The 57,309-nt window shown below is 73.8% G+C and carries 50 protein-coding genes, 1 other RNA gene and 1 pseudogene (1 of these 52 running past the window's edge); 22 read left to right on the forward strand and 30 right to left on the reverse strand.

All coding sequences use genetic code 11. The annotated features are described in order from the left end of the window. Positions 1 to 33: 33 nt before the first annotated feature. Positions 34 to 618 carry a TMEM165/GDT1 family protein gene (locus tag OG310_RS24995; RefSeq protein WP_329458102.1) on the forward strand — a complete coding sequence of 195 codons (585 nt, stop codon included), beginning with the start codon at positions 34 to 36 and terminating at the stop codon, positions 616 to 618. Positions 619 to 721: 103 nt separating this feature from the next. Here OG310_RS24995 and OG310_RS25000 read toward each other — a convergent pair whose 3' ends face one another. The 3 genes from OG310_RS25000 to OG310_RS25010 form a co-directional block, all read right to left on the reverse strand. Continuing rightward, positions 722 to 1,396 carry an HAD-IA family hydrolase gene (locus tag OG310_RS25000; protein WP_329458103.1) on the reverse strand — a complete coding sequence of 225 codons (675 nt, stop codon included), beginning with the start codon at positions 1,394 to 1,396 and terminating at the stop codon, positions 722 to 724. Positions 1,397 to 1,786: 390 nt separating this feature from the next. After that, a complete protein-coding gene (locus tag OG310_RS25005) occupies positions 1,787 to 3,184 on the reverse strand; it encodes a peptidoglycan-binding domain-containing protein (protein WP_329458104.1) in 1,398 nt (465 codons plus the stop codon). A 141-nt stretch (positions 3,185 to 3,325) separates the two neighbouring features. After that, a complete protein-coding gene (locus tag OG310_RS25010) occupies positions 3,326 to 3,829 on the reverse strand; it encodes a GNAT family N-acetyltransferase (protein ID WP_443078727.1) in 504 nt (167 codons plus the stop codon). A gap of 169 nt (positions 3,830 to 3,998) precedes the next feature. Here OG310_RS25010 and OG310_RS25015 point away from each other — a divergent pair, with 169 nt between their 5' ends. From OG310_RS25015 to OG310_RS25030, 4 genes are all read left to right on the forward strand, one after another. Then, a complete protein-coding gene (locus tag OG310_RS25015) occupies positions 3,999 to 4,646 on the forward strand; it encodes a hypothetical protein (protein WP_329458105.1) in 648 nt (215 codons plus the stop codon). Next, positions 4,646 to 5,524, forward strand: a complete 879-nt coding sequence (locus tag OG310_RS25020; RefSeq protein ID WP_329458106.1) for a hypothetical protein — start codon at positions 4,646 to 4,648, stop codon at positions 5,522 to 5,524. Before OG310_RS25015 ends, OG310_RS25020 begins: the two co-directional genes overlap by 1 nt. 453 nt (positions 5,525 to 5,977) lie before the next feature. Further along, on the forward strand, positions 5,978 to 8,098 hold the full coding sequence (locus OG310_RS25025) for a bifunctional glycosyltransferase 87/phosphatase PAP2 family protein (RefSeq protein WP_329458107.1): 2,121 nt from the start codon (positions 5,978 to 5,980) through the stop codon (positions 8,096 to 8,098). 448 nt (positions 8,099 to 8,546) lie between these two features. After that, positions 8,547 to 8,720, forward strand: a complete 174-nt coding sequence (locus OG310_RS25030; protein WP_329454023.1) for a hydrophobic protein — start codon at positions 8,547 to 8,549, stop codon at positions 8,718 to 8,720. 380 nt (positions 8,721 to 9,100) lie between these two features. Here the strand turns inward: OG310_RS25030 and OG310_RS25035 are convergent, their stop codons facing one another. Next, the gene (locus tag OG310_RS25035; protein ID WP_329458108.1) at positions 9,101 to 10,495 is read right to left on the reverse strand and encodes a prenyltransferase/squalene oxidase repeat-containing protein; all 1,395 of its coding nucleotides are present in this window, start codon (positions 10,493 to 10,495) and stop codon (positions 9,101 to 9,103) included. A 464-nt stretch (positions 10,496 to 10,959) separates the two neighbouring features. Next, a complete protein-coding gene (locus tag OG310_RS25040; protein ID WP_329458109.1) occupies positions 10,960 to 11,844 on the reverse strand; it encodes an LLM class F420-dependent oxidoreductase in 885 nt (294 codons plus the stop codon). A gap of 366 nt (positions 11,845 to 12,210) precedes the next feature. Here OG310_RS25040 and OG310_RS25045 point away from each other — a divergent pair, with 366 nt between their 5' ends. From OG310_RS25045 to OG310_RS25060, 4 genes are all read left to right on the forward strand, one after another. After that, entirely contained in the window at positions 12,211 to 13,551 is a 1,341-nt protein-coding gene (locus tag OG310_RS25045) for a glycosyltransferase family 4 protein (protein WP_329460367.1), read from the forward strand. A gap of 114 nt (positions 13,552 to 13,665) precedes the next feature. Continuing rightward, the gene (locus OG310_RS25050) at positions 13,666 to 14,397 is read left to right on the forward strand and encodes a class I SAM-dependent methyltransferase (RefSeq protein ID WP_329458110.1); all 732 of its coding nucleotides are present in this window, start codon (positions 13,666 to 13,668) and stop codon (positions 14,395 to 14,397) included. A 10-nt stretch (positions 14,398 to 14,407) separates the two neighbouring features. Beyond that, positions 14,408 to 15,490: a prenyltransferase gene (locus OG310_RS25055; RefSeq protein WP_329460368.1), complete on the forward strand. Its 1,083-nt coding sequence runs from the start codon at positions 14,408 to 14,410 to the stop codon at positions 15,488 to 15,490. Positions 15,491 to 15,861: 371 nt separating this feature from the next. After that, positions 15,862 to 16,155, forward strand: a complete 294-nt coding sequence (locus OG310_RS25060; protein ID WP_329458111.1) for a hypothetical protein — start codon at positions 15,862 to 15,864, stop codon at positions 16,153 to 16,155. 193 nt (positions 16,156 to 16,348) lie between these two features. On the opposite strand, the gene OG310_RS25065 is transcribed toward OG310_RS25060, so the two are convergent. Continuing rightward, positions 16,349 to 17,164, reverse strand: a complete 816-nt coding sequence (locus tag OG310_RS25065; protein ID WP_329458112.1) for a FadR/GntR family transcriptional regulator — start codon at positions 17,162 to 17,164, stop codon at positions 16,349 to 16,351. A 144-nt stretch (positions 17,165 to 17,308) separates the two neighbouring features. Between OG310_RS25065 and OG310_RS25070 the strand changes: the two genes are divergently transcribed. Together OG310_RS25070 and OG310_RS25075 are read left to right on the forward strand one after the other, a co-directional pair. Continuing rightward, positions 17,309 to 18,781 (forward strand): sialate:H+ symport family MFS transporter, encoded by a 1,473-nt coding sequence (locus OG310_RS25070; protein ID WP_329458113.1) that lies wholly within the window; start codon positions 17,309 to 17,311, stop codon positions 18,779 to 18,781. Between the two features lie 121 nt (positions 18,782 to 18,902). Then, positions 18,903 to 19,700, forward strand: coding sequence for a maleylpyruvate isomerase N-terminal domain-containing protein (locus OG310_RS25075; RefSeq protein ID WP_329458114.1), 798 nt, complete (start codon positions 18,903 to 18,905; stop codon positions 19,698 to 19,700). A 137-nt stretch (positions 19,701 to 19,837) separates the two neighbouring features. Here OG310_RS25075 and OG310_RS25080 read toward each other — a convergent pair whose 3' ends face one another. From OG310_RS25080 to OG310_RS25095, 4 genes are all read right to left on the reverse strand, one after another. Further along, entirely contained in the window at positions 19,838 to 20,605 is a 768-nt protein-coding gene (locus OG310_RS25080) for a hypothetical protein (RefSeq protein ID WP_329458115.1), read from the reverse strand. Positions 20,606 to 20,713: 108 nt separating this feature from the next. Then, on the reverse strand, positions 20,714 to 21,679 hold the full coding sequence (locus OG310_RS25085) for an N-acetylmuramoyl-L-alanine amidase (RefSeq protein ID WP_443078728.1): 966 nt from the start codon (positions 21,677 to 21,679) through the stop codon (positions 20,714 to 20,716). Positions 21,680 to 21,711: 32 nt separating this feature from the next. Next, positions 21,712 to 22,365, reverse strand: a complete 654-nt coding sequence (locus tag OG310_RS25090) for a class I SAM-dependent methyltransferase (protein ID WP_329460370.1) — start codon at positions 22,363 to 22,365, stop codon at positions 21,712 to 21,714. A 218-nt stretch (positions 22,366 to 22,583) separates the two neighbouring features. Further along, a complete protein-coding gene (locus OG310_RS25095) occupies positions 22,584 to 24,464 on the reverse strand; it encodes an MFS transporter (protein ID WP_329458116.1) in 1,881 nt (626 codons plus the stop codon). A 657-nt stretch (positions 24,465 to 25,121) separates the two neighbouring features. Here OG310_RS25095 and OG310_RS25100 point away from each other — a divergent pair. After that, positions 25,122 to 26,813: an MFS transporter gene (locus tag OG310_RS25100; protein WP_329458117.1), complete on the forward strand. Its 1,692-nt coding sequence runs from the start codon at positions 25,122 to 25,124 to the stop codon at positions 26,811 to 26,813. A 244-nt stretch (positions 26,814 to 27,057) separates the two neighbouring features. On the opposite strand, the gene OG310_RS25105 is transcribed toward OG310_RS25100, so the two are convergent. From OG310_RS25105 to OG310_RS25130, 6 genes and pseudogenes are all read right to left on the reverse strand, one after another. Beyond that, a complete protein-coding gene (locus OG310_RS25105; RefSeq protein WP_329458118.1) occupies positions 27,058 to 27,675 on the reverse strand; it encodes a GNAT family N-acetyltransferase in 618 nt (205 codons plus the stop codon). A 110-nt stretch (positions 27,676 to 27,785) separates the two neighbouring features. Then, positions 27,786 to 28,412: a response regulator transcription factor gene (locus OG310_RS25110; RefSeq protein WP_329458119.1), complete on the reverse strand. Its 627-nt coding sequence runs from the start codon at positions 28,410 to 28,412 to the stop codon at positions 27,786 to 27,788. A gap of 57 nt (positions 28,413 to 28,469) precedes the next feature. Next, positions 28,470 to 29,669: a sensor histidine kinase gene (locus OG310_RS25115; RefSeq protein WP_329460371.1), complete on the reverse strand. Its 1,200-nt coding sequence runs from the start codon at positions 29,667 to 29,669 to the stop codon at positions 28,470 to 28,472. Between the two features lie 239 nt (positions 29,670 to 29,908). Further along, on the reverse strand, positions 29,909 to 30,643 hold the full coding sequence (locus OG310_RS25120) for an ABC transporter permease (protein ID WP_329458120.1): 735 nt from the start codon (positions 30,641 to 30,643) through the stop codon (positions 29,909 to 29,911). A 230-nt stretch (positions 30,644 to 30,873) separates the two neighbouring features. After that, a pseudogene (locus OG310_RS25125) lies at positions 30,874 to 31,815 on the reverse strand (ABC transporter ATP-binding protein); the annotation flags it as partial. Between the two features lie 762 nt (positions 31,816 to 32,577). Further along, complete coding sequence (locus OG310_RS25130; protein WP_443078729.1) at positions 32,578 to 34,473, reverse strand: hypothetical protein; 1,896 nt, start codon at positions 34,471 to 34,473, stop codon at positions 32,578 to 32,580. A gap of 188 nt (positions 34,474 to 34,661) precedes the next feature. Here OG310_RS25130 and OG310_RS25135 point away from each other — a divergent pair, with 188 nt between their 5' ends. The 5 genes from OG310_RS25135 (at position 34,662) to OG310_RS25155 (ending at position 39,023) form a co-directional block, all read left to right on the forward strand. Next, a complete protein-coding gene (locus tag OG310_RS25135) occupies positions 34,662 to 35,693 on the forward strand; it encodes an ABC transporter substrate-binding protein (RefSeq protein ID WP_329458122.1) in 1,032 nt (343 codons plus the stop codon). 247 nt (positions 35,694 to 35,940) lie between these two features. Beyond that, on the forward strand, positions 35,941 to 36,825 hold the full coding sequence (locus OG310_RS25140; RefSeq protein WP_329458123.1) for a Nif3-like dinuclear metal center hexameric protein: 885 nt from the start codon (positions 35,941 to 35,943) through the stop codon (positions 36,823 to 36,825). Beyond that, positions 36,822 to 37,565 (forward strand): zinc ribbon domain-containing protein, encoded by a 744-nt coding sequence (locus OG310_RS25145; RefSeq protein WP_329460373.1) that lies wholly within the window; start codon positions 36,822 to 36,824, stop codon positions 37,563 to 37,565. The genes OG310_RS25140 and OG310_RS25145 overlap by 4 nt, the downstream gene beginning before the upstream one ends. 27 nt (positions 37,566 to 37,592) lie before the next feature. Beyond that, entirely contained in the window at positions 37,593 to 38,735 is a 1,143-nt protein-coding gene (locus OG310_RS25150) for a bifunctional RNase H/acid phosphatase (RefSeq protein ID WP_329458124.1), read from the forward strand. A 78-nt stretch (positions 38,736 to 38,813) separates the two neighbouring features. After that, positions 38,814 to 39,023, forward strand: coding sequence for a hypothetical protein (locus tag OG310_RS25155; protein WP_329458125.1), 210 nt, complete (start codon positions 38,814 to 38,816; stop codon positions 39,021 to 39,023). A 589-nt stretch (positions 39,024 to 39,612) separates the two neighbouring features. On the opposite strand, the gene eda is transcribed toward OG310_RS25155, so the two are convergent. Continuing rightward, on the reverse strand, positions 39,613 to 40,242 hold the full coding sequence (eda, locus tag OG310_RS25160) for a bifunctional 4-hydroxy-2-oxoglutarate aldolase/2-dehydro-3-deoxy-phosphogluconate aldolase (protein ID WP_329458126.1): 630 nt from the start codon (positions 40,240 to 40,242) through the stop codon (positions 39,613 to 39,615). 106 nt (positions 40,243 to 40,348) lie between these two features. After that, positions 40,349 to 41,164 carry a peroxide stress protein YaaA gene (gene yaaA, locus OG310_RS25165; protein ID WP_329458127.1) on the reverse strand — a complete coding sequence of 272 codons (816 nt, stop codon included), beginning with the start codon at positions 41,162 to 41,164 and terminating at the stop codon, positions 40,349 to 40,351. Between the two features lie 175 nt (positions 41,165 to 41,339). On the opposite strand from yaaA, the gene rnpB reads away from it, so the two are divergent. Continuing rightward, positions 41,340 to 41,740: RNase P RNA component class A (rnpB, locus tag OG310_RS25170), an RNA gene on the forward strand. 125 nt (positions 41,741 to 41,865) lie between these two features. Here rnpB and OG310_RS25175 read toward each other — a convergent pair. From OG310_RS25175 to OG310_RS25185, 3 genes are all read right to left on the reverse strand, one after another. Beyond that, positions 41,866 to 43,077: a PP2C family protein-serine/threonine phosphatase gene (locus OG310_RS25175; protein WP_329458128.1), complete on the reverse strand. Its 1,212-nt coding sequence runs from the start codon at positions 43,075 to 43,077 to the stop codon at positions 41,866 to 41,868. A gap of 662 nt (positions 43,078 to 43,739) precedes the next feature. Then, entirely contained in the window at positions 43,740 to 44,654 is a 915-nt protein-coding gene (locus tag OG310_RS25180) for a helix-turn-helix domain-containing protein (RefSeq protein ID WP_329458129.1), read from the reverse strand. Positions 44,655 to 44,934: 280 nt separating this feature from the next. Beyond that, entirely contained in the window at positions 44,935 to 45,171 is a 237-nt protein-coding gene (locus tag OG310_RS25185; protein WP_329458130.1) for a DUF397 domain-containing protein, read from the reverse strand. A gap of 258 nt (positions 45,172 to 45,429) precedes the next feature. Here OG310_RS25185 and OG310_RS25190 point away from each other — a divergent pair, with 258 nt between their 5' ends. Then, a complete protein-coding gene (locus OG310_RS25190) occupies positions 45,430 to 46,014 on the forward strand; it encodes an ATP-binding protein (protein WP_329458131.1) in 585 nt (194 codons plus the stop codon). A gap of 134 nt (positions 46,015 to 46,148) precedes the next feature. Here OG310_RS25190 and OG310_RS25195 read toward each other — a convergent pair whose 3' ends face one another. From OG310_RS25195 to OG310_RS25235, 9 genes are all read right to left on the reverse strand, one after another. Beyond that, positions 46,149 to 47,255 (reverse strand): serine hydrolase domain-containing protein, encoded by a 1,107-nt coding sequence (locus OG310_RS25195; protein WP_329458132.1) that lies wholly within the window; start codon positions 47,253 to 47,255, stop codon positions 46,149 to 46,151. After that, positions 47,252 to 48,322, reverse strand: coding sequence for a DUF6895 family protein (locus tag OG310_RS25200; protein ID WP_329458133.1), 1,071 nt, complete (start codon positions 48,320 to 48,322; stop codon positions 47,252 to 47,254). The genes OG310_RS25195 and OG310_RS25200 overlap by 4 nt, the downstream gene beginning before the upstream one ends. Further along, entirely contained in the window at positions 48,319 to 49,266 is a 948-nt protein-coding gene (locus OG310_RS25205) for a DUF6895 family protein (protein ID WP_329458134.1), read from the reverse strand. Before OG310_RS25205 ends, OG310_RS25200 begins: the two co-directional genes overlap by 4 nt. Continuing rightward, on the reverse strand, positions 49,263 to 50,042 hold the full coding sequence (locus OG310_RS25210) for a hypothetical protein (RefSeq protein ID WP_329458135.1): 780 nt from the start codon (positions 50,040 to 50,042) through the stop codon (positions 49,263 to 49,265). The genes OG310_RS25205 and OG310_RS25210 overlap by 4 nt, the downstream gene beginning before the upstream one ends. A gap of 9 nt (positions 50,043 to 50,051) precedes the next feature. Beyond that, complete coding sequence (locus tag OG310_RS25215) at positions 50,052 to 50,240, reverse strand: hypothetical protein (RefSeq protein WP_329458136.1); 189 nt, start codon at positions 50,238 to 50,240, stop codon at positions 50,052 to 50,054. Between the two features lie 238 nt (positions 50,241 to 50,478). Further along, positions 50,479 to 51,558, reverse strand: coding sequence for a S1 family peptidase (locus OG310_RS25220; protein ID WP_329458137.1), 1,080 nt, complete (start codon positions 51,556 to 51,558; stop codon positions 50,479 to 50,481). A gap of 358 nt (positions 51,559 to 51,916) precedes the next feature. Then, positions 51,917 to 52,375 (reverse strand): protein-tyrosine phosphatase family protein, encoded by a 459-nt coding sequence (locus OG310_RS25225; RefSeq protein WP_329458138.1) that lies wholly within the window; start codon positions 52,373 to 52,375, stop codon positions 51,917 to 51,919. Between the two features lie 87 nt (positions 52,376 to 52,462). Then, entirely contained in the window at positions 52,463 to 53,611 is a 1,149-nt protein-coding gene (locus OG310_RS25230; RefSeq protein ID WP_329458139.1) for a serine hydrolase domain-containing protein, read from the reverse strand. Continuing rightward, positions 53,608 to 54,447: an IclR family transcriptional regulator gene (locus OG310_RS25235; protein WP_329458140.1), complete on the reverse strand. Its 840-nt coding sequence runs from the start codon at positions 54,445 to 54,447 to the stop codon at positions 53,608 to 53,610. The genes OG310_RS25230 and OG310_RS25235 overlap by 4 nt, the downstream gene beginning before the upstream one ends. A gap of 54 nt (positions 54,448 to 54,501) precedes the next feature. On the opposite strand from OG310_RS25235, the gene OG310_RS25240 reads away from it, so the two are divergent. The 3 genes in view from OG310_RS25240 to OG310_RS25250 are tightly spaced (each overlapping or abutting the next) and all read left to right on the forward strand, a layout consistent with a single transcriptional unit that may run on beyond the window. Further along, positions 54,502 to 56,073 (forward strand): ABC transporter substrate-binding protein, encoded by a 1,572-nt coding sequence (locus OG310_RS25240; protein WP_329458141.1) that lies wholly within the window; start codon positions 54,502 to 54,504, stop codon positions 56,071 to 56,073. Next, positions 56,070 to 57,071 (forward strand): ABC transporter permease, encoded by a 1,002-nt coding sequence (locus OG310_RS25245; protein WP_329458142.1) that lies wholly within the window; start codon positions 56,070 to 56,072, stop codon positions 57,069 to 57,071. The genes OG310_RS25240 and OG310_RS25245 overlap by 4 nt, the downstream gene beginning before the upstream one ends. After that, positions 57,068 to 57,309, forward strand: the 5' portion of a protein-coding gene (locus OG310_RS25250; RefSeq protein ID WP_329458143.1) for an ABC transporter permease. 676 nt of this gene lie beyond the right edge of the window; the window shows 242 of its 918 coding nt (coding positions 1–242); it begins with the start codon at positions 57,068 to 57,070; its stop codon lies off the right edge, out of view. The genes OG310_RS25245 and OG310_RS25250 overlap by 4 nt, the downstream gene beginning before the upstream one ends.

Here is a 57,309-nt window from a genome sequence, read left to right on the forward strand (position 1 = left end):
GCGGTGCGACCGACCGATTGAGGAAAACGACCAGTGATCAGTTTCACCGTCATGGCGATCGTCTTCGGCGTGATCTTCCTTGCCGAACTGCCGGACAAGACTGCTCTCGCCGGCCTGATGCTGGGGACCCGCTACCGGGCCTCGTACGTGTTCGTGGGCGTGGCGGCGGCCTTCGCCGTCCACGTCGCGCTCGCCATCGCAGCCGGCAGTGTCCTGACCCTGCTGCCCCACCGGCTCGTGCAGGGGGTGGTGGGCGTCCTGTTCCTGGCGGGCGCCGCGATCCTGCTGTTCAAGAAGGGGGAGGACGAGGACGAGGAGGTCAAGCCGCCCGCCGACCAGTCTTTCTGGAAGGTCTCGGGGGCCGGCTTCATGCTCATCCTGGTCGCCGAGTTCGGCGACCTGACCCAGATCATGACCGCCAACCTGGCGGCCCGCTACGACAGTCCCGTCTCCGTCGGCATCGGCGCCGTCCTCGGCCTGTGGGCGGTCGGCGGCCTCGGCATCCTCGGCGGCAGGACGCTGATGAAGCACGTGCCGCTGCGGCTGATCACCAAGATCGCCGCAGTGGTGATGCTGGCGCTGGCGGGCTTCAGCCTGTACGAGGCGATCGCCGGCTGAGCGAGCGTCCGGCGAGGACCCGCACGGACAAGGGCGGGCGCACACCCCGATCAGGGTGCGCGCCCGCCCTTGTTCCGCGTCGGGTCGGGTGCCGGGCCGGGTGTCAGGCCGTGAAGCGCAGGGTGAGGGAGCCCGTCGCCGCGTCCGGCTCCACGGCCACCTGTGTCAGGTCGCGCACGTGCGCCGTCGGCGCGAGCGCGGCGGCCCGGGGACCCACCCCGACCACGCGCATACCCGCCGCGCGGGCGGCGGCGATGCCCGCGTCGGAGTCCTCGAACGCCACACAGTCCTCGGGGGCGAAGCCCAGTCGGGCGGCGCCCTTGAGGAAGCCCTCCGGGTCGGGCTTGCTGGCGCTGACATCCTCCGCCGTGATCCGCGCGGCGGGCAGCGGCAGTGAGGCCGCGCCCATCCTGGCGGTCGCGAGTGCGGAGTCGGCCGAGGTGACGAGCGCGTGGGGCAGGCCGGTGAGGGCGGCGAGGAAGGCGGCGGCGCCGGGCACGGGGACGACGCCCTCGGTGTCGGCGGTCTCCTGCGCGAGCATCCGCTCGTTCTCCGCGTAGTTCTCCGCCATCGGCCTCTCGGGCAGCAGCGCGGCCATTGTGGCGTAGCCCTGCCTGCCGTGGACGACCCCCATGATGGCGTCGCCCTTGAGGCCGTGGCGTTCGGCCCAGGCCCGCCAGACGCGTTCCACCACGGCGTCGGAGTTGACGAGGGTGCCGTCCATGTCGAGCAGCAGGGCCCGGCAGGTGAGGACGGTCTCGGAGGTGGTGGCCTGCATGCGGGGGGCTCCAACGGTGGGACGGAAGCGGGCCCGGGCGCCTGCGGGGGCCCGCGGGAAGCAGTGGCGCGACAGAAGCGGTCCCGCCCGTCGGTCAGGGAGATACGGGCGGAACCACTTTGTTTCCTCACTGTACAAACGGGAGGGCCCGCGGCGCCACTCCCCGGAGATGAACGCCGGGGAACGGGCGCCGGCCCGCGTGGACACGGCGTGACGGTGCTCACCCCGGGACGCGCGCGCGGGCCGGCCCGGTGCGGCGACCCCGGTGTTGCGCTCCCGGCGCGCGGCGTCCGGGCGGTGATGCCCGGTGCGGCGGTGACGCCGGGTGGTGACGCCAGGCGGTGGCGAGGTCCGGCAGTGATGCCTGGAGGTGGAGGTCGGCGCGGGTGTTCAGTGGTGGTGCGTGCCGCCGGACGAGCCGCCGTAGCCGCCGTAGCCGCTGGGGCCGCCGGGGTACGTGTTCCCGCCCGGCGCCTCGGTGTGGCCGCCGCCGTGCGAGCTGTGGCCGGTGTGCGCGTCGTGCGTCTGTCCGCCGCCGGACGACTGCTGCCGCGGTTGCGCCGCGGTCTGCTGCGTGTGCCCGGTGTGCTGCGTGGTGTTCTGCCGCGGGGCCTGCGGCGCCTGCTCGGAGGCGAGCGCGCGGCGCGTGTTGGGCCCGTACACGCCCGACGGGTCGCCGCTCACGTGCCGGTACATCTGGTAAATGCGGACGGCCGCGACCAGTTGCTGGTTGTACGAGCCGTCGTCGGGGCCGTGGTACAGGTACATCGCGCCCAGCTTCTCCTGGAGCGCCTTCACCTGGGCGCCGCTGTCGCCGTACCGGAGGGACCCGTCCGTGTGGGCCGCCGCGCTGTCCACGTGGTGCCCGGCGGTCGGGACCGTGTGCCCGGTCGCGGCGGCGCGCACGGTCGTGGCCGTGGTCTTCGAGGTCTGTCCCGGCGTGTTCGGCGAGGTCAGTGTGGAACGGACCGCCGGCTGCGCCGGGCCGGTCGAGGCGCCGTCGGGCAGACTCCCGTCGGGCAGACCCGTGTGGGTCGTGTCGGCGAGTGCCTCGTCGGTGTGGGCGCCACTGGAGAACACCCCGGACGCGAACGCCGCGGTGCTCAGCACGGCCACCGCGGTCACACCGAGTGCGACGGCCTTCATCGGCCGGCGCGACGCCCGGTGGGCGGAACGGTGCGGCGCGTGCGGCGGCATCGCGCCGGGCGGGGGCGGCGGTGCTGCGGCGAGCGGCGGCAACGGGCCCGCTGTGGCGGGCTCCGCGACGGCCCGCGCGTTCTCGTCCAGCGTCACGTACGGGCGGATGTGCAGCGGGTTGAAGTCCTCGGCTGCCGCCAGTTCGGCCGTGCGTGTCTCCGCCCGTTCGGCGGTGCGCGTCCAGGCCGGGTCGTCCGCCGCCGGTTGCGGAAGCTGTGCGTACGGGGGCAGCGGCGCGGCGTACGGGGCCGGAGCCGTGGCGTACGGGGACGGGACGGGGGCCCCGGCGTACGAGGAGGGGGCGGGAACCGCCGCGTACGGGGACGGGGCGGGAACCTGGGGGTACGCGTGCGCACTCGCGCCATGCGGAGCCGGAACGGGGGCCCCGGCGTACGGGTTCGGCGGTGCCACCGCCCCGACGGCCGGCAGGATCGCGGTCTCCGCGGCGGCCGAGGGCCCCGCGGTGTGCGGCGGTGCCTGGAGCGGCGGCGGTATCGGCGCCGCCTGCCCGGTCCACGCGGCGCACGAGCAGCCCGCGCCACCGCCCGGCACGCGCGGTGTACCGCATGAGCGGCAGAACTGTCCGTTCACCGTGGAACCCCTCCCCTTGAACTGCCCCAGATTATGCAGTCCCTGAGGGAACGGCGGGTGCCGCACGGACCGTACGTGACGCATGTCCCGGTCGCGAAAAGGACAGAAGGGCACCAAAACCTGCCAAAGAGATTCCACTTTTTAGACAGGAAGGAGGCCTTTGCCGTACCAGATCTCGCGGTACGGCCCCGAGTTGTACGCCGGGATCTCCCTGAAGCCGTGCTTCACGTACAGCCCGCGCGCCTCGACCAGATCCAGCCGGGTGTCCAGCACCAGCTCCCGGGCGCCGAGCCCGAGCGCCGCCCTCTCCAGCGCGGCGATCAGCGCCCCGCCACCACCGGTGGAGCGTGCCCAGGGCGAGACGTAGACGCGGGTCAGCTCGGCGCGCCCGCCGTCCAGCAACCGCACGCCCCCGCAGGAGGCGGCCCGCGCGCCGTACCGGCCGACGACGAACTCGCCGGTGGGCGGGGCGAGTCCGCAGGCGAGGTCCTGCGCGGTGCCCTCGTCGACCTCCGCCTCGCTCGCCGGCCGGTGCCAGTACCGTCCCGCCACGTCCGCGTAGTAGGCCCGCCGCAGCCGGGTCGCGTCCGGGCTTCCCGCCGACTCGGGGCGTACGGACCAGGCAGGGGCGTCCACAGTCGTCACGTCATCTGTGTAGCAGGGCACGGGGCCGTTTTGCGACGCGATTACGGGCAACCAGGAGCAGGGTGACGGCCGGTTACGTGCCACAGCGCGCACGGCACAGGCCGGCACTCGTACACATACCGACGGGAGACCCGGGACCACCCGGCAACCGGCAACCAGGAAGGCATTCATGTCCACAGTCCTGATCGTTGTCGGCCTGATCGTGGTGTTCGTGATCGTCGTTGCCCTGGTCCTGTACCTGGGACCGGGCAGGGGTACCGGAAAGGCCGGCTTGCGGCGCAGGTTCGGTCCCGAGTACGACCGGGCCGTCGCCCGGCACGACGGCAACACCGCGGAGGCCGAGCACGAACTCAAGGAGCGGGTCGCGCGCCACGGCGACCTGCGTGTCCTGCCCCTCTCGACGGAGCAGCGCGAACGCTGGACCGCGCAGTGGGCGGGGGTCCAGGAGCGCTTCGTGGAGTCGCCCGCCGAGGCGGTCGGCCAGGCGGAACGGCTCATCGCGGACCTCGCCGCGGCACGCGGCTTCCCGGCCGCCGACAGCCCGCAGGCCTACGACGAACAGCTCGACGCCCTCTCGGTGCACCACGCGCACCGGGTGGACGCCTACCGCCGGATGCGGATCGCCGCGGGGCCGGAGCAGGGCGAGCGCGCCGGAGCGGACACGGAGGAACTGCGCGAGGTGATGGTCGGCGCGCGCGGACTCTTCGAGCAGTTGATCGTCGCCCGCCCCGGCGAGGGCGGCCGTCGTGGCCGGCTGGCGGGACGCGCCGGCCGCAAGGAATCTTTCTCCGTGCGACCCAAGGGAAGCGGTGCCTGATGTTCAGCAGGAAGACCAATGAGACCCCCCACACGACCCGTCAGGGAAACGAGCCCGGCGAGGAGCGGAGCGGCGTCACCGACGAGGCGGGCGCGGCCGGCATGACCGACCCCGACGCGCTCGAAGGACCGGACGGGTTCGACGAGACCGGTGGCCCCCGCGCGGCCCGCGAGCCGCGCCGGGCCGATCGCGACGGGATCGACGGTGACACCGTCGGCACCACCCGCCGCGGCGGCCGTGAGACCCGTGACGGCGTCGGTGGCCACGACGCGGCGCTGAGCGACGAGCCGCTGAGCGGCGAGGCGTTCGCCGGGGTGGACGAGGAACTGCCCACCCCCGCCTCCCGCGCGGCCGAGGAGGCCCGGCAGGACGGCGCGGGCTCGCGTTCGACGCGGAGCACCGGCGACCTGTACGGCGACCGTGAGCGGATCGTGCGGCGCGAGCGCGCCCTGAGCCGCGAGCGCGACCTGCGCGACAGCGCGGCGCGGGACGGGAACGGCACGGCCGGCACCGTCGGCGCGGAAGGTGCCTCCCGCGCCACCGGCGCGGGCCGCACGGGATTCGACAAGGCCGTACCCGCCGTGACCGAGGGGCGGCTGATGCCCGAGGCGGAGAGCGAGGAGCTCAGCCGGCGACTGCAGGGCGCGCTGACGCACTTCGTCGACGACCCGGGCCGCTCCGTCGAGGAAGCGGCATGCGTGCTGGAGGAGGCCTCCCGCAAGCTCGCCGCCGCGCTGGAGGAGCGCCCGCGGGCCCTGCGGGCCGACTGGGACACCCGCACCGGCAGCGGCGGCAAGGACGCGAAGGCCGACACGGAGCGGCTGCGGCTCGCGTTGCGCACCTACCGGGAGACGACCGAGCGGCTGCTCGCGCTCTGACCCGACGGCGTGCGGACCGGCCGAGGGGCGGGACCCGGGGCGAGACCCCGGGTCCCGCCCCTCCCGGCTGCCCGGGCCGTCGGGCTGCCGAGCTGTCGGGTGGGCGCCACGGCTCGTCCCGGCGCCGCTCGGCGGCTCGGCCCGTCGGCCGCTTGGGTGCCCGTCCGTTGACCCGGGCCCGTCCGTTGACCGGCCCGCCCTCGCGCGGCGCCCGGTGGCCCGTCGTTCGACCGTTCTGTCAAGTGCGCGCCACGCGATGGCCCGCTGTGTTCCACTGCGTCAAAACGGGATGACAGTCAGGCGAAGAGGGGGTTGCCTGAGTCTTTCGGCGAGGGCGGTGCCAGGCTCGGGCCTCACGGGCCGCAATGATGGTGGTTTCGGACGGGAGAGGAAGGTCGTCGCGACGTGGCGAACGCGGAGGGCAGTGCGCGGGGCGGTACGGCACCGAGAGGGGTGAGTACCGGAGTCGTGGCGGCACGAGCCCTCCTGTGGGTGGTCGCGGCGGTGCTCGCGGTGCGCCAGGCGGCGGCCGTGCTGGACAAGCCGGCGGGCAGCCGCCTCATCGACCTGGAGACGTGGACCGGCCCGGGCGGTGTCCTGCACGTGACCGGTTCCCTCTACGGCCACGGCTCGACCTTCACCGGCACGCCCTTCGCCGGACTCGTCCTCAAACCGCTGGCCCGCTCCGCGGAACAGGCCCTGGGCGTCACCTGGACCCTCGGCACCCTGCTCCTCGTCGCGGCCGTCGGGGTGATCGCCGCGAGGGCCCTGCCCGGCCGGATCCCGGTGCCGGCCGCGCCCGTCGCGGTCAGCCTGCTGATGGTCTCGCTGCCCGTGCGCAACAGCTTCCACCTGGGCCAGACCAGCATCATCCCCGTCCTGCTCGTGCTGCTCGGCTGCTTCGTCGCACGCGGGGAACCGTTCGCGGGACTGCTCGTCGGCCTCGGCGCCGCGCTGCAGCCCGCGGTGGTGCTGTTCGTCCCGCTGCTGTGGCTGACGGGACGCAGGAAGGCGGCCGTGACGTCCCTGGCCGCCTTCGCCGGCTTCTCGGCGCTCGCCTGGGGCGTGCTGCCCGCCGACTCCCGTACGTACTGGGTGCACCACCTCGCCGGGGTCGGCCTCGGGGAACCCGCCGCCGGTCTCGCCAACCAGTCGTTGCACGGCGCACTGTTGCGCTTCGGCGCGCACGGGCCCTGGGGTATCGCGCTCGCCGCCGTCCTCGCCGCCGCCGTGATCCTCACCGGCCTGCGGCGCGCCGTGCGGTACGCGAAGGACGGGCAGTTGCTGCTCGCCGTCGCCGTCACCGGATGTGTGGCAGTCGCCGTGTCGCCGACCGCCTGGCAGTACCAGTTGATGTGGATACTGCTCGCGCTCGCCGGGCGGGTGGGACAGCGCGCCAGGGACCGGCTCGTGTGGCCCGTCGTGGTCGTCCTCGTGATGACCCTGCCCGGCACCGTCCTGCTGCCGAACATGGACACCCTGGAGCCCGTACGGGACAACGTGCCGCTGCTCGCCGCCCTGGCCGCGGCGTGCGTGGTGCCGTTCCTGTCCCGCACCTCGCCGTACTTCGACAGACCCGTGCCGACCGATTACGCGCAGTCCGTACCGGCCAGGTTCCGCCGTGTCCCGCTCGCCGCCCCCGTGTGGCGGCGGCTCGTCGGCCGCCCGAACCTGGTGCTGGAACTGCTCGTCATCCGCGTCGGCTACTCCGCCTACTCCTGGATCAGGCTCGCCGCCGCCGCCGACCCCGCGACCGCGCGGGCCCACGGCCGGGAGGTCCACTCCCTGGAACGGGCCCTCCACATCGACATCGAGCACTGGGCCAACCACGCCGTCATGCACGTCGGATGGTTCCGGGACTTCCTCGACTTCTACTACGAGACGTTCCACTTCGCGTTCCCGCTGGGGATCCTCGCGGTTCTTTACTGGCGCAGCCCCGCGAACTACCGCTGGGCCCGCTCCTCGCTCTCCTTCGCGACGCTGCTCGCCCTCGTCGGCTTCTGGTTCTTCCCGCTCGCCCCGCCGCGCCTGATGCCGGGGCTCGGCTTCATCGACACCGTGCACGGCCCCCAGGACCTCGCCCATCCCAGCTACGGCGCGATGACCGCCCTGACCAACCAGTACGCGGCGATGCCCTCGCTGCACTTCGGCTGGTCGCTGTGGTGCGGGGTCACGGTGATCATGCTCGCGCCGAAGCTGTGGATGAAACTGGTCGCGCTGCTCGACCCGTTGTTCACGCTCTCGGCCATCATCGCCACCGCCAACCACTGGGTGCTGGACGCGTTCGGCGGTGCGGCCGTCGTCGCCGCGGGCTTCGCCCTCACCTACCTGCTGGGCGGGCCGCGCCGACTGCTGACGGGCATCGGCGAGGGGGTGGGGCGGATCAGCGGCAGGGACCTCACGGCGGTGCTCGCGCCCGACCCGTTCCCGGTCACGTCCGTGCCGTCCACGGGCCGCTCGCGCGCGGGCGGCCCGGCCCTGCCGGACCGCCCGGCACCGGCGGAAGGACCCGAACCGCCCGGGCCCTGCGACGGCCCCGACCTGCCGGAGCGCAGTCCGTCCCCGCCACGGTAGGTGGCGGTGGGCGCACCCCCTCACGGGGTGCGCGTCCCTGCCGTGCCCCGGAGTCCGCGCCCAGCGCTCCCGTCATGAGGAACCCGTCCTGTTCGACGGCGGGGCCAACGACGCGATCGGCGTCGGGTACATGGCGTACCCGCCAACCGCGCGGAAACCGGCTGCACCCGCTGCACAACGACCGGGCGAAGGCGTTCAGGGAGCCGTACGCGGGCATCGCGGAGGGGCTGTTCGGGGCGCACCGCACCGGACGAGCAGGAGCGCTGCTTCGACAGCCCGGCATGAGGGGTTGTGGGGGGCTGTGGGGGCGGGCCCGGGGCGCGGCCGCCCGCGCGCCCGACACGGTGGAGTGCGTCGGGGGCGACGAGTACGGAGCGAATAAAGGAGATCAGTTTTCCGCACATGGCACGGCACTCCGGGGGCACACGGCTTTCCGGAGGTAATAACTATGGTTCCCATTCTGCTCGTTCTTCTTCTCGCACTCATTCTCTTCGGTGCGGGTTTCGCACTCCACCTGTTGTGGTGGATCGCGATCATCGTCCTCGTCGTGTGGGCTCTGGGCTTCCTGATCCGCCCGGCCGCACACAGTGGCGGTAAGCGAAGCCGCTGGTACCGCTGGTAAAAAAACGTATGCCTACCTGGTGAGGGCGGCCCCGGACTCCACGGCGGCCGCCTTCGCCATGTCCGCTCCCGTCCCGGCGGGTGGGAGCCGCCGCGCCGGGTAGCTGTGCAAGGAGTCGGGACGGCCTCCGTAACAGCGGATAGGGAACCGCTCCTCCAAGGCGGGGACCGCCCCGGCGCCCTTCGGTTCCTTCAACGCTGGGCCGTTACTTTTCCCGCAGGATCTGTTTCCACGCGTTTTCAGGAGTGCCGTCGGCTACCTGCTACCTGCTCCTGGCCGGCTCCTGGCAGTTCGCCACGACGAGCGCGGCCATGCCCACCGCGGCACCGCGCCGGCAGCGACCGCCGCCATGCGGCTCAGGATGACGGCCCGGGCGGGTCCTAGCCGCGCGGGCGGCCGTGCGCGCTGCGCCGGTTGACGACGACCACACCGGCCGCGATCAGCACGATCAGGGCGATCGCGACCCACCAGACGGCGCCGGACAGGACCGGGCTGTCGTCGGCGTCCGCCGCCGGAGTGACCGCGGCCGGGTTCATCGCAGCTTCGGACGGTGTGGGGCTCGGGCTGGCCGTGGGGCCCGCGCCGGGGGTCGCACCCGCACCCGCGCTCGCCGCGGCGGAGCCGGTGGGCTTCGGCACGGGCCGGGGAGCCGCGGGCGGGCCCGTCGCTTCGAGCTTCTTGACGAGGTCGACGCCGCCGAAGTCGGCCGGGTCCACGCCCGCCGTGTGCGCGGCGAAGATCAGCTGGGCGTACGCGGCGGGGCCGGTTCTCTTCGCCCAGGCGGCGGTGTTCGCCTCCAGCCAGTGCAGCGCGCCCGTCGCCTTGCGGCCGTATCCGGCGGCGCACATCGCCACCACCGCGTCCGCCGTGGCGGACGGGTCGGCCGCGCCGGACGCGGTCGTGAGATGAGCGCCCGCCGGGGTGAGCAGCGGCGCGAGGTACGCGGCGCCGTTGCGCGCCACGCCCTCCGGCGAAGCGGCGCCCGCGGGGTCGCACACCGGCGCGGGGCCCGGCTGCACCGGGGCGGCCACGTAACGCTTGCCGATGCCGCCGAGCAGCGCGTCGGCGGTGGAGCGCGCGTCGGCGACCGGCCACTGGCCGGGGGCGGCCAAGGCGGCGGCGAAAGCGCCCGCACCGTGGCTCACGGAACAGGGCAGGGCGAGACCGACGAGAGCGTCGTACCCCTGGTTGCCGGTGAAGGGCGAGCGCACGGAACTCGGCCGCGAACCCATCATCGCGATCGTCCCGATCACGAGGGACGTGGACGAGGCGTTCGTCGGCGCGCCGGGCGCGGAGCCCCACCCGCCGTCCGCGTTCTGCTGCGTGCGCAGCCAGTTGAGGGCCGCGACCAGCCGGGGGCCCTGGCCGCCGACGCTGGCGAGGGCCTGCATCCCGAGGGCCGTCGCGGTGGTGTCGCGGGCGGCGGTGGGCGCGCACGGCGCGGCCGCCTGGGCCCGGTACGGGGTGAAGGACCCGTCGGCGCACTGCTGCGCCTGGAGCCACCGGATCGCGGAGCCGGCGGGCCGCATGTTCGCCGCGTACAGACCCAGCATGGCGAGCGACTGGCGGGTGACGCCGTCGGCGGCCGGGTTCGTGGCGCCGTAGAGCCCGGCGTCCGCGGGGCGGCGCTTGTAGGCGTGTGCCGCGGGGGCGGTGTGGCTCACGTGCGGCGAGGGAGTGGCGGCCTCGGCGGCGCCGGGCGAGAGAGCCAGGCCGCCGCACAGCAGGGCGGAGGCGGCGAGAGCGGCGGCTACGCGGCGGGCTGCGGTGGTCATGGTGCGGACGCGACTTCCCTGACGGGGCGGCGGGGGGACCGGGCCACTCTACCGGGACGGCGAAGCGGAGAGCCGCCGCGGGCGGGCGGCCCGCGCGGGCGGGCGCACCGGGAGGGCGGCGCGAGGTGCGGGCGGGGGCCGGTGCCCGCCCGCCGCCGGCTCCGGCAGACCGGGCGCTCGGGGGAGGGGCCGTACGGATGCCGCGTCCGGCCGGGGGCCGGGAACCTGAGAAAGCGGGAGAGCGGGGCCGTGGAGCGGACGACCGGCGGGAGCGGACGACCGGGAGCGGGAGGCGGGTGACTGGGTGTCCGTGGTGTCCGCGCAGCGGCTCGGGGGTCGGTGGCGGGGGCCCGCGCCGGGGCCGGGAGTGCGGATCGTGACCCGGCCCCGGTTCAGGCCGGGCCTCGTTCAGGTCCGGGCCCGGGTTCAGGCCCTCGCCGCGGCCCGGCCCCGGCCCCGTCGGGTTATGCCCCGGTCATCGGGAGGACGCCCGCCAGTTCGCGCCACTCGGCCAGTGGCAGATCCGTGCGCGGGTCCGCCGTCACCACCTGGACCGCCACGTGGTCCGCGCCCGCGGAGAGGAAGTCCCCGACCCGTCGCGCGATCGCCTCCGCGTCGCCGAGCCCGAACACCGCGTCCAGGAGGCGGTCGCTGCCGCCGTCCTCGAAGTCCCCCGCGGAGAAGCCGAAGCGTTCCAGGTTCTTCGTGTAGTTCGGCAACTCCATGTAGAAGCCGAGGTAGCCGCGGGCCGTCTCGCGCGCCGCCGCGAGGTCCGGGTTCAGCACGACCTTCAGCTCCGGCGCGAGGAGGGCGTCCGGGCCGAGGATCTCGCGAGCCTTGGCCGTGTGCTCCGCCGTCACCAGGTACGGGTGTGCCCCCGCCGCCCGGTCGCGGGACAGTTCCAGCATCTTCGGACCGAGCGCCGCCAGGACTCGCCCGCTCGCCGGCACCGGCTCGGGCGCCGTGTCGAGGCCCGTCAGGTACTCCTTCATCGTCGAGTACGGGCGTTCGTACCGCTCGGCCAGGGCGCTGTGGCTCGCCCCGAGGCCCAGCACGAAGCGTCCGGGGTGGCTCCGCTCCAGCTCGGCCCGGCTCGCGGCCACCTCCTCGGTGCTGTGGTCCCAGATGCTGAGGATGCCCGTGGCGACGGTGAGCCGTGTCGTCGCGTCGAGCAGCGGGCGGGCCTCCGTGACGGACGGGCTGCCGCCGATCCAGACCGTGCCGTAGCCGAGGGATTCCAGCTCGGCCGTCGCGTCGGTGACCTGCCGGCCGTGCTCCGGGTTGGCGGTGCGCAGCGCTGTGCTCCAGACACCGATGGTGCCGAAGTCCGTGGTGTTCGAGAGGTTCATGGACGTCATAGTGGTGCAAGCCGACGGTGCCGCCCGGTTGTTCCGCCATCCCGGACGTGTCTGCCGCGTGTCCTCACGACGGCGGGTGGGCCGCGGGTACGTGGCCGCCGGGGGAGGGGCAGGAGAAGGGGAACGAGGGGGCGCCGGGGCGCGCGTGGTGGGAATCACCTGATCCGGCTGCTTCCCGCCCGCTACCAGCCGGTAGATTCGGAGGCTGTCGTCGGCCTGCCGTGACTTGTCCGCGCTCGCCGTGGCCGGTTACGCTCCGTCGACACGTTAAGTCGACAAAGAGCCGGTGGGAAGGGTGCGGGAGTGACCGCTGGAGCCACGGAGTCCCCTGCCTCACCGGATCCGTCCGGGCCACCCGTGCCCGCGGCGCCGGTCCGGGCATCGGCGTCACGGGGCGGCAAGGCCACGGCGGCGGCCGCGGATCCCGGGAGCCGTCTGCGTATCGCGCTGCTCAGTTACAAGGGGAATCCGTTCTGCGGTGGGCAGGGTGTCTATGTCCGCCACCTCTCACGCGAACTCGCCCGCCTCGGCCACCATGTCGAGGTCATCGGCGCCCAGCCCTACCCCGTACTGGACGAGATCGACGGCGTCACGCTCACCGAACTGCCGAGCCTGGACCTCTACCGGCAGCCCGACCCGTTCCGGACGCCGAAGGCCGACGAGTACCGCGACTGGGTCGACGCCCTCGAAGTCGCCACCATGTGGACGGGCGGGTTCCCCGAGCCGTTGACCTTCTCACTGCGTGCCCGCCGCCATCTCACGGCCCGCGCGGGGCAGTTCGACGTCGTCCACGACAACCAGACGCTCGGCTACGGCCTGCTCGGCGACCTCGGCGCGCCGCTCGTCACCACGATCCACCACCCCATCACCGTCGACCGCCGGCTCGACCTGGACGCCGCGCCCGACCGGCGCAAGCGCTACTCCGTGCGCCGCTGGTACGGATTCACCCGGATGCAGAAGCGGGTGGCGCGCCGCCTGCCGTCCGTCGTGACCGTCTCCGGCTCCTCGAAGCGGGAGATAGCCGAGGATCTGAGCGTCCCCGCCCGCCGCATCCATGTCGTCCACATCGGCGCGGACACCGACCTGTTCTCGCCCGACCCGGCCGTGCCCGAGGTGCCGGGCCGCATCGTCACGACCTCCAGCGCCGACGTCCCGCTCAAGGGACTCGTCCACCTGGTCGAGGCGCTTGCCAAGGTACGCACGGAACACCCCGCCGCCCATCTCGTGGTTGTCGGCAGGCGCGCCGAGGACGGGCCGGTGGCGCGGGCCATCGCCCGCTACGGCCTCGGCGACGCGGTCGAGTTCGTCAAGGGGATCTCCGACGCCGAACTGGTCGATCTCGTGCGCGGCGCCCAGATCGCCTGCGTCCCCTCGCTGTACGAGGGCTTCTCGCTGCCTGCCGCGGAGGCCATGGCGACCGGCACGCCGCTCGTCGCCACCACCGGGGGCGCCATCCCCGAAGTGGCCGGCCCGGACGGTGAGACCTGCCTCGCCGTGCCGCCGGGGGACTCCGGCGCCCTCGCCGCCGCCCTCGGCAGGCTGCTCGACGCCCCGGAGCTGCGGGACAGACTCGGCGCGGCCGGCCGGGAGCGGGTCCTCGCCAGGTTCACCTGGGCACGAGCCGCCGAGGGCACCGTGCGGCTGTACCGCGAGGCGATCGAACGCGACGGCCGCCGCCGGCGCACCCCCGTCGGCTAGCCCCGGCGGCGTACCACCCGGGCGCCGGCGCGCGAGCGCCCCCGGACGCACTCCGCGTCCCGCCCAGCACTGCCCACCTGACCGAACCGCCTCCGACCGCGAAAGCAGGCCCCCGTGCTGACCGTGGACTTCACCCGTTTCCCGCTCGCCGCGGGAGACCGCGTGCTCGACCTGGGCTGCGGCGCGGGCCGGCACGCCTTCGAGTGCTACCGGCGCGGAGCACGTGTCGTCGCCCTGGACCGCAACGGCGAGGAGATCCGCGAGGTCGCCCGCTGGTTCGCCGCCATGAAGGAGGCGGGCGAGGCGCCGGAGGGCGCCAGTGCGACCGCCATGGAGGGCGACGCGCTCAATCTGCCCTTCCCCGACGAGTCGTTCGACGTCGTCATCATCTCCGAGGTGATGGAGCACATCCACGACGACAAGGGCGTGCTCGCCGAGATGGTGCGGGTGCTGCGTCCCGGCGGCCGGATCGCGGTGACGGTGCCCCGGTACGGCCCCGAGAAGGTGTGCTGGGCGCTGTCCGACGCCTACCACGAGGTCGAGGGCGGCCACATCCGCATCTACAAGGCCGACGAACTCCTCGGCCGTATCCGGGAGGCGGGCCTCAAGCCGTACGGCAGCCACCACGCGCACGCCCTGCACGCGCCCTACTGGTGGCTCAAGTGCGCCCTCGGTGTCGACAACGACAAGGCGCTCCCCGTGCGCGCCTACCACAAGCTGCTGGTCTGGGACATCATGAAGAAGCCCTTCGCCACCAAGGCGGCCGAGCAGCTCCTGAACCCCGTGATCGGAAAGAGCTTCGTGGCGTACGCGACCAAGCCCCGCTCAGCCGCGGGCGTGGAGTGAGCTGGTGACCCTGTCGAGCGCCGAGCCGGGCCGCACCGAGCACCTCGTGCTGCCCGGTGTGCTGACGGAACGTCAGGCCATCGTGACGGTCGAGGGCATCCGGGCGGTGCAGCGCCCCGACGGTGCGATCCCCTGGTTCCGCGGCCACCACCTGGACCCCTGGGACCATGTCGAGGCCGCGATGGCCCTCGACGCGGCGGGGCAGCACACGGCGGCAGCGGACGCCTACGCCTGGCTCGCGGCCCACCAGAACGACGACGGTTCCTGGTACGCGGCCTACCAGGACGGGGACGACGGTCAGCGCCCGTGCGAGACGCACCGGGAGACCAACTTCTGCGCGTACCCCGCCGTCGGGATCTGGCACCACTACCTGGCCACCGGGGACGACACGTTCCTCGATGTCATGTGGCCCGTGGTGCACGCGGCGATCGAGTACGTCCTGACGCTGCGCCGGCCCGGCGGGCAGATCGGCTGGAAGCGGGAGGCGGACGGCACGCCCGTCCACGACGCACTGCTGACCGGGTGTTCTTCGGTGTACCACGCGCTGCGGTGCGCGCTGGCCATCGCCGCGGAGCGCGAGGAGCCGCAGCCCGAGTGGGAGCTGGCGGCCGGTGCGCTCGGCCACGCGATCCGCGCGCACCCCGAGCGGTTCCTGGACAAGAGCCGGTACTCGATGGACTGGTACTACCCGGTGCTCGGCGGCGCGTTGACCGGGGCCGAGGCCAAGTCGCGCATCGAGGAGGGTTGGGACACCTTCGTCGTGCCCGGCCTCGGTGTGCGCTGCGTGGTGCCCAATCCCTGGGTCACCGGTGGAGAGAGCTGCGAACTCGCCCTGGCGCTCTGGGTGATGGGCGAGTCGGGGCGCGCGCTCGACGTCCTCAAGTCCCTCCAGCACCTGCGTGAGCCCGGCGGCATGTACTGGACGGGGTACGTCTTCGAGGGCGAGAAGGCATTCTGGCCGCCCGAACTCACCACCTGGACCGCGGCGTCGCTGCTGCTGGCGGTCGCCGCGCTCGGCGGCGACGAGGCGACCACCGCGGTCTTCGGCGGGGAGCGGCTGCCGCACGGGGTCGAGCCCGACTGCTGCGGGTAGCCCGGCTCCCGCCGCAGGCGGGGCCGATGGGGAGTGGTGGGGGCACGGGCCGGCCCCCCCCGAGAGGCCGGTGAGGAGCCCGGCTCCCGCCCGGGGATACGGCCGGTGGCGCGTGGAACTCCGTGGTGGCGGTGGCGGTGGGCCCCCGGCGGCTTCGGGACCCCTTCGGTGCGGACGGGCGGCCTCCGTGCCAGTGGTGTTCCGGTGCGGGCGGGCGGCTCGCGGCAGTGGGCCGAGGCCGTGCCGGCGGGTGGCCGCCGTGGGGCGGGTGGTACCCGCAGCGCCTTCGGCCGGAGCGCCGGCCCGTGCTGTCCCGCCCCGCGGTGCCAACTGCCCGGTTTCACAGGCTCACAAGGGGCAACACGAGGGTCATGGCCACACATTCACGCAGTGGGAACCGCTCCGCGGCGACGATCATCATCGTCATCGCCGACATCATGGCCCTCATTCTGGGTCTGTGGATCGTGATGTACCTGCTGGACGCCAACCGGGCCAACGATCTGGTGAACTTCATCCAGAACGCCGCCCGTTGGCTCGCCGGTTGGTCGTACGACCTGTTCACCTTCCATGACGCCTGGGCCCGGGTCGTGGCGGGCTACGGCCTGGCCGCCGTGGTCTACCTGTTCGTGGGGCACGGGCTCGCCAACAGGCTCCGCCACTTCTGACACCGAGCACTTCTGACACCAAGTGCTTCTGTCACCGGCGCTTCGGCACCGAGCACTTCTGACACCGAGCGCTTCGCACCGTGCGCTTCGGGCACCACCCCTTCCTGGTGACACCAGGCTCCGGTTCCGCCCCCGGGCGGCGTCGTCGACGACGCCGCCCGGGGGCGGTGGGCGGATCCGGCCGGCCGGCGGCTCAGCCGGCCGGGTCCGCCAGCCGTGCCGTGATGCCCCGGAAGTGGCCCGCCACGGCCTCGTGCAGAGCGGCCCCGTCCCGTGACCGCAGGGCCTCCAGGATGCCCCGGTGCCAGCGCGCCGTGGCGGCCGGTGCGTCGGGGGCCCGCGGCAGGTCGCCGTCCAGCGCGGCGAAGACCTTCCAGAACACCTGGAGCAGGTCGAGCACCAGCGTGTTGCCGAGCGGCCGGTACAGGGTCTCGTGGAAGGCCCAGTCCTCCTCCGGCGCGAACCGGCCCTGCTGCGCTGCCCGCTCCATCGCGCTGACGTGCCCTTCGAGGGCCGCCAGGTCGAGCCGGCCGTACGCGGCGAGCACCCGGCCCGCAAGGCCGGTCTCCAGCACCTCGCGGACCTCCAGCAGATCGCGGATGTCGGCGTGGTCGCCGCGTACGGACAGCGCCGTACGGAAACTCAGCCCGGCCTCCAGGGCCGAGAACGGCACGGAGCCCACGTAGGTGCCGTAGCCGTGTCTGATGTCCACGATGCCGACGGCTTCGAGTGCCTTCATGGCCTCGCGCAGCGGGTGCCTGCTCACGCCCAGTTCGCTCATCAGCTCCGACTCGGTGGGCAGCGGCGCGCCCGCGGCCAGCCCCTTCGTCACGATGAACTCGCGGATCGCGGCCTGGAGCGCGCGCTGGTTCGCCCGGGCGCCGGAGGGTCTGACCGGCGCGGACGACTGCGACGTCAGGGGCTGCCGGGTCCGCCGGGGCGCTCGCGCCTGGCTGGGGGGCGTGGGTGTCTTTGCTGCCGGTGTCGCGGGTGTTGCCGAGTCCTCCACACCGGAAGTCTAGGCGCGGGCCGCTGCGCCTCCTCGCGGCGTGTGGTTGCTCTCCCGGCCTTGCACCCGCGCCGCCAGCGGGTTAACTTGCTGCTTCATAGGACATGGGATGTCCTATGTCTCCCGCCTTCTGGAGGTCCCGCCGTGGCAACGACGCCGTCAGCCGCCCCCGAGCCCCCGCCGTCCTTCCGCCGGCTCACCGGGCAGCAGCGCAAGGCGTTCTTCGCCGCCTGGCTCGGCTATCTGCTGGACGGGCTCGACTTCGTCCTGATCACCCTGGTGCTCACCGACGTCGCCAGGAGCTTCCACCTCGACCTCGCGAAGGCGGCCACGCTGGTCTCGGCCGCCTTCGTCTCGCGCTGGCTCGGCGGGCTCGTACTGGGGGCTGTAGGCGACCGGTTCGGCCGCAAACCCGCGATGATCATCGCGATCGTGGCGTTCTCCATCGGCAGCGCGCTGTGCGGCTTCGCCTGGAGCTACTGGTCGCTGTTCGCGTTCCGGGCCGTCGTGGGCCTCGGCATGGCGGGGGAGTACGGGTCGAGCGCCACGTACGTGATGGAGTCCTGGCCGAAGGCGATGCGCAACCGGGCCACCGGCTACCTGCTCTCGGCCTACCCCGTCGGCGGCATCATCGCCGCGCAGGCCTACCGGCTGATCGTGCCGGAGGCCGGCTGGCGCTGGCTGTTCTACCTGGGCATCGTCCCGATCCTCCTCAGCCTCTACCTGCGCCGCTCGCTGCCCGAGGCCGCCGAATGGCAGCGCGAGGTCGGCGACAGGCCGGACGTCACCACCTCGTCGGTGCTGCTCGCCCCCGGGCGCAGGACCGTCAACGCACTGCTCACCCTGGTGCTCGCGGCGGCGCTCGTCCTGCTGTTCAGTCAGAACTCCGGTGGCGCGGGCCCCTGGCTGGTCGCGCTCGTGGTCCTCGCGTTCGTCGCGTTCAGTGTGCAACTCGCCGGGCGGCTGTGGCCGGTGATGATCGCGGTGATGGCGACCACCTTCTGCGCGTTCCTGTACTCCTGGCCGATCGCCTCGCTGCTGCCCACCTACCTCAAGACCGATCTCGGGTACGACGCGGGGCAGGTGTCCAACGCGCTGACCTGGGCCGGCCTCGGCTACGCGGTCGGCTCGTGCCTGGCCGGCCTGTTCGGTGACCGGCTGGGCACCCGGCGCACCTACGTCTGCGGGCTGTTCCTCTCGCTGGTCTTCCTCTTCCCCGTCTTCGCGCTGGGCAAGGGGAGCAGCGTGATCCTGCTGTGGGTCCTGCTGTTCGCGATGCAGGCCACCAGCCAGGGCATTTCCGGCCTGCTGCCGAAGTACATCGCCGATCACTTCCCGACCCGCGTACGGGCCGCGGGGCTGGGCTTCTCGTACAACGTCGGCGCGCTCGGCGGTGCGGTGGCCCCGCTCGCGGGGGCGTCCATCGCGGGCAGCATCGGACTCGGGAAATCCCTCGGACTGCTCGCCGGGATCATGACGGTCGTGGTCGCGCTGATCGTCGGGTTCGACGTGCCCGCCAGGATCGGGCGCGCGCTGGGGATCGACGCGGAGATGCCCGTACCCGCGGGGCCGTCGGCCGGGACGCCGGGCAGGGCGGCGGACGCGGCGCGTCGCTAGGGCGCTCGAAAACGGCTCGGGCACCCGTTTCGGCACCCGCGCCGGAGCCCCCGGCGACGGGCGAGCGGCGCGGCGGCCGGTGCCGGGGACCCGTACCGGCAGAGCGGGTTACGGTCCTGGCATGACGCCCCTGACCCACGAACGCCACTGCGACGAGATCGTAGAGCAGGCCGACGCCCTGTGCGCGCTGCTCGACGACGCGGGCCCCGCCGCGCTCGGGCGCCGTGTGCCGACCTGCCCCGACTGGAACACCGAGCAACTCGTGCGCCACCTCGGGGAGTCCCTGCGCTGGATCTGGCACCTCGTGGAACAGCGCGGGCAGGAGGACCCGCCCCGGCGGGACGTGCCCGGCGTCGACGGCCCCGGGGACGCGGGCGAACTGACGGGCTGGCTGGCCGGGAGCGCGCGTCTCCTCGCGGGCGCACTGCGCTCCGCGGGTCCCGCGGCGGTGGTGTGGAGCTGGGCCTGGGACGCGAGCACCGGGTTCTGGGCACGGCGCATGTGCCACGAGGTACTGGTGCACCGGGCCGACGCGGTGTTCGCGCTGCACGGGATCGACACCGCACTCGGCGCGTACCGGGTCGAACCGGCCCTCGCGGCCGACGCGCTCGACGAGTGGCTGCGGATCGTGGAGTTCACCGCGGCCACCGAGAACGCGCCGGGGCCGTCCGGCGGGGCGACCGGCACACTCCGCATGCAGGCCGCGGACGTCCCGGGAGCGGAGTGGCTGATCGAGATCGACGGGCCCCGAGTGCGCCGGCGCCACGCCCACGAGAAGGCCGATGCGGCCGTACGGGCCCCGCTCACCGCGCTGTTGCTGGGGGCGGTGCGCCGACTGCCGCCGCGCGCGGCGCTGTTCGAGGTCACCGGCGACCGGGGGCTGCTGGAGTCCTGGCTGGACACCGCCACGTTCGGCTGACGGCCCGGGCCGACGGCCGGGCGGCCTCGCGGGTCCCGGCCCGGGTGAGGGCCCCCACCGCCGGTGGGGGCCCTCACCCGGGTACTCACCCGGGCTCCGTGGAGTGCGGGATCGCGGGAGCCGCAGGCTCCGGGACGTCAGCCGCGCTGGATGCCCGTGGTGTCCTGGAGGATTCCCCTGCGCCCGTCCTGGGTCTGCGCGACGAGCCCGGGACCGCGCTGCTCCACCGCCAGGTACCAGGTACCCGGGGCGAGTTCGGCGATCGGGGACGGCGAACCGTCCTCCCCGTACAGGGGCCGCGCGACCGGCACCGCGAACCAGAAGGGGGAGAACTCCGGCGGACCGCCCGCCGGGGACTGGGGACTCGGCGCCGGCGTCCCGTACGCGGGACCCTGCGCGCCGTAGGGCGTCTGGCCGCCGCCCGGGTATCCGTAGCCGGCGCCGACGGCGGAACCGGCCCCGTACGGGGCCGCCTGGGGCTTGGGAGTGGGCGCCAGCGGCGCCTGGAGGCCCGGCAGCAACGGAGTGGCGACCGCGCCGAACGCGAGGATCAGCGCGGCGATGAAGCCGAGGACGATACCGGCACCGCGGCTGACACCGGCGCCGCCGTCGAAGTCGATGATCGTCCACAGCGCCGTCCACGCGGCGAACACGGTCAGCGCGACGCCGAACTGGCGGATGTCGAGCCCGGCGACCTTGCGCGGCTGCGCCGACGAGCGGGAGAAGACGATCAGCGCCGCACCGATGACACCGCCCAGGTACATGCTCATCGCGAGCCCGAGGTTGTCCCACGCGTTCGACCCGAAACCACTGGCCGAGACCACGTCGAGGAAAGACGCGATGAACAGCAACAGCGCTGCCCCGATCACCACGCCGTCGCCTCGCATGAGAGAGCGGATGTTCACGTAAATGTCCTTCGTCAGTGGTCTCTTCGGGGGCGGGCGGGGGGAAGGCGCCCCGAGCGTGGCTACGAATGTATCGCCTGACCCCTCGCCCCGTCCGCCCGCCGGAATCTACTCCAGGTACCTGTCGATGCCCTCGGCCATGCCCAGTGCGGCCCGCTGGCGCCACTTCGCGCTCGTGACCAGTGCGGCGTCCTTCGGGTCCCGCATGTTGCCGCACTCGATGAAGACCTTGGGAACGGTCGACAGGTTGAGCCCGCCCAGGTCCGTCCTCGTGTCCAACCCGGTGCCCTGGCCGATGTAGTTGGAGCGGGCGGTGCCGGTCTCCCGCTGGAAGGCGTCCCTGAGGTCCTCGCCCAGCCTGCGCGATGGCGCGAGGATCTTCGCGTTGTCCGCGCCGCCCTGGTCCACCAGGCCCGGCAGGATGACGTGGAAGCCGCGCCTGCCGACCGGGGCGCCGTCCGCGTGGATGGACAGCGCCACATCGGCCTTCGCCTTGTTGCCCGTCTCCGCTCGCTCGGTGACGCAGGGGCCCCACGGGCGGTCGTCGTCGTAGGTGAGGACGACCTTGGCGCCCTGCGCCTGGAGCAGGGCGCGCAGCCGGTGCGCCACGTCCAGGTTGAAGTCGGCCTCCGAGTAGCCGGCGTCGGTCGACGTCCCGGTGGTGTCGCACTCCTTGCTGCCGTTGCCCACCTTCACCTGCTTGTTGATCTCCGCGGCGTGCTGGTAGTTGTGCGGGTTGTGCCCGGGGTCGATGGCGACGACCTTGCCCGCGAGCGGCTCCGCCTTCGCCGCGCCCGTGGAGGGCGCACCCGGCGTCGCCGAGGAGGAGTGCCCGGTGGCGGGCGTCGCGGAGCCGGGTGCGGCCGCGCCGCCCGTACCGACGGCGTGCACCGGACCGCCCGAGCCCTGGCACCCGGTGAGCGCACAGGACATGAGCGCCGCCACCGCGAGGACGGGACCCGCGGCGCGCAGCCGTCGGCGCGCCGCGAAGGGGCCTCCGCGACGACGGAGGGCCGACAGGTGCGGCCGGCGGGCGGGGAACTGCTGGGCCGGCGGGTTTCGGTGGAGAGGCACCCGCGCGATGGTAGTGGCGTGCGCGGCGGGCATCAGATGCCGTGTCCGATACGGCGTAGTACGCGCAGCGAGCGCGTGACGGACGTCTCCTCGAACGCGCCCGAGGCGAGCGCACGGCGGTGGATCCGGTACGGCGCCTGCCCGCCGTCCGCCGGATCGGGGAACACGTCGTGGATCACCAGCAGGCCGCGCTGAGCGATATGCGGGGCCCAGCCCTCGTAGTCCCCGTTCGCGTGCTCGTCGGTGTGCCCGCCGTCCACGAACACCATCCCGAGCGGCCGGCCCCACACCTCGGCCGCCCGCGGTGAGCGGCCCACCAGCGCGATCACGCGGTCTTCGAGACCGGCCCGGAACAGCGTGCGGCGGAACGTCGGCAGTGTGTCCATCACACCGAGTTCCGGATCGACCACTTCCGGATCGTGGTACTCCCAGCCCGGCTGCTGCTCCTCGCTGCCCCGGTGATGATCCACCGTCACCGCGACGGTGCCCGTCCGCCGTGCCGCGTCGGCGAGCAGCAGGGTCGAACGCCCGCAGTACGAGCCGACTTCGAGCAGCGGCAGCCCGAGGGCGCCCGCCTCGACCGCCGCCGCGTACAGGGCGAGTCCCTCGTCCCGGGGCATGAAGCCCTTGGCCGCCTCGAAGGCGTCGAGCGTCTCCCGTGCGGGGACGGGCGCGGGCCCTGGCATGGCGTACTCCCTGGTGGTCGCGGTGCGTACGGTGGCGGCTGCCCGGCTCATGGTGCCAAGCCGCCCCCGGCGCGCGGGCGCCGGGGGCGGCTTGGCAGGACACAGGACAGGGGACGGTGCGTACGGCGCGGGATCGCGGCCGGGGTCCCGCCGGGCCGGCGCCGACGCGCCGTCCGCCCGGGAGCCGGGGCGGACCGTCCCCGGGCAGGGGTCAGGGGTCAGGCCGGGTCCGCGCCGCGTACGGCCGCACGCGGCGCGGGCAGGACGAGGTCCACGTCCACCGGCACACCGTCGCCCGCGTACCCGGCGGAAGCGGCCTGGGAGCCGTGCCCCGACGCGGACCCGGCGAGGACGAAGTCGCCCGCGCCCGGCGGCACCAGGTCGTACCGGCCGTCCTCGCCCGCGATCGCGCGGCCCGCCTGCAGACCCCTGCGGTCGATCAGCGTGATCGTGGCCCGCGCGACCGGGAGGCCGTCGGCGCCGGTGACCAGGCCGCGGAACCCGCCGGAGGTCGCCAGCAGCGTGGTGGCGGGGCCGGAGGCGAAGACCGGCCGGCCCGTGGCCCCGGCGTCGGGGTCGAGCTCGGCGAGCAGTTCCGCGCTCGCCTGGGCACGCAGCCGCTCGCCCGCGTCCGCGGACGCGTCACGGCCCGCTGCCGCGGCGGCCCGCGCCGCCCGCTGGGAGGGGAGGAAGGCGGCGAGCACGAGCCCGCCGAGCACCGCGGCCGTCGCGATCGCGAAGGAGATCCGGAAGCCGTGCAGTGTCGGCAGCGCGACGCCGCCGCCCGCGTCGGCCGAGGTACGGGCGAGCACCATGCCGATGACCGCGCTCGACACCGAGGTGCCGATCGAACGCATCAGCGTGTTCAGACCGTTGGCGGCGCCCGTCTCCGACGCGTCGACCGCGCCGATGATCAGCGCGGGGAGCGACGAGTACGCGAGCCCGATGCCCGCGCCCACGATCACCGAGATGACGATGGTCTGCCAGGGAGCGCTCATCAGGCCGAGCCCGCCGCCGTACCCGATCGCGATGACGACCATGCCGATGATCAGCGAGACCTTCGGGCCGCGCCGGGCCGCTATCCGCGCGTACAGCGGGGCGGTCAGCATCATCGTCAGGCCGAGCGGCGCCACGCACAGACCGGCCGTCACCATGGACTGCCCGAGGCCGTACCCGGTCGACTTGGGAAGCTGCAGCAGCTGCGGCAGGACCAGCGAGATCGCGTAGAACGCCACACCGACCATCACGGACGCGAGGTTCGTCAGCAGCACCTCGCGGCGCGCGCTGGTGCGCAGGTCCACCAGCGGGGCGGCGGAGCGCAGTTCCCAGACGCCCCAGGCCAGCAGGATCACGACGGCGAGGCCGAACAGGCCGAGCGTGGTGGGCGAGGCCCAGCCCCAGTCGCTGCCCTTCGTGATCGGCAGCAGCAGCGCCACGAGCCCGGCGGACAGACCGAGCGCGCCGGTCTTGTCGAAGCGGCCCGGCGCGCGCAGCGGGGACTCCGGCACGGCGAGGACCGTCAGCCCCATGGACAGGACGCCGAGGCCCGCGGAACCGAAGAACAGGGCGTGCCAGTCCGCGTTCTGCGCGACGAGCGCCGCGCCGGGCAGGGCCAGTCCGCCGCCGACGCCGATGGACGAACTCATCAGCGCCATCGCGGAACCGAGCTTCTCGCGCGGCAGTTCGTCGCGCATGATGCCGATGCCGAGGGGTATCGCGCCCATCGCGAACCCCTGGAGCGCCCTGCCGACGATCATGATCAGCAGATCGTCGGTGAACGCGCAGACCAACGACCCGAAGACCATGATCGCGAGGCTGGTGAGCAGCATGCGCCGCTTGCCGTACAGATCGCCGAGCCGCCCCATGATCGGTGTGGCGACAGCGCCGGCGAGCAGGGTCGCCGTCAGCACCCAGGTCGCGTTCGAGGGGGCCGTGTGCAGGAGGGTGGGCAGATCCTTGATGACCGGGACGAGCAGCGTCTGCATCACCGCGACGGTGATGCCCGCGAAGGCGAGGACGGGTACCACCGCGCCGGACCGGCGCCTGCCGGGATCCGGCGGGAGCGTCCCGGCGTCATGATCGGTCGTCGTCTGCGGCATGCGTGCGGCCTCCGTGAAGCGCGAAGTGACAGGGCGATGGTGGTGCGGGTGGTGCGGGTGCTGCGGTGATGCGGGTGGTGCGGATGGCGCTGGGCGGCCGACGGTTCGGGTGCGCTCCGGCGGTGCGGGTGATGGTGGTCGGGCTGGTGGTACGGGCGATACGTGCGGCACACGCCGGACAGGTGGTGCGGGTCTGACGCCCTCGCAGGGCCGAAGCGCCCTGACGGGGCGAAGGGCGCGAGCGGGATGGGCGGGATGGGAGGGATGAGCAGGATGGAAGGGATGCAGGGGTCGAACGGGTGGAAAAGGGCGGACTGGTTGAACGGGTCGAGGCGGTCGGGCGGGACGGGCCGCAGGGGTGGGGCCCGTCCCGTCGTGCTCAGAGATCCGAGAGCGGTCCGGCGTGGTGGGACAGCGGTTCCGTGGCGGGCCGGGCGGCGTCGGACATCAGCCGGGGCGCCCTCGGCCCACCTGTGCGTGCCTTGTGAACGTTTTTCTGTGCGTACGCTATTCCGCCCGGCGGCCCCCACGTTGGGAGGGGCCTGCGGCCGAGGTGGCGGGCCGGGCGGGCCGACCGCGGGACGTACGACCAAGGGCCCCCACGGGTGGTCCGTTAATCGGATGTCAGGGGCACCGCTCCGCTGCGAGCATGACGGGATGACCACCACGCCCCCGGACCCGCCCGCGCAGGAGCCCTCACCCGTACGGGACACACCCCAGGACCAGGAGCCCCGCCGGTCTCAAGCGCAGGCGCGAGGAGCGCGGACGCCCGCGGGGGCCTCGGCGGGGGCGGCGCCGTATGACGCCCCCGCTCAGGACCGGGCAGGAGACCGGACCCAGGACCGGGCAGGCGGACGGGCGGGGGAACAGCCGCCCGCACGGCGGCCGCAGGCCCCCCTCGGCCGCGAACGGCCGCCGGGCCCGCGGAGCGGCCCCTCGCGCCGCGCACGCGCCGTGCCCACCTGGGCGGTGATCCTCATCGCCTGCGCCGGACAGTTCCTCGTCGTGCTCGACGTGTCAGTGGTCAACGTGGCACTGCCGTCGATGCGTACGGACCTCGGGATGAGCGAGGGCGGCCTGCAGTGGGTGCTCAACGCGTACTCGATCGCCTTCGCCGGTTTCATGCTGCTCGGCGGGCGGGCCGCGGACCTCTTCGGCCAGAAGCGGACGTTCCTTCTCGGCCTCGCGGTCTTCGCGACGGCCTCGCTCGCGGGCGGCCTCGCGCAGGAGAGCTGGCAACTCCTCGGTGCCCGCGCGGTGCAGGGCCTGGGCGCGGCCGTCCTCGCGCCCGCGACGCTCACGCTGCTCACGTCCGCCGTCCCGGCCGGGCCCGCGCGGGTACGGGCCGTGGGCACCTGGGCGGCCGTGGGCGCCGCGGGCGGCGCGGCCGGCGGTCTCGTCGGCGGAACCCTCACCGACCTGCTGTCGTGGCGCTGGGTGCTGCTCATCAACGTGCCCGTGGGCGCGCTCGTCCTGGTGGGCGGGGCGCTGTGGCTCGCCGAGCACCGGGGCGGCCGGGGCCGGCGGCTCGACCTGCCGGGCGCCGTGCTGGTGACGGCGGGCCTCGCGGTGCTCTCGTACGGCATCGTGCATACGGAGCGCGGCGGGTGGGGCGCGGCGGCCACGCTCGTACCGCTCGCGGGCGGAGTGGTGCTGCTGGCCGGGTTCCTGGTGCTGGAGGCGCGCACGCGGGAGCCGCTGATGCCGCTCAAGGTCTTCCGGACGCGCGCGGTCGCAGCGGCGAACGCGGCGATGTTCGTCTTCGGCGCCACGAGCTTCGCCGTGTGGTTCTTCATGACGGTCTACGCGCAGAACGTGCTGGGCTACACGCCGTTCGAGGCGGGTGCGGCGCTGGTCCCCAGCTCGCTGAGCATCGTGTTCGGCTCCAAGATCGCGCCGGTGATGATGCACCGGATGGCACCGCGCGACGTGGCGGTGCTGGGCGGGGCCCTCGCGGCGTGCGGGTTCGCCTGGCAGTCCCTGCTGAGCGCGGACGGCGGCTACGCGACATCGATCATGGGCCCCGGCATCCTCATCATGCTGGGCCTCGGCCTGTCGGGCACCCCACTCGCCGCGCTGGCCACGGGCAGCGCGGCCCCCGAGGACGCGGGCCTGGTGTCGGGCATCGTCAACACCTCAAGGACGATGGGCGGCGCGCTCGGCCTCGCCGTCCTGTCCACGGCGGCGGCCTCGCGCAGCGGCGGCGGCACGGACCCGGTCGCGCTGACCGCCGGCTACGCGCTGGCGTTCAGGATCGGCTGCGGGGTGACCGCGGCGGCGGTCCTGCTGATGCTCGTCTGGCTGCCCCGCAGACGCCCCCAGCGGATCACGCAGGGGGGCCGGGTCTGAGCCGTTCCGTCCGCGACGAGCCGGTGACGGGGTCCGATGGCGCGGTTCAGGCAGCTCGCGCCACCGCATCCCGTTGCTGAGCCGATGGAATGATCCCGTTGATCACCTGGCGATGACCCCGCCGGCGACCACATCGGTTGTCCCTCGCCGGTAGCAGAGGCTCCGGCGCAGCCCACGCGGCGTCCGTCGGATGCCCCGGCCCACCATGAACGGAACAACGAGTGATCCTGTACAAGCGGCACGGTCAGACCGACGGAGGACCAGCTGCTTGTGGCCGCCCACGGTGCTGGAACCACTCCGGCGCCAGGATCGACATCACCGCCGCGTCCACCCGCCTGCCCTGCCAGAACAGCGCATCGCGCAACACGCCCTCGGCGACGAACCCCACCTTCTCGTAGACGCGACGAGCCCGCGGATTGAAGGCGTAGACCCCCAGCGAGACGCGGTGCGGCCCCAGTTGCTCGAAGCCGTACCCGACGATCAGCCGGGTCGCCTCCGTGCCCGAGCCGTGTCCGTAGGTGCCGGGCACCAGGCAGATGCGGAAGTTGCAGCTTTCGTTTCCCGGGTTCCACTCGTTGAGGACCGCCTCGCCGATGACGGTGCCCGTCGACTGCTCCACCACGGCGAGATCCAGCCGGTCGTCCTGAACGCGACGGGTGCCGTACCAGGTCCGCAGACGCGCCTCATCCAGCCGGCCGTTGTCATGGCTGCCGGTCAGCCGTGATGCGTCCGCGTCCCGGAACATCGGCATCAGCGCGGACACATCATCCGCCGTGACCGGCCGGAGCAGAACCCGCTCCCCCCTCAGATCGGGCTTGCTGAGGAAGTCGGGACGCGAAGCACTTCGTACGTGATCGACCATCGCCGCATTCTGCCCAGCCGCGCCGTCCGGCGTCTCCCCGATATCCGTCACCCGTCACATGACCAGGTCACCTGTGGTCAGGGCCTCTACCGTGATCGGAGGGACAGGCTCTAGAGCCAGCCCTGCCGGCGGGCGGCGCGGACCGCTTCCATGCGGTTGCGTGTGCTGGTCTTGCCGATGGCCGACGAGAGGTAGTTGCGCACCGTCGACTCGGACAGGTGCACCCGCCCCGCGATGTCCGCGACGGTCGAGCCGTCCGCCGCCGCGTTCAGCACGTCACGTTCACGGGCCGTCAGCGGACTCGGTCCCGCGCTCAGCGCCGCGGCGGCGAGGCCGGGATCGATCACCGTCTCGCCCGCGAGTACCCGCCGGATCGAGCCGGCCAGCTCCTCCACCGGGCCGTCCTTGACGAGGAACCCCGCCGCCCCCGCCTCCATGGCCCGGCGCAGGTAGCCCGGCCTGCCGAACGTGGTCAGGATCAGCACCCTGCACGCGGGCAGCCGCTCCCGCAGCTCGGCCGCCGCGTCGAGCCCACTGCGGCCGGGCAGTTCGATGTCGAGCAGCGCGACATCGGGCCGGGCCGCCAGCGCCTCGGCCACGATCGCGTCCCCGGTGGCGACCTGGGCGACGACCTCCAGGTCGTCCTCCATCCCGAGCAGCAGGGCGAGAGCGCCCCGCATCATGCCCTGGTCCTCGGCGAGCAGGACCCGTACACATCGCTCCGGGGTGTCCGTCATGCGCCCAGATTAGGGCGCGCCCCGGCACCGGTGTCCCGGTCCGCGGGGCCCGCTCCTTCAACTCCGGCTGCGGCGGAACAGGTCCCTGCCGCGACGCCGGGACACAGGCTCGCCCGCGGCGGTGGCCGAGCCCCCGGCGCCGCCGAGGGGGGAGTCCCCCGCGAAGGCGGCCGGGCCGCCGACGTGGCCCGGTCCGTCGCCGGCGTCAGCGGGCAGGTCGGCCGTCACCCGGAAGCCCGGCGCCCGCTGTTCGCTCTCCAGGAACCCTCCCGCGGCCGCGAGCCGCTCGCGCAGCCCCTTCAGGCCCGTGCCCGTCGAGGAGGCCACCAGATCGGGGTGCGTCCCCACCCCGTCGTCGGTGACGGTCACCCGTACCCGCTGCCCGGAGGCGGCCACCACGATCTCGCAGTGCGCCGCCGCGCTGTGCCGCACCACGTTCGTCACGGCCTCCCGGACCACCCAGCCGAGCAGCGCCTCCGTCTGCGGCTCCAGCGGCGGCCCCGACTGCCTTACGACGGTCTGGACCCCCGCGGCGGCCAGCGCGGAGCGTGCCCGGTCGAGGTCCGTCGCGAGGCTGCCCTCGCGGTATCCCGTGACCGCCTCCCGGACCTCTCTCAGCGCCTGCCGGCCCACCGACTCGATGTCCGAGACCTGTGTCAGGGCGTCCTCCAGCCGGTCCGGCGCCAGCCTGCGGGCCGCCTCGGCCTTGACCACGATCACCGACAGCGTGTGCCCCAGCAGGTCGTGCAGGTCGCGGGAGAAGCGCAGCCGCTCCTGTTCCACCGCCGAGCGGGCCAGTTCCTGCCGTGTCGCCCGCAGTTGTGTCACGGTCTCCGACAGCGTCAGGATCGCCGCGGTCACCATCATCGAGATCGCGGTGCCGTAGGCGACCGCGATCGCGCCCCACCCGTCGTGGTACGCGGCGACACCCGCCGCCGCGCAGCCCAGCACCAGCGCGCCCCAGCCGAGCGACCTGCCGCGCAGCACCGTGCCGCAGGCCAGCCCGAACAGCGGCAGGAACAGCAGCCACGAACCGCCGTAGAGACCCGCCAGGCCGAACGTGATCAGCCCCATCGCGACGATCATCCAGTGGATCTCGGGGCTCTTGCGCTTGCGCGGGACGAAGGACCGGAACACCACTGACACGTAGAGGGAGTTGAAGGCCAGCAGGCCGATCACACCGATCCACGGGTCGGGCGTCTTGCCCTGCACGAGGTTGGAGAAGGAGCCGAGGCCCAGCAGTAGCCACGGCATCATCGCGAAGCCGTTCGGCGGACCCGGCCTGCGGCCGCTCGTGCGGCAGTCGTACGGCCCCGTGCCGGGGGCGCCGCCGGCCCCCGGGTCAGTGCCCGTGACCACCGCAGTCCCGGTCGGGCCGGCCGGGTCCGGCCGCCGCGCGCGGCCCTTCTGGCCCCTGCCGGGCCGCGGCAGGCCGGGGAACGGCGGAACAGGGAAGTCCCTGATGACCAGCGGCTCCCGCCGCTCGCGGCCCGGTGTCATGTCGTCCTCGCCGACCTGCGGTAGGACAGGACGGCGTACGAACCGCACACCGCCAGCCACCCCAGCAGCACCGCCACGGTCTTCGCGTCGGGCGCGGAACCCGATGCCGTGGACCAGCCGAGCGCCGCGAACCGGTTCGCCGGGGTGTACACCGCGACCGTCCGCAGCCAGTGCGGGAAGAGGTCCACCGGGAACCACAGCCCGCCGATCACCGCGAGTCCCACCAGGGCGCCCACGTTGAGCACACCCGTCGTCTGCGCCGTCAACCGGTAGCCGTTGCCGATGCCGAACAGGGTGAACGGCAGCGCCCCGAGCCACATCAGGCCGACCAGCACCGGCCACTGCCAGGCGTCCAGCCGGACCCCGTTGACCAGCGCGCCCGCCGCCAGCACCAGCAGCAGCGCGGGCAGCACCGTCACCGACCCGGCGAGCGCCCGGCCCAGCACCACGCGTTCAGGCCGCATCGGCGTGGTCCTCAACTGGCGCAGCCAGCCCAGCTGTTTGTCCTCGGCGATACCCGTGCCCGTGCCGACCGCGGCCCCCAGCGCCCCGTAGGCCGCCATACCGATCATCGAGCTGATCCGCCACGCCGCGGCGTCCGCCGGGGGCTGCGCGCCCTGGCCGATACGGGTGAACAGCAGGTACATCAGCACCGGCATGCCCGCACCGAAGATCACGAAGCCGGGGTCGCGCAGGGTGCGCCGGACCTCCAGGCGGACGTAGCGTCTCATCGTTCCTCTCGGCCGCTCCGTGCGGTTCGCCCCCGTCATGCCCTCTCCTCCAGCCTGTCGTCGGCGCCCGCGCCGGAGCCCGGGCCCTGCTCCTGCGGGCCGTCCGCGTCCTCTTCCGTGCCCGCGTCGATGCCCGCGTGCGCGCTTGTGCTCGTGCCGTGCGCTTCGGTGCCGGTGCCGGTGCCGGTGCCGGTGCCGGTGCCGGTGCCGGTATTGGTGTCGGTGTCGCGGGTGAGGGCGAGGAACGCGTCCTCCAGCGTCGCCCCCGCCACCTCGATGTCCCGCACCATGCCGAGCCCCGCGAGGGCGACCACCGTCGCGTCCGCGTCCGTCGTACGCAGCCGGACACGCCCCGACCGCACCTCGAAATCCCTGACTCCCGGCAGGTGTTGCAGGCCGTCTGGAGATCGCCCCGCCAGCTCGACCGAGACCAGCCGGCCGCCCGCGGACTCCTTCAGCCGCCGACCGGAGCCGTCGGCGACGACCCTGCCGCGGTGCAGGACGACGATGCGGTCCGCGAACGCGTCGGCCTCCTCCAGGTGGTGCGTGGAGAACAGCACGGTGTTGCCCCGGTCCGCGTACGCCCGCATGGAGGCCCAGAACGACCGCCGCGCCTCCACGTCCAGCGCCGACGTCGGCTCGTCCAGGACGATCAACTCGGGCCCGCCCGCGATCGCGAGGGCGAAGCACACCCGCTGGACCTGGCCGCCGGAGAGCTTGTCGACCCGCCGGTCATCCAGGCCCGCGAGCCCGGCCAGTTCGATCGCCTCGGCCACCGGCAGCGGCTGCGGGAACGTGGCGGCCACGAACGACACCAGCTCCCGCACCGTCACCCGCCGCACGGCCCGCCCGTCCTGCAGCATCGCGCCGACCCGCCCCTCGGCGACGGCGCGCGACGGCGGTCCGCCGAACAGCCGCACCGTGCCCGCGTCCGGCTCGTCGAGCCCGAGGAGCAGCCCGACCGCCGTCGACTTGCCCGCGCCGTTGCGCCCGAGCAGGGCGACGGTCTCACCGCGCCGGACGGTCAGGTCGATCCCGTCGACGGCGTGCACCGCGCCGAAGGACTTCCGTACCCGCTCGAAGGACACGGCGGGCGCCTGCGCCGACGGCACGGTCCGTACCGTCGCCTCGGCTGCCCTGTCGGCGGGTGCTGTGCCCGCTGTCTGCCTCATGTCTTCGAAAGTACGGGGTGCCCGGCGCGCTGGGCAGATGCGGATGTTCACCAACACCCCGTACAAATGTCATGCGCCGACGATCACGGCCCCGTGGCGCCGCGTGCCGGCCTACCCGCAACTGCCCGCGCGGGCCGAGCACATGGGCCCCGGATACGGCCGACGGCCGACGGCGCACGGGTACGGCGCACGGGTACGGCGCACGGGTACGGCGCACGCAGGCGGCCCACCGCACACGCGTGCGCCCTACCGCGCACCGCCCCCGCACACGAAGCACCTCCGTCGGCGCCCGCAAGAGGAGCCCGCACACGGCCCACCGCACACGGCCCATCCCACACGGCCCGTTGGCATCCGCCCGGTGGCATCCCGCAGACACGGGAGGGGCCGCCCCGGCGCTGCCGGGACGACCCCTCCCAGGTGGTCGTCTGCTGCTGGGCCCCCGGCCCGTCAGACCGTGATCTTCGCGGGACGGCGGTGTCTGCCGTGCGCCTGCGAGGCCGAGTCGTCGGCGGCCGCGGCACCCCCGCGGTGCTTTGCGTGGATCCCGGCTGCACCCTGATCGGCGGCCGCGGACCGCGGACGCTCCTCGACGGTGTCGTTTCGGGCTTCGGACATGGTGGGAAGTCACCCCGTTGTGATCGCTGCTTGTGCTGGCCCAGGGTCGCGTCCGGTCGGCGACCGCCGTGCACGACGACGACCGCGCCCACAGCGCGGCTACCGACGGTGTCCGCCCGGCCCCGACCGCGTCACCCTGGTCGAATTCTAGCCACGTACCTCTCGGCCACTGATCGACACCCCGCGCATCGCCCCCTGTTGCTGGAGGGGCGCCTGTTGCAGGGGAACCGGTCTGCACAGGGAAGGAGTCCCCACGACGGCTCCCGGTTCCCTGTGCGCCGCCCCCGCGGCGGGAGGCGAGGTACGGGCGGGGCCGTATGGAGCCGTGCCGGCATCCCTGTCCCCGGCCGGATCCGGCGTGTCCTTGCAGGTGTTGCCGGGGACATCGGCCGGCTCACGCACCTGCGCCACCGCGCACGGCGCGGCGGCCGTCGCGTACGGCAGCCGGAGAACGCCGTCGGAGGTCCACAGGCCTGCCCCGGGCAGCCAGCCGGCCGGCGCGGACAGCAGCCGCAGCCGCCGCCCCGAGGGTCTCCAGAGGCCGAGACACGTACCGTCGGGCCCGTCGACCCGCAGGGCCACCGCGCAGCTCTCCGGTGTGAGCACCTGGCCCGGCTGCACCGCGAACGGGGTCAGCACGCGGTCCGCGATCCGCAGGCACTCGGGGAAGCGGACCGGGCGCATGCTGCCGAGCACCCCCCAGCCGATCCTGTCGTGCCCCGGAGCGTTCGAGCGGATCAGCAGCAGACCGCTGTCCGGGTCGGCGAGCAGCAGCCGGTCGTCGCTGTCCTCGGTGATCTGCAGCAGGGGTGACGTCTCGCCACCACGCCCCAGGTCGACGGCGATCGCCTTCACCACCCCGTCGGCCTCCCGGTCGAGTGCGAGCAGCCGCCCCGAGCGGTCCAGCCAGGCGCCGCCGGAACAGCGGCCCGGCACCTGGGTGACCAGTTCCGGCCCGAACGCCCCGCCCGCGACCAGCCAGATCGCGGTGGTGTGCGCGCCCGGCGCCAGCGCGTAGACGAGGTCCCCGCCAGGAGCCGGCGGCAGCAGCGTGATGAGCGGGCAGTCGACGGCGCCGAGCGCCAGCTCGCCGGTGCCGGGGCCGGTCGGGTAGAGCAGCGAGAAGGCGTACGTGTCCGCCACCCGGCGGCAGATGAGCACCCGGCCGTCGGCCAGCGGCTGTACCTGGCTGTCCGCCTCCTCGGGCTGGTCGAGGGGGAGCGGCACGGCGTACGGCTCCGGCCCGTCGAGGGTCCAGCGCTCGGGGAACCAGACGGGCGGCGACCCGGCGGGGGCCCCGACGGGGCGCGCGGGGGCCAGACGGGCCCCGTAGCCGCCCTCCGCGGCGATCGTGAGAGCCGGGGGGCCGGGCGCGAAGGCGGGGGCCTCGATGTCGGCCGGGGCCCTGAGCGCGGCCCCGGCCCTCACGGCGGCCGTCAGGGCCGCCGAGGAGGCCGCAGGGATGGCCGGGCGGGACGGGAGGGCCCGCGCCGGCGGCGGTACGGGCACGGTCATCTCCTCGGGCGCGGCCGTCCCTTGGGGCGCGGTCACCCTCGGGGGCGCGGCGTTCGGGCTGGGCGCGGCCACTCTCGCGGGCGCGGTGTCCGGGCGGGGCGCGGTCGCCGCCGGTCCCGTACCCGCCGGTCCCGGAACCGCTCCCGGCAGCGGCGCGGACTTCCCCGTCCCGTCGGTGCGCCGGGCAGCGGCGGCGGATGCGCCACCGGCCTCGCGCGCCTCGTGCGCCGGCTGTCGCGTCGCCGCGTGCGTCACGCCTGCTCCTGCCGGTTCGTCCGCCGGGGACCGGTCGGCGCCGGGGCGCGCCCCTCGCGCTCCCCGTACCGCCGTGGTGTCCCCGGACGTTCCCGCCTCGGTGGCGCCCGGGTCGTCCACTGCTCCCGCGTCCCTCGCTCCCGCGTCGCTCTCGAACGGTGCCGCGCCGCGCGGCCCGGACCCGGCCGGGTCCGTCGCTCCGGTGGGCCGGGGGCCTGTCGGTCCCGTCACGGTGGGCCTCGTCTCGGCGACGAGTGCCGTCATCGGTGTCATCGGTGCGTCACCTCCGGCCAAGAAGCTAGTTTTCGTACTTCCTGCCGAACAACGGGAGACGGGTGTCTTCACACGTACGAGTGGCGGCGGGTGGATTTGCCGGGGGTTGTGGGGGTGCTTGTGCTGGCGAATGAGAATGTGATTAAGGTTAGGCACGCCTTACCTGAAACGCCCCTCTAGGAGCACAGATGTCCATACGTCGTCGCGGCGCCCTCGCCGCGGTCGCGTTCGCCGCCGCCCTGTCCCTCGCCGCGTGCGGCTCGTCCGACGGCGGTGGGTCCGGCAAGAGCGACAACGACTCGGCCAAGAAGGCCGATGTCGCGACCGGCGGCAAGGACTTCACGAAGGCCGGCGAGAAGACGGCGTCCTTCGGGACGACCGCGAAGCCCGGCCAGTTCCCGCGCACCATCACCATGGCGATGGGGAAGACCACCATCCCGAAGCAGCCGAAGCGGGTCGTGGTCCTGGACATCGGCGAGTTCGACAACGTCGTCTCGCTCGGCATCAAGCCGGTCGGCTGGGCGCCCACGCAGCAGGGCGAGGCGATGCCCGCCTACCTGAAGGACACGGGCCACCCGCAGCAGGTCGGCACGATCAGCAACCTCAACCTGGAGGCGATCGCCAACCTCCACCCCGACCTGATCCTCGGCAGTCAGCTGCGCGCCGCGGACAAGTACAAGGAACTCTCGAAGATCGCGCCCACGGTGTTCTCGGTGCGGCCCGGCTACACGTGGAAGTCCAACTACCTCCTGAACGCCGCCGCGCTGGACAGGACGGCCGAGGCGAAGGCGAAGCTCGCCGCGTACGACACGAAGGTCGCCGGGCTCAAGAAGTCCCTCGGCGCCGACAAGCCGACCATCTCCATGGTCCGCTACATGCCGGGCCGGCTGCGGCTGTACGGCGAGGACTCGTTCATCGGCACGATCCTGCAGGACGTCGGCCTGCCGCGCCCGAAGAACCAGCAGGAGCATGAGCTCGCGACCGAGATCAGCCCTGAGAAGATCGACTCGGCGAACGCGGACTGGATCTTCAGCGGCGTCTACGGCGACGCGTCGAAGACCGACGAGAACGCGGCGACGACGAACCCGCTGTGGAAGAACCTTCCCGCGGTGAAGGACGGGCACGCGAAGACGGTCAAGGACGAGACCTGGTACCTCGGCCTCGGGGTCACCGCCGCGTACTCGGTCCTCGACGACCTGCGCGGCTACCTCGTGAAGTAGTCGCCCCCGCCCCCTGCCCGGCACCTCCCGGGCAGGGGGCGGGCCGCCGCGTGCCCCGCCGCCCGCCGGGGCTCGCGCCCCCGCTCCACCCCCCGCCGCGGTACCCGCACGTGCCGGGGTCCGTACCGTCCCGGCGCCTTGCCGTGCCGGAGTCCGTACCCTTCCGGCTCCGCACCGGGCGGCCCCCGCGGGGAGCCCCCGCGACCGCCCCGCACGCGCACCGCCCCGCGCCAGGTAGCCTTCAGGCGTGCCCCGTCTGTCCGAAGTCCTCGCCGAGCTGGATGCGCTCTGGCCGCCCGACCGCGCCGAGCAGTGGGACGCCGTCGGCACGGTCTGCGGTGACCCCGGCGCGAACGTCGAGCGGGTGCTGTTCGCCGTGGACCCGGTCCAGGACATCGTCGACGAGGCCGTCGCGCTCGGCGCGCAGCTCGTCGTCACCCACCACCCGCTCTATCTGCGCGGCACCACCACCGTCGCCGCCGACACCTTCAAGGGGCGGGTTGTCCACACGCTGATCAGCCAGGGCATCGCCCTGCACGTCGCGCACACCAACGCGGACACCGCGGATCCGGGCGTCTCCGACGCCCTCGCGGGCGCGCTCGGGCTGCGCGTGGTGGGGCCCCTGGTCCCGGACGCCACCGACCCGGCGGGCCGCCGCGGTCTGGGCCGCGTCTGCGAACTGGACGCTCCCACCTCGCTGCGGAACTTCGCCGCACGCGCGGCGCACCGCCTGCCGGCCACCGCGCAGGGCGTCCGCCTCGCGGGCGACCCGGAAGCACCGGTCCGCAGGGTCGCGGTCAGCGGCGGATCCGGCGACGGCCTCTTCGCCGAGGCGCGTGCCGCCGGCGTCGACGCGTTCCTGACCGCGGACCTGCGCCACCACCCGGCCTCCGAGGCCACCCAGCACTCCCCACTGGGCCTGGTCGACGCCGCGCACTGGGCCACCGAGTGGCCCTGGTGCGAGCAGGCCGCCTCCCAGCTGGACGAGATCTCCGACCGCCACGGATGGGACCTGCGGGTCCACGTCTCCGAGACGGTCACCGACCCTTGGTCGTCGCACTTCGCGTCGTCGCCGCGCCCCGCGCCGCCGACGCCCGCCCTGACCACGAACCCACCGGGAGCCCCCAACTGAACGCCGCGCCAGCCGACCAGCTCCGACTCCTCGACGTCCAGGCCCTCGACGTACGGCTGTCGCAGCTCGACCACCGCCTCTCCTCGCTGCCCGAGCACGCCGAGCTCGAAGCGCTCGGCAAGGACGCCACCCAGCTGCGTGACCTGCTGGTGGCCGCCCAGACCGAGGAGAGCGACACCGCCCGCGAGCAGACCAAGGCCGAGCAGGACGTCGACCAGGTGCGCCAGCGCGCCGCCCGCGACCAGCAGCGGCTGGACTCGGGTGCCGCGACCTCCCCGAAGGACCTGGAGAACCTCCAGCGCGAGATCGCCTCGCTCGCCAAGCGCCAGGGCGACCTGGAGGACGTCGTCCTCGACGTGATGGAGCGCCGCGAGTCCGCCCAGGAGCGGGTCGCCGAGCTCACCGGCCGGCTCTCCGGCGTGCAGGCCGCGACGGAGGAGGCCGCCGCCCGCCGGGACGCCGCGACCCAGGGCCTCGACGCCGAGATCGCGGGCCTGTCCAAGGACCGTGACGCGATCGCCGCCTCGGTGCCCGCGGACCTGATCAAGCTGTACGAGAAGCTGCGCGCCCAGCAGGACGGCGTGGGGGCGGCCCGCCTGTACCAGCGCCGGTGCGAGGGCTGCCGGCTGGAGCTGAACATCACCGAGCTCAACGACGTCCGCGCCGCCGCGGCTGACACCGTGGTGCGCTGCGAGAACTGCCGGCGCATCCTCGTACGTACGGCGGACTCGGGCCTCTAGCAGCGGCGGCGCGGACGGGTGGTGGCGGTGACCAGGTACGACGTCGAGGCGGACGGTGGTTCCCGGGGGAATCCGGGACCCGCGGGCTATGGCGCCGTCGTCCTGGACCCGGTGAGCGGTGAGACCCTGGCGGAGGTGGCGGAGTACCTCGGGGTCGCCACGAACAACGTGGCCGAGTACCGGGGCCTGATCGCGGCCCTGCGCGCCGCGCACGCTCTCGACCCGGACGCCGAGATCCGCGTGCGCATGGACTCCCGTCTCGTCGTCGAGCAGATGTCGGGCCGCTGGCAGATCAAGAACGCGGAGCTGCGCGCGCTCGCCGAGGAGGCGGCCGGTGTCTTCCCGCGTGAGCGGGTCGCGTACGAGTGGATCCCGCGCGAACGCAACCGGCACGCCGACCGGTTGGCGAACGAGGCGATGGACGCGGGCACGCGCGGTGAGCGCTGGGACCCGTCCGCGTCGACGGCCGCCCTGGACGCGGGCTCCGTGGCCGTGACCTCGTCCGCCTCCGCTCCCGCCGTCGGCTGGGGCTCGGCCCCCGACCTGGGCGCCCCCACCACGTTCGTCCTGCTGCGGCACGGCGAGACCGCCCTCACCCCCGAGAAGCGGTTCTCCGGCAGCGGTGGCGGTGACCCCGAACTCTCCGCCGAGGGACGGCGCCAGGCCGCCGCCGTCGCGGCCTCGCTCGCCGCGCGCGGCACGATCCAGGACATCGTCTGCTCACCGCTGCTCCGCTGCCGGGAGACGGCCGGTGCCGTGGCCGAGCGCCTCGGCCTCGGCGTCACGGTGGAGGACGGTCTGCGCGAGACCGACTTCGGGGCCTGGGAGGGCCTGACCTTCGCCGAGGTGCGCGAGCGCTACCCGGACGACATGGCCGCCTGGCTCGCCTCGCCGGAGGCCGCGCCCACCGGGGGCGGCGAGAGCTTCGTCACGGTCGGGGTGCGCGTCGAGGCGGCGCGCCGCCGCCTGGTGGAGCGCTTCGCGGGCCGCACGGTGCTCGTCGTCACCCACGTCACACCGATCAAGACGCTCGTACGGCTCGCGCTCGGCGCGCCGCCCGCGTCGATGTTCCGGATGGAGCTCTCGGCCGCCGCGACCTCCGTGGTGGCGTACTACGCGGACGGCAACGCCTCGGTGCGCCTGTTCAACGACACGTCCTACCTCGGCTGAGGGCGCGCGCCGCCCCGCCGGGTACGGGAGCCCGAAGGCCCGGGGATCTGTTGGCGCCCGTCGCGGCGGACCTGCGGCATGCTCGCCATGACATGGCAACTCGCCCAGTTCGTCGAGGAGTTCCATGGCGTGGCGGGTGCCTTCCTCGACGAGGAGGCGACGCTGTGCACGATGCTGCTGGGCGTCGGCGGGACGGTGCGCCTGGCCGGTCCTTACACGTACGACCCGATGGCACGCGCGCCCGAACGCGGTTCGGCTGGTGGTATGGGCGCGACGCGGGCCCTGTGACGGGGCTGTTCGGGTGGACACCCCCGTTCGTGCCCCTGCTCGGCCCGATGCCCGCGCGGGCCGTCGCCGCACTGCCGGGGGCTCCGGCCGCCGGGAAGTCCGCACCGGTGACAGGGGCCCGGGGGCCCGCCGCTCCCGTAGGGTCCTTCGTGCGCGCCTCGGCGTGCGGGCGGCGTCCGCACCGCCGGCGGCTGCGGCCTGGCGGGTCCGAGACGTCAGGCCCCGCGCCGCACAGCCGGTCCAGTTCGATGCGGATCGCCGTCCGCAGCGCATCGTGCTGCGGACCGAGTCTGAACTGCTCGTCGCTCCACCGCTCACGTCTTCCGGCTGGATGACGCGACGGTGCCCCCGCCCCGCCCCTGCCCCGCCCCCGCCTGAAGGCCGGGCGCGCGCGGCCGGGTTGGCCGAACTTCCGCTCGTGAGCGCGTGGCTCAGCGTGTTCAGTGGGGAGGCGCTGGCTGATGCCCGGGCCGCCGCCGACATCGAACGCCGGTTCGTGGAAGGGCGGTTGCTCCTGTGGAAAGCCGACGGCGTCCCCGTGGCGAGCCGGGCGGGGCGCGTGCCCGACCGCTCCCGGCGACCGGGAGGGTCAGACCCGGCGGGTGTCCTGCAGCGTGGACGCCTCGCGGGCGAGCGCCTCGACCCGGTCCCAGTCGCCCGCCTCGACGGCGTCCTGCGGAACCATCCAGGTGCCGCCGACGCAGCTGACGTTGGGCAGCGCGAGATAGCTCGGCGCGGCCTCGGCGGTGATGCCGCCGGTCGGGCAGAACCGCGCGAGCGGCAGCGGGCCGGACAGGGACTTCAGATACGGGATCCCGCCGGCGGCCTCGGCGGGGAAGAACTTCATCTCGGTGATGCCGCGTTCCAGCAGCGCCACGACCTCAGAGGTGGTCGACACACCCGGCAGGTACGGCACGCCCGACGCCTCCATGGCGGCGAGGAGTGTGTCCGTCCAGCCCGGGCTCACGAGGAAGCGGGCGCCGGCCGCCACGGACTCGGTGACCGCCTCGGGGGTGAGGACCGTGCCCGTGCCGACGACGGCGTCGGGCACCTCGGCGGCGATCGCCTTGACGGCGTCGAGGGCGGCGGGCGTGCGGAGTGTCATCTCGATCGCGGGCAGTCCGCCCGCGACGAGGGCGCGGGCGAGCGGCACCGCGCCCGCGGCGTCCTTGAGTACGACGACAGGGATCACGGGGGCGAGGTCGAGCACGGAGGTCATGGCGACATCCTGCCGCGCCACGGGCACATAACGCAACGCGCGTTGCACAGGATGCAACGCGTTGGATCCGGTCGCCGTGGGCGGGCGCCCCGTGGCGACCGCCCCGTCAGTGGATCTCGCTCACCACCACGTCGATGCGCCACGTCCGGCCCGCTCGCGCGGGCGCCTCGGCCTCGACCGTGTGACCCAGCTCCCGCAGGGTCTCCACCAGGGCCCCCGGGGTCTTCGGCGCGGCGCCCGCGGTCAGCAGGTCACGCACGAGACGCCCCTTCGTCGCCTTGTTGAAGTGGCTGACGACGGACCGCTTCTCCTCGCCCGTCACCTCGTCCCGGCGGGAGTGCAGCACCCGCACGCTCGCCGTACGGCCGGCCAGTTCACCCTTGGGCTGCCACGCGCTCACGTACGCCGAGGACCGCAGGTCCAGCACCAGCCCGCCGCCGGCGGCCTCCACGGCCTCGGGCAGGGCCGTCGCCATCGGCGCGCGCCAGTAGGCCCCGAGCGCCCCGATGCCCGGCAGCTTCACCCCCATCGAGCAGCGGTACGAGGGGATGCGGTCGCCGACCCGTACCGCGCCCCAGAGTCCCGAGAAGATCAGCAGGGAGGCGTCGGCGCGGCGCCCGGCCGCCGCGTCCAGCGTGGCGAGGCCCAGCGCGTCGTACAGGACGCCCGTGTAGACCTCCCCGGCCGGCCGGGTGCCCGCGGTGCGCAGCGCCGCGTTCTTCGCGATCTCGCCGCGCAGCCCCTCGCTCAGGCCGAGCACCTCACGGGCCTTGTCCTCGTCGGCCGCGCACAGCTCCACCAGTTCGTCCAGCACGGCGGCGCGCGCCGGGGCGAGGTCCGGCAGCGACAGCGCCTGAGGCTTCAGCGGGGCCCCGCGGCCGGGCGCGGCCTTTCCTTCGGACGGCGGCAAGAGCACGAGCACGGCGGCGACTCCTCGGGGGTGGCGGGTGCGACGGACGCGCCGACCGGCGGGCCGCGCCCGCCCGCCAGCGTAGGCGAACGCCGCGGGCCACCGCCCGGGCCGCCGGTGCCCGGGGCCACCGGTACGGACCGCGTCCCGCCTCCTCGCGGGCGGGTAACATGTTCCGCACGGCAGACGAGCCGGCTGGACGGTCGCGTCAAGATCACTGATCTTGCCGAGGAACGTCCGGGCTCCACAGGGCAGGGTGGTGGGTAACGCCCACCCGGGGTGACCCGCGGGACAGTGCCACAGAGAACAGACCGCCGGGGGCCTCGGCCCCCGGTAAGGGTGAAACGGTGGTGTAAGAGACCACCAGCGCCCGAGGTGACTCGGGCGGCTAGGTAAACCCCACCCGGAGCAAGGTCAAAAGGGGACCCCGCGAGGGATCCCTGCGCGGACGTTCGAGGGCTGCCCGCCCGAGTCCGCGGGTAGACCGCACGAGACCGGCGGCAACGCCGGTCCTAGATGGATGGCCGTCTCTCCGGCCGCCGCGAGGCGACCGGATGACAGAACCCGGCGTACAGGCCGACTCGTCTGCCGCTTTTACGCCCGACCTGGGAAAAGGCTCCGGGAGTCAGGCCTGGTCCGATCCCCGGGGACATTTCTGGGGACGACGATCCGGCCTCCGACCCGCTCGACGGGCTCCCCGCTCCCCCCGCTCCTCACTCCGCGAGCGGTGGCCCCGGCCCCAGCCATTCGCACAGCAGTACGGTCGCATCGTCCTGCAGTTCGCCCTGGTGGTAGTCGAGGAACGTGTGGGAGAAGCGGCGGACGGTCTCCGAGACGCTCAGTCCGTCGTCCGGGTACTGGGTGAGGACCGAGATGAAGCGGTCGAGGCCGAACTCCTGGCCGTGCGGGCGCCGCGCCTCCGTGATGCCGTCCGTGTAGAGCGTGACACGGTCCCCGGGCCGTAGCTGCTGGTGGCAGAGCGTCGTCTCCAGGTCGCCCAGGCCGGTGCCGAGCGGGTACGCGGGCCTGCACTTCAGCTTGATCGCGGCCCCGTCGCGCAGGACGAGCGGCGGATGGTGCCCGAAGCTGGCCCAGGTCAGCAGCCCGGAGGCGGTGTCCAGGACGGCGAGGACGGCGGTGGCGTACCGCACGTCACCGAGCTGGCCGCCCAGCTCCTCCTCGATGACGGCGCCGGTCTCGGGGATGCCGGCGCCGCGGCGGCGGGCGCTGCGGGAAGCCGCGACGGCGAGGGCCGCCGTCTGGCCTGCGGCGGTGTCGTGGCCCATCGCGTCGAAGATCGACATGTAGACCAGTGAGCCGGCCGTGGCGTAGTCGTAGGCGTCACCACTGATCCGGTACGAGGGCTCCAGCGTGGCGCAGACGGCCACCCGCGAGTCCGTGTAGGTGCGCGGCGGGATCAGCTGCCACTGCGCCTCCGCTGCCACGTTCATCGGCTGGGTGCGGTTGAGGCGCGCGTAGGTGTCACTGTGCCCGCGCTTGGTCGAGACGGCCAGCGCCACGAGGGTCGCCAGCGCCGTGGCGTCCTCCCGGACGGTTTCGCCGTCCTCGACGGCGCCGACGAACATCAGGCCGAGGCGTTCCTTGCCGTTGAACATCGGCACCCAGTACGCGACGCCTTCGGCCGGGGGCGTCCCGACCGGGAGGATCGTGCCGTACTGGTAGGCGCGGCCGGCGTCGGTGCCCTCGATCTTCAGCACCCGCTCCACGGCCGCCCCCGTCCGCGCCCCGGCGATGAGGTGGAGCGCGCGGCGTTCGACGTCACCGACGTAGATCCGTACCTCGGTGAAGCCCGCTGCTTTCGCGTGCTCGCTCACCGTGTCCGGGAGGTCGTCGAGTGCCGTGGTGCCGATGACTTTGAGCAACGCCGCGAGCATGCGCTCGCCACTGTTGTCCTGATCCCTCACGTCGGCACTTCCAGGGATTCGGCGGAGAGCGGTATCCCGGTCCACTCCCCGGGGGGAGTCGCTCGCGGGCCTGTCGGGGCATGGGGTCTTTTGTGGCATTTCCATGAATATGACGAGCCTACGGCACCTCGGCGGGAAGGAGCGGAAGGCAAGCGGAGCAGGGCGTCGGGCTCCCGTGTACGCCGCTGACGCGGGTGGGGAGGGAGTGGCCAGGAGTCGGAGTGGAACGGCGCCTGCGGGCGAGGGCGCCGCACAGGGGAACGGGCCGATCGCCGTGAGTGAGGGGCGACCGCGGGCCGTCGGGCCCCGGGCCGCCGGGCCGGCGGGGTGTCCGCCGCGGGGTTCCGGGAGCGTCCGGGCCACGCGATGCCGCAGAAGCAGAAGCAGAAGCAGAAGCAGAAGCAGAAGCAGAAGCAGAAGCAGAAGCAGAAGCCCGGGCCGGGGCTGGCGTCGCGGGCGGTACCGGAGCCCGGTGACGGAGGCGGCACGCGGGGCGCACCGGACAAGGGGAACGGGTGCGGGGAGCGGGTCCAGGGCCCGAACGAGGCCGCGTGGCCGGCCGGGCTGTCGGCGGCACGTCGAGACGCCGGCGGCACGCCGCGGCATCGGCCGCCGGTCAGTGCGTCGTCGCCTCGGCTGCCGGGCAGGGCAACCGCGGTCCGTCAGGACATGGCGTCGAGGAGCGACCTGAGGAACGGGACCGTGTCCTGCGGCGGGTTCGCCTCGGCGCTCAGCCGGTCCATGATCAGCGAGTACTGGTCGATCTCTTCCTGCTTGTCCAGGTAGATGGCGCCGGTGAGCTGCTCCAGGTAGATCTTGTCCGGGAGGTCGGGCTCCGCGAACCGCAGGAGGGTGACCGGGGTCCCGGCGGCGGCCAGCGCGCCCACGCTGAACGGGGCGATCTGCAGGGTGACGTTGGGCCGGTCGGTCATCCTGATCAGGTGCTCCAGCTGGGCGCGGACCACCTCGGGTCCGCCGAAGGGGCGCCGCAGCACGGCCTCGTCCAGGACGGCCCACAGGATGGGCGCTTCCGCTACGTACAGGAGTTTCTGGCGCTCCAGCCGGAGTTCGACCAGCCGGTCGATCTTGGACATGGGGGAGTCCGGGTAGCCGAGGCGGGTGACGACGCGCGCGTAGTCCTGCGTCTGGAGCAGGCCCGGCAGGAACTGGACCTCGTAGGAGCGGATGAGGGAGGCGGCCTCCTCCAGACCGACATGCAGCTCGAACCAGTCCTCCAGCACGTCGTTGTACTGGTGCCACCAGCCCGGCAGGTTGGCCTGCCTGGCCATCTCCACGTACTCGGCCCGCTCGTCCTCGCCGAGGACGCGGTAGAGGGTCAACAGGTCGGCCACGTCCCGCTGTTTGAAGCCGACCTGACCGCGTTCGAGGCGGGTGATCTTGGCGTCCGACGCGCGGATCGACCGGCCCGCGTCCACCCGGGTGATGCCGCTTTCCTGGCGGAGCCGGCGCAGTCGGGCGCCCAGGACGATGCGCAGGGCCGTAGGACCGATGCGGGGCTGGTCGAGGTAGCGCCTCAGCGAAGGCTGCTCGCCGCCCGGCTGCGGTATGGCGCTCATGACAACTCCCGAACGGGGCTACGCGGACATGGAGGCCCCAGTCTTCCACTCGGGGCCCGTCCTCGTACAGCGGGAGCGCCGGTCCGGCCGGGCTTTTGCGAACTCCGGGCCATCGATCCGTCACTCACCGTTCAGAGCTGGCGAGTTGTGTTCACTTATGGTGATGGTGCGTCAGTTCTCGGGCCTTCGGTGCCGCGTGCGGCCCGCCCCCGGTCCTCGCGACGTCAACGCGTCCGGGGCCGTGCGGCGGTCGTGCGGCGGTCGTGCCCGGAGAACACCCTCAGAGGGTCATCGGGTCGAACTCCCCGTCCTTCGCGCCTGCGACGAAAGCGGCGATCTCGGCGCGGGTGTAGACGAGCGCGGGACCTTGCGGGTGGCGGGAGTTGCGCACCGCGATGCTGCCGTCCTCCAGCGCCGCGACCTCCACGCAGTTGCCGCCGGGGGCGCTGTGCCTGCTTTTCCGCCAGGCGGCACCCTCGATCAGGTCGGACCGTGTCCCGTTTTCAATCTGTCGCATTCCGCCCACTCCTGTGGTTGTGCGTAGTTCTGACCTGGCGCCAGCGACCGCAATTGCAGATGCACTTGCGGAATCAATTGCGCCTTGCCGAACTGTAATTGCAGATGCAGTTGCGACGCCATCCTTCGCGGGGGGATAGTGGGTGCCGATCACCTGCAAGTGACATATGACTGCTCGACGGAGATCGCGATGACACCCCCCACGTCCCGACCGTCCGGCGCCTTACCGGGAGGGACCGTCGGCCGTCTGCTGGGTCGCGTGTCCCGCGACGCCTTCCCGTACGACGACGTGACGGCGACCGCCCCCGGCCGATGCCTGGCACGCGCCCTGCCGGCCGACGGCCGGGCGGTCGGCGAGGCCCGCAGATTCACCGGATTCACGCTCAGGGACTGGGCGCTGGGGCCGCTGGTCGACAACGCGGCACTCATCGTCTCCGAACTCCTGAGCAACGCGCTGCGCTACGGGCTCGCGGGGAGTCCGGCGGCACGCTCCTCCGCGCCGCCCGCCGTCTGGCTCGGCCTGCTGCTTCGGCGGGGGACCGTGCTGTTCGCGGTCTGCGACCACAGCGCGTCCGTCCCCGAGGTCAGGGAGCCGGACTACTACGCCCAGTCCGGCCGGGGCCTGCACATCATCGAGTGCCTCAGCGAGACCTGGGGCTGGACGACACCCGACACGGACGGCAAGGCCGTCTGGGCGGCGATCTCGTGTCCGGGAGCGGGCGGTGAGACCGGCGGCGGCGTGGCCTTGCCGGGTCCGGCGCTCTCGTCGGGACCTCCGCGGGCCGCGCGGTCCGGCGCGTTGCCGCTGAGCCGGGCGGCCGGCGCCCTCGGCGTCGAGAAGTAGCCCGCGGACGACCGGGAAGCGGGGCCGGCCGAAGGGCCGTGGATGCTGCGACGCCGCCGCCGCGGCGCCGCAGCATCCACGCGGCCACCGGTCGAACGCCTCCCGTTGAGCGCCGCCCAGCTGTGCGCCGGGGGTCAGGCGTCGCCCGGCGGTGCCTGAAGCAGTGCGTACGCCGTCGCCACGAAGGTGTCCCGGAGCCGGAAGCGCCGCGTGGCGACGGCGGCCAGCGCGGTGTCCGTACCGGGGGCGAAGCCCAGGAAGGCCTGCTGGCCGCTGGTGGCGCCCGCGTGGAAGTAGACGGGGCCGTGCTCGCTCTCGTGCCGGAACCAGGTGAGGGTGTGCACGTCGCGGTGGCCCCGGCCGCGTGCCAGCACGTCCCGCCGCATCGCGAGCAGGGCGTCCTCCAGCGGTGAGCCGGCGGGCCGCAGGTGCGCCTCGACGAAGGCGAGCAGGTCGCCCGGGGTGGCGCGGACCGCCCCCGCGGCCTGGAAGCCCCCGATGAGCAGCGGGGGCGTCGCCGTCCGACCGTCCGCGCGGTGGCCCGTCGCGTCCACCGGCCCGGCGCCGGGGGCCGCGGGGGACAGGGCCGTGGCGGTGAGTCCCAGCGGAGCCAGGACGCCGTCGGTGAGCAGGCTCTCCCAGGGGGTCCCGGTGGCCGCCGCGAGGGCGTGGCCCAGGGCGGCCACGCCGAAGTTGGAGTAGTGCCACCGGGTACCGGGCCGGTGGCGGGGGCGGGCCCCGAGGAACGCCCGGACGACGCGTTCCGCCGGGTAGTGCGCGTACGGGTTGCTCCGCCACTGCCGCAGCGCGCCCGGGTAGAGGTCGGCGGGCAGCGACGGCAGCCCGGAGGTGTGGGTGATGAGGTGCGTGAGGGTGAGGGGATGGGGTCCGGGGCGGCGTCCCGGAGCCAGGTACGCCTGCGCCGGGTCGCCCGCGCCCACCGCGCCCTCGGACAGCAGGCGCCCGAGCAGCAGACCGGTGTACGGCTTGGAGGCCGACCCCGTCTCGTACCGCAGCAGTTCGCGCGGGGTCGGCGGAGCCGGTGCCGTACCGCCGCAGCGGATGGCGCGGCGGCCGCGGCGCGCGCAGGCGAAGACCACGTCCGGCGCGTCCACCGCGCGGACCGCCTCGTCGAGGGCCGCCGTCAGGGCGTCGACGGCGGAGGTCCCCCCGCCGGTGGCGCCCCGGTCCGCCGCGGCGGCCGGGCGCGCGGGTCGCGGCGTGTCGTAGGGGGCGCTCACGCGGGCGCCGCTGCGGGCGGCGGGGCGTCGGACAGCGCCGCCATGGCGCGGGACGTGGCCAGGGTGGAGGCGAAGGCCGCGACGAGAGTCGGGTGGTACACGGCGTCGAAGACCTGGTCGGGATCGCCCTCGGGCACGGTGCGCAGCGCGGGCATCGCGCCGTCCGGCCGCTGGGCGGTGGCGAAGCCCTGCCAGGCGCGTGCGTCGAGCGTCGCCGCGGGCAGGCATGCGTCGACCACGAGCAGTTCGCCGAGCAGGTCCCAGCGCTCCAGGTCCAGCCAGTCGTCCAGCCACGCGGGCAGCCAGGTGGCGAGGTAGTCGGCGAGGCCGCCGGGCAGCGCGCCGGGGTCGCGTCCCCACTCGGTGAGGTGGAAGACGGTGTGGGTGATGTCGTACGCGATGTGGCCCTCGACGGTCCACGGCTCGGGCCTCGCGGCGAGCCAGGTGCGGCGCAGGTCCGCGTGCAGGTCGGGGACCTGTCCCGAGCCGGCCGGCTCCGCCGCGTCGGGCGCCGCCAGGGCCGCGTACCGGCGCCGGAACGCGGTGAGGCCCAGCCGGCGGACCGGTTTGACCTCGAACGCGGCCCAGCTGTCCAGGCGTTGGTTGAGCCGGACCGCCTCCTCGACCGCGGGATCGGCGTACCCCAGTTCCCGGAACGGGAGATAGACCTCGAACGGGATGGGGGAGATCGGCTCGGTCCGCTGGCCCCGCACCAGCATGTGCCCGCTGTCCAGTGCCTCGTGCCAGACATGGTCGAGCAGCCGCCGCACCAGGTCCGACTGACGGGAGCCGGCCACGCCCTCGCGGAAGAGCACCGCGCCGATCATGGCCAGCTCGCCGATGGGCTTGAACCGTTCGAGGAAGCCCGTCTCGGGGTCCGCGTCGGGGTCGAGGCGGAAGCCGTCGCGGTGCGCGTACAGCCACTCGACCGCCTGCGCGCCGACCGTGTGGACGAGCGCGGTGTCCGCCGGTGCCGGTGCCGGTGCGGTGAGAGTGCCGGCACCGGGCCCGCCACGCGCGGCGGTTGCGCCCGCCGGGGTACCGCTGGTCGGGGTGTCGTCCGTCATGCCGGCGCTCCCTGTCTGCCGGCCGCCGGGCCGAGGGTGAGCGCGGCGGCGAAGGCGGCCATGAGTGTGGAGTGGTAGCGGCCGCGAAAGTCCCGCTGTACGGCGCGGCCCTCGGGTCCCGGTCCGATCTCGGGCAGTCCGCCGTCGGCGTCCTGCGCGGCGGCCAGGGCCGACCACGCCCCGGCCAGCAGGTCCGCGCCGGGCGGCGAGGGCAGTGACGCGGCCACGGCGAGCAGTTCCGCCGTCAGGTCCCACTGGTCGTCCTGCACGCAGGAGTCGAGCCACGCGGGCAGCCACTGCCCGAGGTACGAGGCGATGTCGTCCGGGACGCCCGCCGCCTCGCCGCCCCAGTCGGTGAGGTGGAAGACCACGTGCGTGAGGGCGTATCCGGAGGCGTTCTCGAACGTCCAGGGCTCGGGCAGGCCGCCGAGCCAGGTGGCGCGCAGCGCGTCGGCCACTGGCCGGTGCGGGGGGAAGCCCGCGCGGCGCTCGGAGTTGAGCAGGCCGAGCCGCCGGTTCGGCAGCTGTTCCGTCAGGCGCCAGCCGCGGGTGCGGACCGTGGCCGAGGCGAGATCCTCGAAGCCGGCGTGCCGCAGGCCGGCGGAGGCGAAGGCCGCGTACACCTCCAGGGCGTACGTGCCGAACGGTTCGAGCCGCAGCAGTTCGTGGAAGACCGCCCCGTCCTCGGTGAGCCGCCAGGCGTGGCGCAGCAGGTCGCAGGCGGTGGTGTGCAGCGGATCGCCGGGCGTGGTGGCCCGGCGAACCGAGACGCACACCTGGGCCAGCTCACCCAGGGGCTTCCAGGTGCGGTTGACGTCGCCGTCCAGGGCGAGGGCGTCCTCGCCGAGCCGGAACTGCGACCGGTTCGCCGCGACCCAGCGCAGGGCCGCCTCGCCGACCGTGCGGACCGCCGGTGCCGAGGGCGCCCTCGCGGGCGCCGTCACGACGCTCCGGACCTCGCCCGCAGGGCCTGGGCCACATGCGTGTGGAGGGAGACGCGCGAGTCGTCCGCGCCCATCCGCGCGACGAACTCCAGGCCCGCGTCGAGGCCCAGCGTGCTCGGCACGCCGTCCACGACGGCCAGCCAGCGGCCCGTGCCGGCCGCCTGCAGCCAGTCGCGGCGGCGCACGGCCCGTACGAACCCGCGCGCCACGTCGACGGGTCTGCGGGCGGCGACCCGGGCGATCCCCGAGCCCGAACCGGGCACGGCCAGTGCGGCGAGCACCGCGAGCTGATGGCCCAGTGTCTGCCAGGGGGCGTCGTCGAGCCAGTCGGTGGTCGGCTCGGCGCAGGGGGCGGGCCCGTCGGCGGGGGCGCCCGGGGGCCCGGGAGCGGAGTCGTCCGGCGCTGGGTCCGTACGGGTGAGGGTGCCGACCGTCCCCGGGCTCTCCGCGAGCCGCAGGAGGGTGTCCGTCATCGCCCAGTGGCTCCACGCCGAGACCGCCGGCGCGTCGGAGCCCGGTGGGAAGACCGTGACGGCCTGCTGGAACAGGGTGAGGTCACCGTTGTCGGCGGGGCGGCCGAGCAGCACGCTCGGGAGCAGAACGTCGGAACCGAGAACCCGCACCGCCGCGAGTCCCAGGCCGTCGTCCGCGCTGATTCCGGCACCACCGCACACACCGCCGAAGTGGTCCCCGCCCCGAAGAGCGGAGACCACCTCGAACGCGAGCTCCTGCACCGCACCCGTCAGGCGGGTGGAGGTACCTGGCTGCTCGGTCATCGACTTCCGTCAGCCCTTCTTCGGCCGCGGGGTCGGAGGCGAAAGCAGCAGCGAGCCCGCACCACTGGCCAGGGCCAGGGCCGCGCACTCCCGCGTGTCGCGGAAGGTGCCGCCTGCTTCGAGTGGGTTGAGGGCCGCTTCGAGGTCCGTGTCCTGAAGCTCGGTGAGTTCGCGGGTCACGGGTGCGACGGAAGCCATCCCCACCATCCCCTTTCAATCGACGTATTGCGCCTTGCGGGACCATCACAACACACATGGGACATAAGCGGCAAAACATACAAGGATGCCTGAATCGCTGCACAATGCAGAGTTCACGACGCAGAGTGCGGCGTCACCCTCCCCGACGCGGGACGGCGTGCGGGGGACAGGGCGTGGGCACGGTGGCCGCCCGAAGGACCACCGCGCGGGCGGCCACCGGGGTGGCCGCCCGCCGCCGTCAGCCGATCTCGGCGCCCAGGGCCGTGAGCGCGGCGGGCACGGGCTGGAAGTAAGTCTCCCCACCCGCGGCGCAGTTGCCGTTGCCTCCCGACGTCAGCCCCAGCGCGGTGGAGCCGTCGAAGAGCGGGCCGCCGCTGTCGCCCGGCTCGGCGCACACCGAGGTCTTGATGAGGCCGCTGACCGTTCCTTCCTCGTAGTTGACGGTCGCGTCCAGACCGGTGACCTCGCCGGTGTGGGTCCCGGTGGTGCTGCCACTGCGCTCCACGCTCTGTCCGACCAGCGCCTCACCCGCCGAGGTGATCGGCTGGGTCGTGCCGTTGTAGAGGTCGACGTCGCTGGGGTGCGCGATGGTGCTCGTGTACTTGACGAGCGAGTAGTCGTGCGTGGGGAAGACCGCGGTCTCGGTCTGGGCGACCTCGGCCCCGTTCTCCGTGTCCGACCAGGTCTTGACGGCCTTGCCGCAGTGGCCCGCCGTCAGGAAGTAGGGGACGCCCGCCTTGACCACGTTGAAGCCGAGCGAGCAGCGGGCACCGTCGCCCCAGATGGCGTCCCCGCCCGAGAGGAACACCGACAGCCTGCCGGGGTTTCGTTCGAGCACGGCCCGGCTGCCCAGATCGTCGACGATTCTGTTCAGGCGGGCCAGTCTGGCGTCGTCCACCGTGCGGTCCGCGCTCACCACGACCTTGTCCGCCTTCGGGTCGATGACCCAGGACGTGCCGGTCATCATGGCCTTGGCCCGCAGCGTCGCGGCGGCGGCCCGCAGGTCCACCAGCGAGTTCGACACGAGGCGGGGCGTCGCGCCCCCGGCCCGTACGGTGTCGGCGGCCGACTCGTCGAGGACGTTGACGACGAGCCGGCGGTGCGTCGAGTCGTAGAAGACCCCCTGCGACGTGTCGTCGAAGCGGGCCGCCAGCGAACCGGCCGAGGCGGCCGACATGCCCTCGGGTCCCGGTGGGGCGGGGGCGGCGACCCCCGCGTGGGCAGGTGCGGTGGCGGCGAGGAGGGCGGCCGCGGTCAGTGCGAGGGCGCCGGCACCGGTCAGTCGGGCGCGCCGGGGCGAGACGTGTCTGTACTGCAACTCAGAGCCCTTCGGGGACAGAGGTTCGGCACGGACACTCATGGGGGACGAGACGTTCCGAGTCGCGTCCGCGCCCGGTTTTGACGACTAGTTCCCGTCCTGCGGGCAGAGCGGTGTGATCGACGCCGATTTCGCACGTGCGGGTAGCGCCCTCCCGCCAACCGGCCGCTCCGGCGCGCCGTACCGACGGACTCCCTCTAAGGACCTGTCCCCGGACCCGCCGCCGGCGTCGTCCGAGGACCCGTCAGCGTCGCCCGTACGGGGGAGCGGTGGCGGCCCCCCGGCCCGGGGACGGCGGCCGGGCCGGGCGTTCCCGGCCGCCCCGGGGCGGGAGCGCCCCGGGACGGCTCGGTACCCGTCACCGGGTCCCGGCCCGCGTCGCGGGGAAGCGCGTGACGTACCTTCGCTGCCACGGCGTCTCCACCGCCCGCGCGCAGTAGTGCGCGCGCACGTACGCCACCGCCTCGCCCGCCGGGACGCCGTCCAGCACGGCGAGTGCGGCCAGCGCGGTGCCCGTCCGGCCCCGGCCGCCGCCGCACGCGATCTCGACGCGGTCGCCGGGCGCCCGCTCCCACGCCTCGCGCAGCAGTCGCGCCGCCTCCTGACGGTCGGACGGGAGGCGGAAGTCGGGCCATCTCAGCCAGTGCGCCTCCCAGGACGCGGCAGGCGGGCGGCGGCCCAGCAGGTACAGCCCGTAGGTCGGCTCCGGTCCGGCGGGCAGCCGGTGGCGCAGGCCCCGGCCGCGCACGAGGCGGCCTGAGGGCAGGCGCAGCACACCCGGGTCGGTGGGCGCCCAGGGCGCGGTCGGCGGCGACATCCGGTGAGCGTAGTGCGCGGGCGGGGGCCGGAGCGGGAATGCCGCGCGACCACCCCGCGTCAGGAACCGGCGGCGCCCGCCGCCGCGTCAGCGGCCCGGGCGGGTCCCGGCGGCACGTACGGCGTACGCGGTGTGCGCGCTGTCGTGGAAGGCGCGCCGTACGGCGGCGATGCCCTCGCCCGCCCGCGTCGGGTGGACCCGGTTCGTCAGCAGCACCGCGTACAGACCGGCCGCCGGGTCGACCCACAGGCTCGTGCCCGTGAATCCGGTGTGGCCGTACGAGTCGGGGCCGAAGGCCGTGCCGACCGGTGAGCCCACCGGGTCGAGGCCCTGCCAGGCCAGGCACCTGCGCAGCCCGAGGCCGTCCGTGTGCGGGGCCGTCATCAGGGCGTAGGTGTCCGGGCGCATCAGTGTCCTGGCGCCGCCCGCGAGTGAGGCGCCCAGCCGCTCCATGTCGTCGAGCGGGGCGAAGAGGCCCGCGTGGCCGCAGACGCCGCCGAGCACCACCGCGTTCTCGTCGTGCACCTCGCCGACGACGACCCGGCCGCGCCAGGGGCAGTCCTCGGTGGCGACGGCCCGGGCACGGCCCGCGGCGTCCGGTGTGAAACCCGTGCCGGACATGCCGAGCGGCGCGCACACCGTCTCCTCGACCAGGGTGTCCAGCGGTGTGCCGGACGCGGCCTCGGCGATCAGCCCGAGCAGCATGAACCCCTGCGAGGAGTAGACGACCCGGGTGCCGGGCGGGGCGGCCGGCAGGGTGCCGAGCGCGGCGAGCAGGGACGCGCGCGTCGGATGATCGCGGTACATCGGCACACCGCCCGGCAACCCCGAGGTGTGGGTGAGCAGTTGGGCGACGGTCAGCGGCGCACGCGGCGTCCCCACGTACTGCGGGAGGTGGTCGCCCACGGTGTCCGTGAGGGCGAGCACACCCCGGTCGATGAGGACCGTCACGGCGAGACCCACCACCGGCTTCGTCACCGACGCGAGGTCCCACAGGTCGGTGCCGTCGAGCGGGTGCGGGCCGCTGGCGGCGGCACCGCGCTCGCGAGGCCTGCCCGGTGCGGCACCGTCCGGTGCGGCGCCGCCCGCCGCGGGTGGGCGCGGGGTGACCGGGCGGGCCCGGGTGCCCGTCCAGCCGCGGTCGAGCACGGTGTCCGCCGTTCCCACCGACCAGGCCGCCCCGGAGAACACCCCTTGCGTGCGGGCCTGTTCGAGGATCGATCGCAGCGCGCTCACGCCCGGCCCCCGTCCCGGCCGGCGGGCACGACTCCCAGACGCGGCGGCCCGCCGAGGCCCGCCGAGACCGTGCGCGCCGCCGCCCGCACCATGGGCCCGAACAGTTCCACGGCCGCGTCGTCCAGGGCGAACGTCAGGCCACGCACGGCGATCGCGCCCACGGCCCGGCCGTCCGCGTCGAGCACCGGGGCCGCCACCGCGCGCGCGTCCTCCTCCTCGTACTCGTCGTCCAGCGCGTAGCCGCGCCGCACGGTCGCCGCCAACTCCGCTCGTACGTCCTGAGGTTCGGCGAGTGCTCCGGCGCCGGGCGTGCGGGGCGGGGCGGCGCCGGCCAGCACGTCCGAGACCTCTTCCGCAGGCAGCGCCGACAGCATCGCGAGGCCGGCGGCGGTGTGGTGCAGCGGGGCACGGCCGCCGGGGCGGGTGCTCATCCGGTACTCCCGCGCGGGCTCCGACAGTTCGAGGAAGACGGCGTCACCGGCGTCGCGCACCGCGTAGTACGCGAGGAGGCCGGTGCGCCGGCGCAGGTCGGCGAGGACGGGCCGGGCGAGCCGGAGGTCGCGCCCCGCGTCGAGCGCGGCGGCGGCGAGGCCCAGCAGCCGGGGGCCCGGCCGGTAGCTGCCGCCCTCGGCGGGCTGGGCGAAACCGTACTCGGCCATGGTGCGCAGGTGGCGGTGGACGGTCGGTTTCGTCAGGCCCGTACGCCGGGCGATGTCCCCGAGGCGGTGCGGGCCGCCGCCCCCCTCGACCAGTGCTTCGAGCACCTCCATCGCCTTGTCGACCGGACCCTTGACGGGCTCCTCTGCGCTGCGACGGGTGTTGACCGGTTTCCCCATGTCGCTTAGCTTAACCCAACCGCATTCCATCTGACGGAACGGATGTGCTGTTCAATGGAACGAATACGTCAGGGGCGGGCGCGCCGCGACGGACCGCCCCGCCGCGACGTGCTGCGTCTGGGAGCCCTCGTCGTGCCGGCTCTCGCCGCGCCCGCCCTGCTCACGGGGTGCGGCGCCGACCCCGCGAGCGACGCAGGCAATGTCCTGCGGCTGTCCCAGACCGGCGACCCGAAGACGATGGACCCGCAGAAACAGGGCGACATGACGTCGATGAACGCCCTGATCAACATCTTCGACACGCTCACCGCACGCGGTCTCGACGGCGCCCTGCACCCCGGCCTCGCCCTCACCTGGACCGTCACCTCACCGCTGACCTGGCGCTTCACCCTGCGGCCCGGCGTGAAGTTCCACAACGGTGAACCCTGCGACGCGGCGGCGGTGAAGTTCAGCATCGAGCGGCTGCTCGATCCGGCCACCAAGTCGCCCATCGTCGAGCTGCGTTACGTCAAGAGCGTCTCCGTCGTCGACGAACACACCGTCGACCTGCACACCTCCCTGCACGACCCGATCATCCCCGAGAAGGTCTCCCTGTTCGGCGGGGTGGTCCTGCCGCCCCGCTACCTGGCCCGCGTCGGCGACAACGGCTTCGCCGCGCACCCCGTGGGCACCGGGCCCTTCACCTTCGTCAGCTGGCAGCGCGACCACCAACTGCGCCTGCGGGCCAACCCGCACCACTGGGCAGGCCACCCCAAGGTCGACGAGCTGGTCTTCACCCCGGCCCCCAACGCCTCCTCCTCGCTGGCCGCCCTCCAGAGCGGCGGTGTCGACCTCGTCACGGGCCTCACCCCGGACGCCGCCCAGCAGTTGGACGGCTACACCGGTGTGTCCCTGGACAGCTACACCGGCATCCGCACCTCGTACCTCTCGCTCAACACCCTCGACAAGGGGCCGCTGCACGACAAGCGGGTGCGGCAGGCGCTCAACCACGCGGTGGACGTGCCGCTGCTCGTGAAGGCCGTCCTCGGCGGCAAGGCCACCGAGGTCCCCGCGATGATCCCGCGCGGCGCCTTCGGCTTCGACGCCTCCCTCAAGCCGTTCACCCGCTCCCTCGCCACCGCCCGCAGGCTGCTGGCCGAGGCCGGCTACCCGCACGGCTTCTCCACCCAGCTCACCGCCTCCAACATCGACGCCAACGTCGCGGAGGCCATCTCCGGCCTGCTGGCGCGGGCCGGCGTCGACGCCAAGGTGAACCTCCTCGACCCCGGTACCTACGCGGACCGGCTGACCTCGAACGACCACGGCGCCCTCGGCCCGATGTACCTGGCCGCGAGCACCGTATGGACCCTGGACGGCGAGAGCATGATCCAGTCGAACGTACGCAGCGACCGCAGGCAGAGCCGCTGGCACAGCAAGGAGGCCGACCGGCTCGTCGACATCGAGGAACTCGCCGTCGAACCCGCCCGGCGCAAACAGGCCTTCTCCGACCTGCAGCGGCTGATGCTGGACGAGGCGCCCTTCGTGTCGCTCTACCAGATCGACAACATCTTCGCCCGCAACCAGCGGCCGCACTGGAAACCCGGCCCCGCCGGGGTCCTGTCCATGGCGAGCGCGGAGGTCTCCCGATGACCGGCGTGACGCTCTCTCCCACCCCCTCCCCGGGAACCCGGGACACCGCCGGCGCCCGGCGTGGCGACGGCGGCCGGGTCGCGCGCCTGATCCTCACCCGCCTCGGCACCGCCGTCCTGGTCCTGTTGTGCACGGCCACCGTCTCGTTCTTCCTGGTACGGCTCTCCGGCGACCCGGTCAAGCTGCTCCTGCCGCCCGACGCCACCTCCCACCAGGAAGCCACGCTGCGCGCGAGCCTCGGCCTGGACCGGCCACTGATCACGCAGTACCTGGACTACCTGTGGGGGCTGCCGCGCCTGGACTTCGGGACCTCGCTGTTCTACAACGAACCCGTCAGCCACGTCCTCGCCGCCCGGCTGCCCGCGACCCTCGAACTCGCCGCGGGTGCCATCGTGGTGACCTTGGTCATCGCGGTACCCGCGGGCATCTTCGCGGCCATGCGCCGGGGCCGGGCCTCCGACCGGGGTGTGATGGCGGGGGTGCTGCTCGGCCAGTCCACCCCGCCGTTCTGGGTCGGCATCCTGCTGATCCTGGTCTTCGCCGTCGGCCTGCACGCGCTGCCGGCGTCCGGGTACGGGACGTTCGCCAACCTGGTCCTGCCGTCGGTCACCCTCGCCGTGTACTCCGTCGCCGTGGTGGCCCGCCTGTTGCGGTCCTCGCTGATCGACGTGCTCTCCTCGGACCACATCCGCACCGCGCGAGCCAAGGGTTTCGGGCCCCTCAAGATCGTCTTCGTGCACGCGCTGCGCAACGCGTCGCTGCCCGTCATCACCGTCGTCGGACTGGAGGTCGGCAGCCTCCTCGGCGGCGCCATCCTCACCGAACAGGTCTTCTCCTGGCCCGGCGTGGGACAGCTGACCATCGAGGCCATCTCCAACCGCGACTTCCCGCTCGTGCAGGCCACCGTCATGTTCTTCGCCGCCGTGTTCGTCGTGGTGAACCTGCTCGTCGACCTCTCCTACAGCCTCCTCGACCCGAGGGTGAGGGCGTCCCGATGACCGTCACATCCGCCACCGCCACCACCGCGCCCCCGCCCGGTGCCGTGCGGCAGCGCTCCACCCGGGCCGTCGCCGTCCGCGCCCTGCTGCACAACAAACTGGCCGTCGCCGCGCTCGCCGTCCTCGCGGTCATGCTGATCGCGGCGGTGTGCGCACCGCTGATCGCGCCGGCCGACCCCAACGCGCAGGACCTGCTGATGCGGCTGAAGCCGCCTGCCTGGGAACACGGCGGCAGCAG

The organism is Streptomyces sp. NBC_01497 (assembly GCF_036250695.1).
Classification (GTDB): Bacteria; Actinomycetota; Actinomycetes; order Streptomycetales; family Streptomycetaceae; genus Streptomyces.

Bases quoted from the DNA above. Each gene is read 5' to 3' on its own strand.
- OG310_RS25100 (WP_329458117.1), top strand. From the start codon at position 25,122: ATGACCACCACGCCCCCGGACCCGCCCGCGCAGGAGCCCTCACCCGTA.
- OG310_RS25075 (WP_329458114.1), top strand. From the start codon at position 18,903: ATGACGCCCCTGACCCACGAACGCCACTGCGACGAGATCGTAGAGCAG.
- OG310_RS25015 (WP_329458105.1), top strand. From the start codon at position 3,999: ATGTCCACAGTCCTGATCGTTGTCGGCCTGATCGTGGTGTTCGTGATC.
- OG310_RS25180 (WP_329458129.1), bottom strand. From the start codon at position 44,654: ATGAGCGCCATACCGCAGCCGGGCGGCGAGCAGCCTTCGCTGAGGCGC.
- OG310_RS25155 (WP_329458125.1), top strand. From the start codon at position 38,814: ATGCTCGCCATGACATGGCAACTCGCCCAGTTCGTCGAGGAGTTCCAT.
- OG310_RS25035 (WP_329458108.1), bottom strand. From the start codon at position 10,495: ATGACCACCGCAGCCCGCCGCGTAGCCGCCGCTCTCGCCGCCTCCGCC.
- OG310_RS25020 (WP_329458106.1), top strand. From the start codon at position 4,646: ATGTTCAGCAGGAAGACCAATGAGACCCCCCACACGACCCGTCAGGGA.
- OG310_RS25240 (WP_329458141.1), top strand. From the start codon at position 54,502: ATGGAACGAATACGTCAGGGGCGGGCGCGCCGCGACGGACCGCCCCGC.
- OG310_RS25215 (WP_329458136.1), bottom strand. From the start codon at position 50,240: ATGGCTTCCGTCGCACCCGTGACCCGCGAACTCACCGAGCTTCAGGAC.
- OG310_RS25105 (WP_329458118.1), bottom strand. From the start codon at position 27,675: ATGGTCGATCACGTACGAAGTGCTTCGCGTCCCGACTTCCTCAGCAAG.
- OG310_RS25000 (WP_329458103.1), bottom strand. From the start codon at position 1,396: ATGCAGGCCACCACCTCCGAGACCGTCCTCACCTGCCGGGCCCTGCTG.
- OG310_RS25235 (WP_329458140.1), bottom strand. From the start codon at position 54,447: ATGGGGAAACCGGTCAACACCCGTCGCAGCGCAGAGGAGCCCGTCAAG.
- OG310_RS25200 (WP_329458133.1), bottom strand. From the start codon at position 48,322: ATGACGGACGACACCCCGACCAGCGGTACCCCGGCGGGCGCAACCGCC.
- OG310_RS25135 (WP_329458122.1), top strand. From the start codon at position 34,662: ATGTCCATACGTCGTCGCGGCGCCCTCGCCGCGGTCGCGTTCGCCGCC.
- OG310_RS25185 (WP_329458130.1), bottom strand. From the start codon at position 45,171: ATGCGACAGATTGAAAACGGGACACGGTCCGACCTGATCGAGGGTGCC.
- OG310_RS25040 (WP_329458109.1), bottom strand. From the start codon at position 11,844: ATGAACCTCTCGAACACCACGGACTTCGGCACCATCGGTGTCTGGAGC.
- eda (WP_329458126.1), bottom strand. From the start codon at position 40,242: ATGACCTCCGTGCTCGACCTCGCCCCCGTGATCCCTGTCGTCGTACTC.
- OG310_RS25210 (WP_329458135.1), bottom strand. From the start codon at position 50,042: ATGACCGAGCAGCCAGGTACCTCCACCCGCCTGACGGGTGCGGTGCAG.
- OG310_RS25245 (WP_329458142.1), top strand. From the start codon at position 56,070: ATGACCGGCGTGACGCTCTCTCCCACCCCCTCCCCGGGAACCCGGGAC.
- OG310_RS25110 (WP_329458119.1), bottom strand. From the start codon at position 28,412: ATGACGGACACCCCGGAGCGATGTGTACGGGTCCTGCTCGCCGAGGAC.
- OG310_RS25060 (WP_329458111.1), top strand. From the start codon at position 15,862: ATGGCCACACATTCACGCAGTGGGAACCGCTCCGCGGCGACGATCATC.
- OG310_RS25130 (WP_443078729.1), bottom strand. From the start codon at position 34,473: ATGACACCGATGACGGCACTCGTCGCCGAGACGAGGCCCACCGTGACG.
- OG310_RS25225 (WP_329458138.1), bottom strand. From the start codon at position 52,375: ATGTCGCCGCCGACCGCGCCCTGGGCGCCCACCGACCCGGGTGTGCTG.
- OG310_RS25115 (WP_329460371.1), bottom strand. From the start codon at position 29,669: ATGATGCCGTGGCTACTGCTGGGCCTCGGCTCCTTCTCCAACCTCGTG.
- OG310_RS25030 (WP_329454023.1), top strand. From the start codon at position 8,547: ATGGTTCCCATTCTGCTCGTTCTTCTTCTCGCACTCATTCTCTTCGGT.
- OG310_RS25095 (WP_329458116.1), bottom strand. From the start codon at position 24,464: ATGCCGCAGACGACGACCGATCATGACGCCGGGACGCTCCCGCCGGAT.
- OG310_RS25090 (WP_329460370.1), bottom strand. From the start codon at position 22,365: ATGCCAGGGCCCGCGCCCGTCCCCGCACGGGAGACGCTCGACGCCTTC.
- OG310_RS25120 (WP_329458120.1), bottom strand. From the start codon at position 30,643: ATGAGACGCTACGTCCGCCTGGAGGTCCGGCGCACCCTGCGCGACCCC.